Origin of the sequence: Plesiomonas sp. ZOR0011, from assembly GCF_000800945.1 — a bacterium.
GTDB classification, from domain to species: Bacteria; Pseudomonadota; Gammaproteobacteria; order Enterobacterales; family CAMTGL01; genus Plesiomonas; species Plesiomonas shigelloides.
The window spans coordinates 1-57,671 of record NZ_JRKB01000067.1 but is presented as its reverse complement, the minus strand read 5'-3'; the positions used below and the strand labels follow the sequence as shown (position 1 = coordinate 57,671).

General features: G+C 54.5%; 42 protein-coding genes (1 of these 42 running past the window's edge). 21 read left to right on the top strand and 21 right to left on the bottom strand.

All coding sequences use genetic code 11. The features are described from left to right. The 4 genes from L975_RS12125 to dapA all read right to left on the bottom strand — a co-directional run. Window positions 1-5,456 carry the 5' portion of a glycoside hydrolase family 94 protein gene (locus L975_RS12125; protein ID WP_218185598.1) on the bottom strand. Its footprint begins 3,265 nt before the window's first position, so only the first 5,456 of its 8,721 coding nucleotides appear in the window; the start codon lies at window positions 5,454-5,456; its stop codon lies beyond the left edge, outside the window. Window positions 5,457-5,998: 542 nt separating this feature from the next. Then, a complete protein-coding gene (gene purC, locus L975_RS12120; RefSeq protein ID WP_010862350.1) occupies window positions 5,999-6,712 on the bottom strand; it encodes a phosphoribosylaminoimidazolesuccinocarboxamide synthase in 714 nt (237 codons plus the stop codon). Between the two features lie 63 nt (window positions 6,713-6,775). Continuing rightward, the gene (gene bamC / locus L975_RS12115) at window positions 6,776-7,855 is read right to left on the bottom strand and encodes an outer membrane protein assembly factor BamC (protein ID WP_010862351.1); all 1,080 of its coding nucleotides are present in this window, start codon (window positions 7,853-7,855) and stop codon (window positions 6,776-6,778) included. Between the two features lie 15 nt (window positions 7,856-7,870). Continuing rightward, the gene (gene dapA / locus L975_RS12110; RefSeq protein WP_047708854.1) at window positions 7,871-8,749 is read right to left on the bottom strand and encodes a 4-hydroxy-tetrahydrodipicolinate synthase; all 879 of its coding nucleotides are present in this window, start codon (window positions 8,747-8,749) and stop codon (window positions 7,871-7,873) included. 152 nt (window positions 8,750-8,901) lie between these two features. On the opposite strand from dapA, the gene L975_RS12105 reads away from it, so the two are divergent. Beyond that, on the top strand, window positions 8,902-9,462 hold the full coding sequence (locus tag L975_RS12105; RefSeq protein ID WP_010862353.1) for a glycine cleavage system transcriptional repressor: 561 nt from the start codon (window positions 8,902-8,904) through the stop codon (window positions 9,460-9,462). Window positions 9,463-9,516: 54 nt separating this feature from the next. Beyond that, the gene (gene bcp, locus L975_RS12100; protein ID WP_010862354.1) at window positions 9,517-9,984 is read left to right on the top strand and encodes a thioredoxin-dependent thiol peroxidase; all 468 of its coding nucleotides are present in this window, start codon (window positions 9,517-9,519) and stop codon (window positions 9,982-9,984) included. A 120-nt stretch (window positions 9,985-10,104) separates the two neighbouring features. On the opposite strand, the gene L975_RS12095 is transcribed toward bcp, so the two are convergent. Together L975_RS12095 and L975_RS12090 are read right to left on the bottom strand one after the other, a co-directional pair. Then, complete coding sequence (locus L975_RS12095) at window positions 10,105-11,175, bottom strand: AI-2E family transporter (protein ID WP_010862355.1); 1,071 nt, start codon at window positions 11,173-11,175, stop codon at window positions 10,105-10,107. Continuing rightward, window positions 11,175-11,429, bottom strand: a complete 255-nt coding sequence (locus L975_RS12090) for a sulfurtransferase TusA family protein (protein ID WP_010862356.1) — start codon at window positions 11,427-11,429, stop codon at window positions 11,175-11,177. Before L975_RS12090 ends, L975_RS12095 begins: the two co-directional genes overlap by 1 nt. Before the next feature lie 131 nt (window positions 11,430-11,560). Between L975_RS12090 and L975_RS12085 the strand changes: the two genes are divergently transcribed. Genes L975_RS12085 through L975_RS12070 form a run of 4 tightly spaced genes read left to right on the top strand, consistent with a single transcriptional unit; the run spans window position 11,561 to window position 14,543 of the window. Next, window positions 11,561-13,066 carry a M48 family metallopeptidase gene (locus tag L975_RS12085; RefSeq protein ID WP_052181449.1) on the top strand — a complete coding sequence of 502 codons (1,506 nt, stop codon included), beginning with the start codon at window positions 11,561-11,563 and terminating at the stop codon, window positions 13,064-13,066. Window positions 13,067-13,121: 55 nt separating this feature from the next. Further along, window positions 13,122-13,469, top strand: coding sequence for an arsenate reductase (glutaredoxin) (gene arsC / locus L975_RS12080; RefSeq protein WP_039044639.1), 348 nt, complete (start codon window positions 13,122-13,124; stop codon window positions 13,467-13,469). Next, entirely contained in the window at window positions 13,469-14,062 is a 594-nt protein-coding gene (gene wrbA, locus L975_RS12075; protein ID WP_047708851.1) for an NAD(P)H:quinone oxidoreductase, read from the top strand. Before arsC ends, wrbA begins: the two co-directional genes overlap by 1 nt. Window positions 14,063-14,114: 52 nt before the next feature. Further along, entirely contained in the window at window positions 14,115-14,543 is a 429-nt protein-coding gene (locus L975_RS12070; protein ID WP_230400810.1) for a DUF2069 domain-containing protein, read from the top strand. 147 nt (window positions 14,544-14,690) lie between these two features. On the opposite strand, the gene hda is transcribed toward L975_RS12070, so the two are convergent. From hda to upp, 3 genes are all read right to left on the bottom strand, one after another. Beyond that, complete coding sequence (gene hda, locus L975_RS12065) at window positions 14,691-15,392, bottom strand: DnaA inactivator Hda (RefSeq protein WP_215791181.1); 702 nt, start codon at window positions 15,390-15,392, stop codon at window positions 14,691-14,693. 82 nt (window positions 15,393-15,474) lie between these two features. After that, window positions 15,475-16,956, bottom strand: coding sequence for a DUF2066 domain-containing protein (locus L975_RS12060; protein ID WP_047708849.1), 1,482 nt, complete (start codon window positions 16,954-16,956; stop codon window positions 15,475-15,477). Between the two features lie 315 nt (window positions 16,957-17,271). Beyond that, entirely contained in the window at window positions 17,272-17,898 is a 627-nt protein-coding gene (upp, locus tag L975_RS12055; protein WP_039044642.1) for a uracil phosphoribosyltransferase, read from the bottom strand. A gap of 221 nt (window positions 17,899-18,119) precedes the next feature. Between upp and purM the strand changes: the two genes are divergently transcribed. From purM to ppk2, 3 genes are all read left to right on the top strand, one after another. Continuing rightward, window positions 18,120-19,160, top strand: coding sequence for a phosphoribosylformylglycinamidine cyclo-ligase (gene purM / locus L975_RS12050; protein ID WP_047708847.1), 1,041 nt, complete (start codon window positions 18,120-18,122; stop codon window positions 19,158-19,160). Next, complete coding sequence (gene purN / locus L975_RS12045; RefSeq protein ID WP_010862366.1) at window positions 19,160-19,810, top strand: phosphoribosylglycinamide formyltransferase; 651 nt, start codon at window positions 19,160-19,162, stop codon at window positions 19,808-19,810. Before purM ends, purN begins: the two co-directional genes overlap by 1 nt. A gap of 213 nt (window positions 19,811-20,023) precedes the next feature. After that, window positions 20,024-20,851: a polyphosphate kinase 2 gene (gene ppk2, locus L975_RS12040; RefSeq protein WP_052181448.1), complete on the top strand. Its 828-nt coding sequence runs from the start codon at window positions 20,024-20,026 to the stop codon at window positions 20,849-20,851. Window positions 20,852-20,998: 147 nt separating this feature from the next. Here the strand turns inward: ppk2 and phoU are convergent, their stop codons facing one another. The 4 genes from phoU to L975_RS12020 are packed head-to-tail and all read right to left on the bottom strand — an operon-like array spanning window position 20,999 to window position 26,464. Continuing rightward, window positions 20,999-21,706: a phosphate signaling complex protein PhoU gene (gene phoU / locus L975_RS12035; protein ID WP_010862368.1), complete on the bottom strand. Its 708-nt coding sequence runs from the start codon at window positions 21,704-21,706 to the stop codon at window positions 20,999-21,001. Between the two features lie 15 nt (window positions 21,707-21,721). Continuing rightward, a complete protein-coding gene (pstB, locus tag L975_RS12030) occupies window positions 21,722-22,540 on the bottom strand; it encodes a phosphate ABC transporter ATP-binding protein PstB (RefSeq protein ID WP_010862369.1) in 819 nt (272 codons plus the stop codon). Window positions 22,541-22,575: 35 nt separating this feature from the next. Further along, window positions 22,576-24,225, bottom strand: a complete 1,650-nt coding sequence (pstA, locus tag L975_RS12025; RefSeq protein WP_010862370.1) for a phosphate ABC transporter permease PstA — start codon at window positions 24,223-24,225, stop codon at window positions 22,576-22,578. Between the two features lie 10 nt (window positions 24,226-24,235). Beyond that, the gene (locus L975_RS12020; protein WP_039044645.1) at window positions 24,236-26,464 is read right to left on the bottom strand and encodes an ABC transporter permease subunit; all 2,229 of its coding nucleotides are present in this window, start codon (window positions 26,462-26,464) and stop codon (window positions 24,236-24,238) included. Between the two features lie 217 nt (window positions 26,465-26,681). Between L975_RS12020 and ppk1 the strand changes: the two genes are divergently transcribed. The 6 genes from ppk1 (at window position 26,682) to tdh (ending at window position 34,598) form a co-directional block, all read left to right on the top strand. Further along, window positions 26,682-28,778, top strand: coding sequence for a polyphosphate kinase 1 (ppk1, locus tag L975_RS12015; RefSeq protein ID WP_010862372.1), 2,097 nt, complete (start codon window positions 26,682-26,684; stop codon window positions 28,776-28,778). After that, window positions 28,756-30,312, top strand: coding sequence for an exopolyphosphatase (gene ppx / locus L975_RS12010; RefSeq protein ID WP_047708845.1), 1,557 nt, complete (start codon window positions 28,756-28,758; stop codon window positions 30,310-30,312). The genes ppk1 and ppx overlap by 23 nt, the downstream gene beginning before the upstream one ends. Window positions 30,313-30,445: 133 nt before the next feature. After that, a complete protein-coding gene (locus L975_RS12005) occupies window positions 30,446-31,339 on the top strand; it encodes an aldo/keto reductase family oxidoreductase (RefSeq protein ID WP_047708844.1) in 894 nt (297 codons plus the stop codon). A 283-nt stretch (window positions 31,340-31,622) separates the two neighbouring features. Beyond that, window positions 31,623-31,973 (top strand): DsrE family protein, encoded by a 351-nt coding sequence (locus L975_RS12000; protein ID WP_047708843.1) that lies wholly within the window; start codon window positions 31,623-31,625, stop codon window positions 31,971-31,973. Window positions 31,974-32,305: 332 nt separating this feature from the next. Continuing rightward, on the top strand, window positions 32,306-33,496 hold the full coding sequence (locus L975_RS11995) for a glycine C-acetyltransferase (RefSeq protein ID WP_047708842.1): 1,191 nt from the start codon (window positions 32,306-32,308) through the stop codon (window positions 33,494-33,496). A gap of 76 nt (window positions 33,497-33,572) precedes the next feature. Next, window positions 33,573-34,598: an L-threonine 3-dehydrogenase gene (gene tdh / locus L975_RS11990; protein WP_047708873.1), complete on the top strand. Its 1,026-nt coding sequence runs from the start codon at window positions 33,573-33,575 to the stop codon at window positions 34,596-34,598. A gap of 105 nt (window positions 34,599-34,703) precedes the next feature. Here tdh and L975_RS11985 read toward each other — a convergent pair whose 3' ends face one another. The 5 genes from L975_RS11985 to L975_RS11965 all read right to left on the bottom strand — a co-directional run bounded on the left by L975_RS11985 (window position 34,704) and on the right by L975_RS11965 (window position 43,128). Then, window positions 34,704-35,675, bottom strand: a complete 972-nt coding sequence (locus L975_RS11985) for a PstS family phosphate ABC transporter substrate-binding protein (RefSeq protein ID WP_010862378.1) — start codon at window positions 35,673-35,675, stop codon at window positions 34,704-34,706. Window positions 35,676-35,848: 173 nt separating this feature from the next. Continuing rightward, entirely contained in the window at window positions 35,849-37,159 is a 1,311-nt protein-coding gene (gene phoR / locus L975_RS11980; protein WP_047708841.1) for a phosphate regulon sensor histidine kinase PhoR, read from the bottom strand. Window positions 37,160-37,233: 74 nt separating this feature from the next. Then, window positions 37,234-37,923, bottom strand: coding sequence for a phosphate regulon transcriptional regulator PhoB (gene phoB / locus L975_RS11975; RefSeq protein WP_010862380.1), 690 nt, complete (start codon window positions 37,921-37,923; stop codon window positions 37,234-37,236). 139 nt (window positions 37,924-38,062) lie between these two features. Continuing rightward, a complete protein-coding gene (locus L975_RS11970) occupies window positions 38,063-41,848 on the bottom strand; it encodes an SbcC/MukB-like Walker B domain-containing protein (RefSeq protein ID WP_047708839.1) in 3,786 nt (1,261 codons plus the stop codon). Beyond that, complete coding sequence (locus tag L975_RS11965) at window positions 41,845-43,128, bottom strand: exonuclease SbcCD subunit D C-terminal domain-containing protein (protein ID WP_047708837.1); 1,284 nt, start codon at window positions 43,126-43,128, stop codon at window positions 41,845-41,847. Before L975_RS11965 ends, L975_RS11970 begins: the two co-directional genes overlap by 4 nt. Before the next feature lie 254 nt (window positions 43,129-43,382). Between L975_RS11965 and rdgC the strand changes: the two genes are divergently transcribed. From rdgC to L975_RS11945, 4 genes are all read left to right on the top strand, one after another. Continuing rightward, window positions 43,383-44,300 (top strand): recombination-associated protein RdgC, encoded by a 918-nt coding sequence (rdgC, locus tag L975_RS11960; protein ID WP_047708835.1) that lies wholly within the window; start codon window positions 43,383-43,385, stop codon window positions 44,298-44,300. A 348-nt stretch (window positions 44,301-44,648) separates the two neighbouring features. Further along, complete coding sequence (gene yegQ / locus L975_RS11955; RefSeq protein ID WP_010862384.1) at window positions 44,649-46,022, top strand: tRNA 5-hydroxyuridine modification protein YegQ; 1,374 nt, start codon at window positions 44,649-44,651, stop codon at window positions 46,020-46,022. 685 nt (window positions 46,023-46,707) lie between these two features. Continuing rightward, a complete protein-coding gene (locus L975_RS11950; protein WP_047708833.1) occupies window positions 46,708-49,830 on the top strand; it encodes a glycosyl hydrolase family 18 protein in 3,123 nt (1,040 codons plus the stop codon). 301 nt (window positions 49,831-50,131) lie between these two features. After that, entirely contained in the window at window positions 50,132-52,234 is a 2,103-nt protein-coding gene (locus L975_RS11945; RefSeq protein ID WP_047708832.1) for a methyl-accepting chemotaxis protein, read from the top strand. A gap of 139 nt (window positions 52,235-52,373) precedes the next feature. Here L975_RS11945 and L975_RS11940 read toward each other — a convergent pair whose 3' ends face one another. Together L975_RS11940 and murQ are read right to left on the bottom strand one after the other, a co-directional pair. Next, the gene (locus L975_RS11940; RefSeq protein WP_047708830.1) at window positions 52,374-53,750 is read right to left on the bottom strand and encodes a PTS transporter subunit EIIC; all 1,377 of its coding nucleotides are present in this window, start codon (window positions 53,748-53,750) and stop codon (window positions 52,374-52,376) included. A gap of 55 nt (window positions 53,751-53,805) precedes the next feature. Then, on the bottom strand, window positions 53,806-54,699 hold the full coding sequence (gene murQ, locus L975_RS11935; RefSeq protein WP_047708828.1) for an N-acetylmuramic acid 6-phosphate etherase: 894 nt from the start codon (window positions 54,697-54,699) through the stop codon (window positions 53,806-53,808). A 264-nt stretch (window positions 54,700-54,963) separates the two neighbouring features. Between murQ and L975_RS11930 the strand changes: the two genes are divergently transcribed. Together L975_RS11930 and L975_RS11925 are read left to right on the top strand one after the other, a co-directional pair. Beyond that, complete coding sequence (locus L975_RS11930; protein ID WP_047708826.1) at window positions 54,964-55,815, top strand: MurR/RpiR family transcriptional regulator; 852 nt, start codon at window positions 54,964-54,966, stop codon at window positions 55,813-55,815. Between the two features lie 186 nt (window positions 55,816-56,001). Continuing rightward, window positions 56,002-56,259 (top strand): YfhL family 4Fe-4S dicluster ferredoxin, encoded by a 258-nt coding sequence (locus L975_RS11925; RefSeq protein ID WP_010862390.1) that lies wholly within the window; start codon window positions 56,002-56,004, stop codon window positions 56,257-56,259. Between the two features lie 149 nt (window positions 56,260-56,408). On the opposite strand, the gene L975_RS11920 is transcribed toward L975_RS11925, so the two are convergent. Next, the coding region (locus L975_RS11920) for a tRNA/rRNA methyltransferase (protein ID WP_156121211.1) at window positions 56,409-57,671 on the bottom strand (1,263 nt) is incomplete at its 5' end.

The following is a 57,671-nucleotide window of genomic DNA, read 5'->3' as shown; positions in this document are numbered from 1 at the left end:
AGCAAATCTGCGGTAGCGGTGGATTGCGGTGCCAACGTGATACGGCGGCGGATCGCCACTATCGGATCGAGCACCGCGCCATGACTGTTAGTTAACGGTTGCTCCAGCGCCTGCGGATTCGCCGCGCTACGCCCACGGCCAATGAACTTCATGCGGTCAGTTTCATAGCTGATAGCTTCGCTCTCGGCGCCTTGCACATTCAACTGATGGAACAACCACGGATTGCGCTCATGCGCCGTGCGTGCTCGGCGATGGCACAGCAAGGTCTGCAACCCGGCCACAATTTCCGTCTGCATAAAAAGATTGCTGAACGCGGGGTGCAGCTCATCGGTGATCAGCGGTGCCAGCACCACTTCGGCATAAGTGGTAAGCTCCAGTGTCAGTGGATGGTAGCTGTGATTGGTCAGCCGAATTCGGCGCAGCTCCACATCATCTTCTGGAGAGACCACGATTTCGGTTTGTACCGACGCCTGCGGCAAGCACTGGCTAAACTCAGCACGCGACTCAGAAAATATCACCCGATATTCTGCTTCCGCCAGCTCCGGTCGTCGGCCAAATGGCTGGCATGTCACGCTATCCGTACGAGCGCTGTTTACCTCGCGCAGATAACAGAACAACCCATAGCGCTCGGTGGTGGCATCGGTGCGCCAGCGCGTCAACGCCAGCTGATGCCAACGGCTGTAGCCGGCGCCACTTTGGCTAAGCAGCACATGATAACGGGAGTTAGACAGCAACTGGATTTGCGGCTGCGCCAAATCGGCAACGCCAAATTGGCGGCGGACATCCCCCAGCGCAGGGCGCTCCTCCCACACCGGTTCAAATTTCTGCCGCTGCACGTAGACGCTAATGACTTTCGGCATCCGCTCTTGCAGCAACAATTGGGTCGCTTTAAACAACGGCTCCGCACTGAAGCGCTGTGGCATAATCGGCCCCAATAAAGCATGGGACAACGCCAAGAATCCCATCCCTTGATGATGCGCCATATAAGAGCGGATCAGGGCGTGAGTCTCGCCCCGATTCAGGCGCGCCGGCGTAAAATCCAGCGCCTCATAAAAACCAAAACCACCGCGCGCGCCCATACCTTGCAGGCGCTGCAAATTGTGCAGCGCCGCTTGCGGCTCCAGCATCAATGCCATCATAGTGGCGTACGGCGCCACCACGCGGTCTTCCGCTAAGCCGCGCTTAAGCCCTAATCCTGGCACGCCAAACGCGCGATATTGATAGTTAAACTGCGCATCGGTACGGTTATAGCCAGACTCCGAAACGCCCCACGGTAAACCGGTTTGTCGGCCATAATGCATCTGGTGTAGCACCGCATGGTGGCAGGTGGTGCTGATGAGGGTATCTTGGTATGACGGCATCACCAATTGCGGCATCAGGTACTCAAACATCGAGCCGCTCCATGATGCCAGCACCGCGCGCCCGTCTAACACTGTCAGCAAACGGCCCAAATTAAACCAGCTCTTCAAAGGAATTTGCCGCCGCGCAACCGCCAGAAAATAGCTCAGCCGCGCTTCTGATTGCAGCAAATCGTAGTGGCCAAGATCAAACTGGTGTGAGTCTAGGTTATAGCCAACACGCAGTAACTGGCGCGCCGGATCGAACAGAAACTCAAAGTCCATATCCGCTAACGCTTCCAAGTGCTGGGCAAGCAATACGATATCCGCCTGCTGCTGTTGCTGCACCGCGCTGCCCCCTTCCAGCTCACTCACCAGCAACCCAGTTTGTTGCACTAACGCCTGCGACCAGCGCCGAGCCGCAGTACTGGTGTAGGTATCTTGAATATACAAATTGAGCTCAGCGGCCAGCTGCTGCACGCGGGTAAAGTAGGCCAGCGGCGATTGCTCCAACTCCGCATCATTACCGCTCAGAACCTCTTGCAAGCGACCGGTTAATGCCTCAGCCACCGGTGAGGCGCGCTCTCCCAACGCCTGAACCAGAAGCTGCAAAGTATCCATCAATCCCTGCTGCCAACTGAGCCAATTAGGTGACACCTCGCATAGTGCCAATAATCCACGGCGCAAAATCAGCAAATGACCGGCCAGATTGCCGCTGTCGACCGTTGAGATATAGCGAGGATAGAGCGGGCGCAATGTTTGGGTGTCATACCAGTTGTAAAAATGGCCTCGATAACGCCCTAATTGCTCGAGGGTATCTAACGTCTGGCGTGTGCGCGCTAGCAGTTCGCCCCGCGGGATATACCCAAAATCAAACGCCGTCAGGTTGGCCAGTAACGACAACCCAATATTGGTCGGTGATGTGCGATGCGCCACTACCGGATCGGGCACTTCCTGATAATTATCCGGCGGCAAAAAGTGGTCATCTGCACTGACAAAGGTTTCAAAAAAGCCCCAGGTCTCGCGGCTGAGCTGGCGTAAATAGCGCTGCTGCTCGTGGGATAAATTCGCCGGCGTGATCTGCACCGGCTGACTTAGCCTTGCCATCAACCACGGCGTCAGTAACCAACCGGCGGCAATGGCCAACGCTAACCCAAGATTCGCCGGCATGCTGAATGCCACTAACGGCACCAGTAGCAATGCCAGCGACCATGACGGCCACATCTGACGATAAAAATCTGCCGCTAAGCGGGGTGCCTGTTGCTGCTGCGCCTCGGATGTCGTCCACTCCAGCATGCGCCGGTGACTGGCAAACATCCGCCATAATGCAGTGCACGCCGCGCTGAGATGAAACAGCACTTCAAAAGGCAGCAACAGCAGTTGTAATCCTTGCTGACGAATGCGGCGCAACGCCTGAACAACGCTCAAACGGCTGTACTGCCACCACGAGACCTCTTTGGCCACCAGCACCACATCTAAAAGCAGTGCCAGCAGAGCCGGTGATAGCCAAAGCAGCCCGATTATCCACAGCACGCTTACTGGCGTCATCAGCAACAACCCGCCCACCAGCAACATCAACGTGGCTAACGGCGTTAGGCTGCGGCGCAAGTTATCCAACAGTTTCCAGCGCGATAACGCCGATAACGTGTTGTCTTCCCAACTACCGCCTAATGTCAGCACACGTCGGCGCAGCCAAGGTAATAACTGCCAATCACCACGAACCCAACGCCGGCGGCGAGCCACATCGGCTAAATAGTTATCCGGCGATTGTTCAAAGAGCGCAACATCACTGACCAAGCCCGAGCGCGCATAGCACCCTTCCAGCAAATCATGGCTGAGCACCTGATTCTCCGGCCAGCGCCCGCGTAGCACCCGCTCGAAGACCGCCAGATCATAAATGCCTTTGCCGATAAACGAGCCTTCGCCAAACAGATCCTGATACACATCCGATACCGTGCGGGTATAAGGGTCAAGACCGCACTCGGTCGCGCACACGCGCAAATAAGCATTGAGCCCTTGCTCAGGGATTTGCTCGGCAATGCGCGGCTGTAAAATGCCGTAACCGGCCACCACTCGCTGACAAATCGGATCGTAAACCGCCTGATTCAGTGGATGCGCCAAGGTGCCGATCAACTGGGTGGCACTGCCTGGCGGCAGCTGAGTATCGAGATCCAAGGTGATCACGTAGCGAATATTACTCAGTACCGCGCGCCGACCCGCAATCACATCAAAGGCATCCGGATCTTGGCCGAGCAAAAAGGCATTCAGCGCCGCCAGCTTGCCGCGTTTGCGCTCATACCCCATCCAGCAGCCTTCGCGCTCATTCCAGCGCCGCTCGCGGTGGAATAAGAAAAAGATACTGCCGCGACTGTCGCCATTAATGCGTTGATTCAGCGCTTGGATATGTTGGCGTACATGGTTCAGCAGCCCTTCATCTTCCGGCAACGTGGGCTGCGGCGCATCGGTAAAATCGGTCAGCAGCGCAAAGTGCAAATAAGGATCGGGATTGGCCAAATAACGCACTTCCAGTGCCGCCACCGCCGCATCAATTTGCGACGGTGAGCGCAATAACATCGGCACCACCACCAACGAACGATACTCCGGCGGTAAACCATGGGAAAAATCCATTTTCGGCAGATGAGACGGCGTCACGGTGCGCGTTAGCAATTCATTGACCCACTGCACCGCCAGCTGACTGAATGCCAAAAACGCGCAAACCAGCAATAACCCGCTGCTGACCATAGCGAAGGGGCTGCTACCGGCAACCGCCGCGAAAAACGCAGGCATATCGCTAGCCTGAGGCGTCAACATACTGAAGACCAATACGCCCACCGCCAACAATGCAAATCCAGAAACGGCCAGCAAATAAGCCGGCAGTGCATGACGGTGTAAAAACTGCTGACTGCGTCGCGCCAATGAACTGCGAATACCCAGCTCACTGGTTAACTGCGCCTGACCGTCACCAATCAGGTAATAACCAACATGTAAACGCCGGTCCTGACTGTGATAACGCTCTCCGGCTTGCTGGGCTAACTCCACGCAGCGCCTTGCCACCACCGGCTCACTGACACGGGCACGGCGTGCCAAGCGCTCCAATTGGTGGCGATAACGATCGCGCGTCGCAAAGTCCATACGCGCGTACACCGCCGCCGGATCACTGCGCAAAATCTGCTCGCTGACACTCATGGTTTCGACAAACTCCGGCCAGTTCATCTGCTCCAGTGCACGTAAGCTGTTGATGCTGTTACTGACCGACAACTGACTAACCGCCTGCGACTGCGCATGCTGCTGCAGCGCGCTGTCGAGCGTCATTCCTTGTTCACGCAAACGTAGCGCCAACCAATCGGTCACCACCGACAAGCCTGGATCTTTGCCCTGTAAGCGACGCGTCAGCTCAGCCACAAAGCTGGCAGACAAGCACACCGGTGTCTGCGCCAACTCCGCCAAGGCTTGGATCAGCGCATCCGGTGACTGACGACTCACCTGCACCAGACGCTCGGCCCATGTCATCGCCAGCGCAGTGGTGTGTAATTCATCAGTCAGATGGCGAGCTATCCGGCGCAAATTTTCAATCAACGCCAGCCGCAGCATGATGGGCAACGCCCATAACTCGCCCAAATTCAGATCCGATTGCTGCTGATAAGCACCAACAAAACGGCTGAAACTGTCCGCATCCCAATGACCATCGCCGTGTGCGATGGCTTCCAGCGCAATATCATAAACCCGTGGAATACCGTGCTGCGCGGGGTTATTCAGGCGCGGCAAACCGCGACCATACTCTTTCGGCAAATTTTGCCGAATCAGGTAAATTTGCTCTTCAATCAGATAATAGTTATCCAGCAGCCATTCCCCTGCGGGAGTGAGCTTTTGCTGCGTGGTAGATGCTTGCAGCAGCTGACAGCAACGGATCAGGATCTGCTCGTTTTCTGCCAAACGCGGCAATAAGCGCTCAGGGCAACGGCCTCGGCTGAGCTTGTGCGAGCGCGCCAGTACTCGGCCATGACGCTCCATTTGGCCAGCCGTAAATAATTCGGCCCGTAATGGCGCTTCCGCCTGTATACCGGCCACCTCCGGATGCTGCCAGCGCAGTTTGCGCCGTATCACTGAAAAAAGGCTCATACTCACCGTCATCTCCCCTGTTCAGACGGAGACCGCACAACTCCGAAACCGTAAGGCGCACTATGCCTGCACGCGCATAGGCGCGACAGGTCATTGGTAAGCATAGAACACAAATGCTTAATACGATGACCGCATGAGTATTAAGCCTCATGACAAATTGGCAGAACGAAAGCCGAAGGCATGCAAAGCCACAACAAAGGGATAAGAGGCAAGGAATAAGGGATAAGGGATAAGGGATAAGGGATAAGAGCAAAGCAAAAAAGAAAAGCAGAGCAAAGTCCGCCCTGCGGATAGATATAGCGCTGATTTACTTAGCTGTAAGCAACCCTAGCTAAAACCCTAGCTAAAACTTCAGCCAAGCACATAAAAACAACAGGGAGCCAGACGGCTCCCTGCTTATTGCCGGATAACACGCATTCGTGCTTAGGCATTGTTTTTCCACTCTCGGTTTACATCACGCCTACACGGATACGGACACGGCCTCGACCGACTTAACACGAATAGATTAGACGTAAACGTTTGCGTGGAAAAACCAAAGAAAATCAGGCCAGTTCGATACCCAGACGCTGCGCCACTTCTTCGTACGCTTCAATCACCCCGCCCAGACCTTGACGGAAACGGTCTTTGTCGAGTTTCTTCAGCGTATCTTTATCCCACAGACGGCAACCATCCGGCGAGAACTCATCACCCAGCACGATTTCACCGTGGAACAGACCGAACTCCAGCTTGTAATCCACCAGAATCAGACCAGCATCGGCAAACAGCGCTTGCAGTACGGCATTGATCTTGAAGCTCAGCTCTTTCATCCGATCCAGTTGTTCATCGGTCACCCAGCCAAAAGAGCGGCAGTGGTACTCGTTGACCATCGGATCATGCAGGGCATCGTTTTTCAGGAACATTTCGAAGGTTGGCGGATTGAGCTCCATCCCTTCTTGTACACCCAGACGACGCACTAAAGAGCCGGCGGCACGGTTACGGATCACACACTCAACCGGTACCATATCCAGTTTTTTCACCAAGGCCTCAGTATCCGACAGCAGGGCTTCCATCTGCGTTGGAATACCGGCTTCGGCCAGTTTGGTCATGATGAAATAGTTAAATTTATTATTCACCATCCCTTTGCGATCCAGCTGCTCAATCCGCTGACCGTCAAAGGCTGAGGTATCATTACGGAACTCCAGCACCAGAAAATCCGGATTCTCTGTGCTGTACACCGTTTTAGCCTTACCACGATACAGCTCAGCTCGCTTCTGCATTTTTCTACTCCATGATTGAGGGGTGTATAAATAAGAAAAGGGGCCGAAGGCCCCTTTGATCCATTACTGGTTTACAGCTTGGCTGTCGAATACCGCCTGCACCGCTGGCAGCAAGGCTTCGAAGCTGCTGTCGGACAACGGCTTACCGTCTGCATCCGTCAGCGCCAAACTGGTACGGTTCCCCAGATCCCCGACTTGCAGCTTGTATTCACTGCGCGACAGTTGTGGATCTTTGGCCGACAGCGCACTCCAGCCGCTGTCTCCGATATTCTTGTAGCTCAAGGTCATTTGACCTTGTGGACGATTACGCTCTTCAACCGTAAAGCCCAGCTTGCTCAGCGTGGCTGGCAAACGCGCCCACACCACATCATAACCGGCACGCACGATATACACCGGTAAACCGGTATTATCCTGACCGGCCTGAACGTTCAGTACCGCGCCTTGCTGCGCCAAACGAGCCGCTTCTTGAGCACGGCTTTGCGCGTCCATGGTGCTCATCAGGTTGTTGAGCAACATCGCGTTATAACGCTGGATCTCGGTGCTTTCGGTGACGCTCTGGCCTTGGCTGTCTTGCAGCTCAGTCAGGCGGCTTTGCAGCACAGTGTTGTAACCTTGGCTTTGAACCTGCAGCTGATAACGGGCACGCATGTTCTGCACTTCATCGCTTTGGGTCCAATTCACCCAATCGGTGGTCAGCGTCATATCAGCGGCTGATTGGCTGGCGATGGTCACTTTTTCTTGCTGCAGAGCACTTAACAGATTGCCCCACAGGGTTTGCGCTGGATATAAGCGCCCTTCCATGATCACTTGTGACAGATTGCCTTCCGATTGCGTGCGGGAGCCGTTTAACAGCGGCATCACCTGCTGCGGAGGACGCACATCCACCTGCTTGCCCACAGGGCCTTGTCCAGCAGATGGGATCGCATAATCATTGGACGCCAGCGGCGCACTGACGCCGGCCGGCCATACCATGGCCGTTTGCGCCGGAGTATTCAGGTAACTGTCGTTACCGTTGACTTCGCGCTTGAAGCGACCGCCATCAGATGAACAGGCCGTCAGCGCCATCACCAGCGATAACCCTAACACGCTCTTTACGGACAGCGTGTTTTTCAGCACCGCAGTGCCTTTCAACGAGTGAGACATTCCTACTCCCAACAATTAGAGCAAACCAGCTGCAAGCAACGCTTTCTCGACACGGGGTTTAGCCGTCTCGCTCAGCGGTAACAAAGGTAGACGCAGCATGTCGTGGCTGATAAGCCCCAGACGATGACACGCCCACTTCACCGGAATCGGGTTTGATTCGGCAAATAAATCCACATGCAGCGGCATCAGTGTTGCGTTAATTTCTTCTGCAGCTTGCCACTCACCAGCCAGTGCCAAACGGCACATCCGGCTCATCGCTTCAGCTGCTACGTTTGCGGTGACCGAAATCACTCCGCGTCCGCCTTGCTGCATAAAGTCCAGCGCAGACGCATCATCGCCGCTTAACAGGGTAAAGTCTGGCCCTGTTAACGCATGAATTTTTTGTACTCGGCTAATATCGCCGGTGGCTTCTTTCAGCGCCACAATATTAGGCACTTGCGCCAAACGGCCCACCGTTTCCGGCAGCAGATCGCACCCCGTACGGCCCGGCACATTATAAAGAATTTGCGGTAAATCGGTATGCGCGGCAATCGCCGAATAGTGACGGAACAAGCCTTCTTGGGTCGGCTTATTGTAATAAGGCGTTACGCTCAGGCAACCCACCACGCCGGTATCGTTGAACATTTTGGTCAACGTGATCGCCTCAGCAGTGGCATTGGCACCGGTACCGGCAATCACAGGGATGCGGCCATCTGCGAACTCAAGGGTTTTCAGGACAACCTTGATGTGTTCTTCCACACTGAGCGTTGCCGACTCACCGGTGGTCCCCATGGCAACGATGGCATCAGTCCCACCGGCTACATGATACTCCACCAATTTTTTCAGGCTTGCATAATCAACTTCTCCGGCCTGATCCATCGGCGTAACTAGCGCAACAATGCTTCCTGAAAACATCTGATTATCTCCCTTGAATTTTGACTAATCATGGTACTTTTTACCGGACGATAAATGCAAGCTACACAATGCAGATACGGCTCAGTTTTGCTCACCGGAAACAAAATATTTTGTGCTACCATGCAAGCATCCATGCTTTCGGAGATATCAGGGTGCAACAGCCGCAAGCTCATTATCTGGTTCTGACCGCGGTCGGAACAAACCGTCCGGGGATCGTTAACACCATCACCCGTCACGTCAGCAGTTGCGATTGCAACATCGAAGACAGCCGTTTAGCCCTGCTCGGGGGCGAGTTCACCTTCATCATGTTGCTGTCCGGCAGTTGGAATGCCATCGCCCGCATCGAGTCCACTCTGCCAGTCACCGCCGCCGAATTAAACCTGATGATCGTCATGAAGCGCACGGTATGCGAGCCCAAAGCGCCGTACCCGGCGATGGTTTGGGTGCAGGTGGATGTGGATGACTCCCCGCACATCATCGAAAAATTTACCGACTTTTTTGCCTCGCGCAATTTGGATATTGCCGAGCTGGCCTCGAAGACCTTAGCACGGCCCGGACAAGTTCCTTTGCTCAGCATTCAGATTGCGGCCCACTGCCAAAACTGTGCGCTAGAACAACATTCAGTGATTGATGATTTCCACGCTTTGTGTCAGAAATTGGGCGCACAGGGCAATATCAATGTTGCGGTTCACAGCCAGCCTGAGCAGCCGTAACCGGATACTGCCATAACAATGACCAGAATCTGAACACGCAAGGACTTACCGCTTATGCAAACGCTAAAGGCCGGAGACAAAGCTCCGCAATTTACGCTGCTCGATCAAGACGGCGAAGAGATCAGTCTGAGCGACTATCTGGGCAGCAAAGTGCTGGTCTATTTTTACCCGAAAGCCATGACGCCGGGTTGTACCGTACAGGCCTGTGGCTTACGGGATAGCCAGCCTGATCTGAAACAGTTTGGCGTCGATGTTCTGGGGATCAGCACCGATAAGCCTGAAAAACTGTCGCGCTTTGCCGAAAAAGAGATGCTTAACTTCACCCTGCTGTCTGACGAAAACCATCAGGTGGCCGAACAGTTCGGCGTCTGGGGTGAGAAGAAATTCATGGGCAAAGTGTACGATGGCATCCATCGCATCAGCTTCCTGATTGATGAGCAAGGCACCGTGCAGCACGTCTTTGATAGCTTTAAGACCAAAGACCACCACGAAGTAGTGCTCAACTACCTGCGTAGCCTGTAAGCGCCGCGCTTGGCTGTACACGCCAGCAAACACCAGACAGCAAAAAGGACGGGTTACCCCGTCCTTTTTATTTACTCTTCGATTTTTGCTTTTGGTATCGCCATAAAAACAGCAAATGATTCACGCCGTTTCCATCGGTGGCTCTTCCGGCGCTGGCCAGACATTGATCACCGCCTTGACTAAGGTCGCCAGAGGGATGGCAAAAAAGACGCCCCAGAATCCCCACAGCCCACCAAAAACCAGCACCGACACAATAATCACCAACGGATGCAAATTCACCGCTTCCGAGAACAATACCGGCACCAGCAAGTTACCATCCAGCGCCTGAATAATCAGGTAGGCAGTGAGCAGATACCAGAATTCCGGCGAAATGCCCCACTGAAACAGCGCCACCAGCGCGACCGGAATGGTCACCAACGCCGCCCCGATATACGGGATCAACACCGACAGCCCCACTAATACCGCCAACAACAGCGGATAGTTCAGGCCAAAGGCGATAAACGTCAGGTACGAGGTCACCCCAACCACCAAAATTTCAATCACCTTACCGCGAATGTAGTTGGTGATTTGCTGGTTCATCTCCAGCCACACTTTACCAACCAGATGGCGATTTTTCGGCAGCACCCGCGATACGGCGCGAAACATCTGCTGTTTATCCTTGAGCAGGAAAAACACCATCAGCGGCACCAGCACCAGATACACCGCCAGCGCCACCAAGCTCACCAGTGACGCCAAGGATAACTTGAGCACCGATTCGCCCATGGCCAGAAACTTATCGCGCAAACTCGAGGTTAAGGTATCGAGCATGCTGTAATCGATATAATCCGGGTAATGCTCTGGCAAGGACGCGACAAAATTGTGGAATTGATTGAGCATGGTCGGGATATCACGTGCCAAATTAGCACACTGCTGCCAAAGGCTTGGCACCAACACCAGCACCGACAGCAGCATCAAACCAACAAACGCCGACATCACCAGCACCACACTCAGCGTACGCGGCATCCCGTAATGGGTCAGACGGCCGACCGGCCACTCCAACAGATACGCCAGCACAATCGCAGCCAGCAGCGGAGTGATCAAACTACTGAAAAAATAAAGGGTTCCGGCACCAATCAACAGCAGCAATGCCAGACTGACCGCCTGCGGATCGGAAAAGCGCTGGCGGTACCAGCGCAACAACATCGCCAACATTAACTTACAACTCCTTGGCTATCAGAAGGCCGACGGTTCAATTGCACCCGCCAGCGTGATAACGCCTGTTCATGCTCATGGGATACACACCATCCCTGCGCCAGTGCCAGACGGAGCAAATCACGCAGCTCCGCCGAACCGGAAAGATAAAAAACCACCATTGCGGCATCAGGATACATGCGTAACGTTTTTTTCGCCTGCAATAACAGTTGCGGACAGCGTAACGCACTCAAATCAATTTGAATCATTTCCATAACATCTTGGCACCGGTGTAAGATGTCTGTCTATTGTAAAGGAGTGTCCCTGCGGGCAGAAGAACTTCTCCGGCAAAGCAGGGTCGAAGTTTACTTACGGCGTCGTTAGATTAAGGATAATACAGAGATCCATGGCATATCGATTTTCGCACTCTGCGATTGCCGGCTTGCTGACCGGCATTTTGCTTACCAGCAGCCTGCCCGTTCAAGCGGCGCTGGATTTACGTTTGCCGGAAAGCAGTCCGGATGCTGCGCTCGACCGCGATTTGCCGGATATCGGCACTGCTGGCGGCAGCGTACTCAGTATTAATCAGGAAAAAGAGTTGGGGGATTTTTACCTGCGCCAAATGCGCGGTAAAGCGCCGTTGATCTCCGATCCGCTGCTCGATGCCTATATCACCGGTCTAGGCCAACGTCTGGTACGGCATGCCGATTCGGTACAAACACCGTTCAATTTCCTGCTGATCCGCAACAATAATCTCAACGCCTTCGCCTTTTTTGGCGGCAACGTCGTGCTGCACTCCGGCTTGATCCTGACCGCCGATAACGAAAGTGAGCTGGCCTCGGTCATTGCACACGAAATCTCACACGTTACCCAGCGCCATCTGGCGCGCGCGATGGAAGAGCAACAGCGCTCTGCCCCGCTCACTTGGGCGGCAACCATCGGCTCGATATTGCTGACCATGGCAAACCCACAAATGGGGATGGCGGCGCTCAGCAGTACCTTGGCCGGTACGCAGCAAAATATGATTTCGTTTACCCAAAGCAACGAGCAAGAAGCGGATCGGATCGGGATTACCTTATTGTCGCGTGCGGGCTTCGATCCGCAAGGTTCACCGTCATTTTTGGAAAAGCTGGCCGCGCAGTATCGTTACGCCTCTAAGCCACCCGAAATTTTGCTGACACACCCGTTACCAGAAAGCCGTTTAGCCGAAGCGCAAACTCGCGCTAATCGCCTGCCACAACGGCATCCAAGCGGTTCGCTGGAGTTCCAGTTAGCCAAAATCCGTTTACTCGGAATGTACGGCAGCGGTGAAAATACGCTGTCTAGCGCCACACTGAATCAGATGAGCGCGCAAGGTAATGCGTTAGAAAAACAAGCGGCGCAGTACGGTAAAGCCTTACTGGCTTATCAAAACCGCCAGTACGCGCAAGCACGCACCGAGTTACAACCGTTACTGACGCAGAGCCCGAAAAATCAGTGGTATATCGATCTGATGACCGACATTGATATCGGCCAGAATCGTGGTGCCGATGCAGTACGCCGCTTGCAACAGGCGCTGCAAAGCCAGCCCGATAGCCGCGTCTTACAGCTCAACTTGGCCAACGCCTATTACAAAGCCGGTCAATCCCAAGAAGCAATCAAGCGCTTGGAGCGCTATACCTTCGCCAATCCAAATGACCTCAATGGTTGGGGACTGTCAGCCGAAGTGTATGCCGCGCTCGGCCAACGTGATGCCGAATTGGCCGCCCGCGCCGAAAACAGCGCACTGCAAGGCAATTTCGACGAAGCAATCACCTTGCTGACTAACGCCAGCCAGCTGGTGAAGGTCAATAGCCTCAAGCAAGCACGCTATGATGCGCGCATCGATCAGCTGCGCCAGCTACAAAATCGCTACAGTAAATTTAAATCCTAAGATAACAACAAAAATCGCGCTCGCCATAATAACGAAAAAGGAAACATCGCTAATCATGCTGACCATTTATCACAACCCACGTTGCTCCAAAAGCCGAGAAACCTTAAGTCTGCTCGAAGAGCGTGGCCTGCAACCTGATGTGGTGCTGTACCTGCAAACACCACCCGATAAAGCCACCTTACAAGCGCTGATCCAACAGCTCGGCCTCGCCTCGGCACGCGATTTGATGCGACACAAAGAGAGCGAATATCTCGAGTTGGGTTTAGATAATCCGGCGCTGAGCGAAGATCAATTGCTGGATGCCATGCTAACTCACCCACGGTTAATCGAGCGGCCAATTGTGGTCAATAACGGCCAAGCGCGTATCGGCCGTCCGCCGCAACAGGTTCTGGATATCCTCTGATGTCGGCGGTATTGGTACTGTATTACTCACGCCATGGGGCCACGCGCCGTCTGGCACAGCAGATTGCGCGCGGCGTCCAAGCCGAAGGTCTGCCCGTTTGGCTGCGCACCGTGCCCGAGTGGGGAGAAAGTACCGCCCATGCCGCCGAACATCCCGATGACGATCCGCGCGTTAGCGCGCATGAGCTCGAACACTGCATGGGGCTCGCCTTAGGCAGCCCCAGCTATTTTGGCCAAATGGCCGCGCCCATGAAGCACTTTTGGGATAGCACCAGTGCCGACTGGCTCAAAGGCAGCCTGATCGACAAACCGGCCTGTGTGTTTACCTCCTCATCCAGCCAACACGGCGGACAAGAGGCCACTTTACTAGGGTTGATGTTACCGCTGCTGCACCACGGTATGCTGGTGCTCGGCCTGCCTTACAGCGAACCGACGCTGCATCAAACCCAGCAAGGCGGCGCGCCTTATGGTGCAGGGCATACCGGACATCAACCAGGTCTGAGCCCTCATGAGCAGCAACTGGCACGCATTCAAGGGCAGCGACTGGCGCAGGTATGCAAAAAACTGCGTGACAATGCCCCGCCAGCACGCTGATACTGCCACAAAGCGTGCTTTAGCAAATGGACAGACAATTAACAGGATGTTGATGATGGCACAGACCCCGATAACCCCTCCCGCAAGCTATCCACCGCTTGGCACTTATACCCATACCTTGTGGCAAGGTACTCGCCTATTTTGGCTCGGGTTACTGTTATGGCAGGTGGTTTGGCATTTATGGCTTTCACCGCATCCGCACCTACCAGCATGGGCCGTCACGCTAGGCTGGTGTGCGCCGTTACTGTTCCCTTTACGTGGACTGTTTCAAGGGCGGCCGTATACCCATGCGTGGGCTAATTTCGTCCTGATGCTTTATTTTTTACATGCCTTAACGATCATCACTATTGATGAGGGTGAGCGCTGGCTGGGCATTGTCGAGCTGATCCTAACAAGCGGCAGCTTTACCTTAAATCTGCTGTACGCACGTAAACGTGGCCAAGAATTAGGGCTGAAACTGCGCAAACTGAAAGCGGAATAAAACCCCAAGACGGCTACACGCGACTCAGGTACCGCGCGCAATTAGCCTTGATAGGCTATTGAAGAAAGATAACAAGATAAATAGATAGGCAGGCAAGTAGATAAAAAGCGAGAAAACACGAAAAAATCCAACGCGAGAAAACCCAACTCAGAGCGAGAGGATTTCTTTCACAAACGGGATGGTCAGCTTACGCTGCGCCGCTATCGAGGCGTGATCAAGTTTATCTAAGGTATCAAACAAGGTCCGCATATCGCGGCTCAAACGCTTGAGCAGAAAGCGGCCAACATCTTCTGGCATCTCAAAGCCACGCAAACGCGCCCGCGCTTGCAGCGCCTGCAGCTTATCTTCATCCGCCAGCGGATAGAGCTTGTAGATCTGCCCCCAATCCAGACGCGATGCCAGATCCGGTAAGGTCAGGTTGAGTTGACGCGGCGCCTGATCGCCCGCGATCAGCAAACGCGTACGCCCCTGCTCACGGATCCTGTTATACAGGTCAAAAATCGCCAGTTCCCACTCGGGATCGCCCGCGATCAGCTCGATATTATCGATGCAAACCAGTGCCAGATGCTCCATGCCTTCTAGCACATCGGGGCCAAAATACTCGCGTTTATCCAGCGGTACATAACCTACCGCCAGATTATGAGCAGACAGTTCGGCACATGCAGCGTGTAGCAGGTGACTACGTCCCGCGCCTTTACGCGCCCAGAAGTAGAGATATCCGCCACTATCGCCCTGAATCAGGGATTGGATCGCCTCCAGCAATTGCTGGTTTTTACCCGGATAAAAACTGGAAAAGGTTTCATCGTCAGGAAGGTTGATCGGTAGCGACAGCTGAGCCGGTGTATTCAGATCCACTCAAGTCCACTCATTAATATAACTGCCGCTAAGTCTATCATGTTCAGGGCCATGTTAGAACTCACCTAGGGATCGGTTACGATCCCCATTGATATTTTAGCACTTTTCCCTGCGCCGCATTGCCCGCATCCATTTTCAGCGAACCGGCCGCCGCTAACTCTTTTTCCAAATCCGCGCGCGTTCCTTTCATCACCATGTGATATTCCACTTCGCTACCGGCCAGACCAATCATCTGTACATCCGTCGCCGCCGTCAGCGCTTTCAGGCGTTTACTGAGCTGCGTTAGCTGATCAGGCGAGGTTATTCCGGCCACAACCAAGGCGTATTGATTATCAGCCAGCGGCGTAGAGGGGTAACTCATTTGCGGTGAAATCGCGGAGGCCGGCGGCGGCGTGGTACCGCTACGCATCACCGTGCCGGCATAGCCGCTCACACTGCTGGCATCCGGCAGCGCCGATTGCACCTGCATATCTTGCTGCACCAGCTGCGCGGTAGGTAAAACACCATCGGCCGATGCACTACCCGCCACGCTATTAGCTGTGGCACTGGTTGCCGCTGTCGCCGGTACATTCGCGGGTGCCGATCCGCCAGCCACAGATGTCTCTTGTGGGCCGGTAATGGGCACCGCGGTTGTTGGCTCCGCACCCTGCACCGCAGAATCGACAGCCGGTGCAGAGTTAGCCACAGGCTCTGAGCCAGCGTTAATCGCACCGACCGCAGCAGTGCTAGCAGGAGCTATGCTCGCCGAAACAGCACCCGCCACGGCAGTAGCCGGTGTAGCCGCATCGCGCGCTTTTTTCGCGTAGTAATCGGCGACCTGCTCTAGCATCTCGCCAACGGTCTGATCTGGCGCGCCCGGTAAGGTATATTCTTGCGATTGTGGCAGTGAAGTTTGCAGCTTATCTGGCGCAGCATCATACAGATGCCAGGTCAGGCTATCATTGTTCAGTGACGCCACCAGTACCGCATCCGGCTGGTAACGCAAACTGGCGGCAGCAATTGGGTTAATAAAGTTGCCGTACACATCGCTAGCCGACACCGCCATGTTATCTTCCAGATCGCCTAAAGGCAGCAGCAGTGGGATCCCGCGCTCCATGGCGACTTGACGCAGTTGTTCACGTGCAGCGGAATACTCTTGATCGAGCATGATGCGCCGATCGCCTGCGCTGTTGTTACCGCGGTTATCCACCAACCACAGCATGATGGCCGGACGATCATGGTTCCACACCGGTAAGCCTAAGGTTTGCGCCAAATGCTGCACGGCGGCCGGATCAAAACTGACATCGGCGGTTTTTTCGCCGTTTTCATTGCGCGTTTGCGTTTGGGCAATATAACGACCAGCTTGTTGCTGAGCGCTTTGTAGCGCCGGAGAGGCCGGTAATTCACGCAGACCACTGTAGCGGATCAACATATCATCCAGCGCTTCGCTACGCTGAGCATCGGTCAGTTGGGCGCCACTTACCGGCAAGCGCACCAGATAAAAATCATTCACCTCTGCCGCTTGCACGCCGCCCGCCAGTAGCAGGAAAGTCCATGCCACGATGGGTTTAATCCGCATACCTTGTTCCCCTTGGAATTCTCGATTTCGGGTCTAACAACGGGTATCAATGCCCGTATAACTGCCGCTTTTGACCGGTACATTGCCGCAAAAGTGCCGTAACCGCAAAAAATAAAACGCCGCACAAAGGCGGCGTCTGAAGCTGCTCGCAAAAATCTGTCATAGAAATCACACCGGAGCTGCTCCTGTCTACCACATGGCCTCTACTACATGGCCAGTAGCACGTAACAACAACCTGCAATGTGATGTTCTATTAACAAAATCGCTGCGTCAGTGCTGGTTTAACTTATGTTAGCACTGATGATTGAGTACCGATTATTTAGTACCGAAGATCTTATCGCCCGCATCACCCAGACCCGGAATAATGTAGCCTTTTTCGTTCAGGCACTTATCCACGGACGCGCAATACAGCTCGATATCCGGATGCGCTTTTTCCAGCGCCGCGATCCCTTCTGGCGCCGCCACCAGCACCAGCACTTTAATGCTGCTGCAACCGGCTTTTTTCAGCAGGTCGATAGTCGCAATCATCGAGCCACCGGTAGCCAGCATTGGGTCAACCACCAGCGCCATACGCTCTTCGATGTTAGAGACCAGCTTCTGGAAGTAAGGTACCGGCTCCAGAGTCTCTTCATCACGGTACACACCCACAACGCTGATGCGCGCGCTTGGCACGTGCTCCAGCACACCGTCCATCATGCCCAGACCGGCACGCAGGATCGGTACTACGGTAATTTTTTTACCCTTAATTTGCTCAACTTCGACTTTACCGCACCAGCCATCAATGGTAACCTTCTCGGTTTCCAGATCTGCGGTAGCTTCGTAGGTCAGCAAACTGCCCACTTCGGATGCCAGTTCACGGAAACGCTTGGTGCTGATATCAGCCTCACGCATCAGACCCAGTTTGTGCTTCACCAGAGGATGTTTGACCTCAACAACCTTCATAAACCTTCTCCTACACCAGCCCGAAATAAAATCGACAGATTATATACTGGAACTCACCCATTCCGGTAGGCCTTCGCGTGCGTTTGCTCACAAGTTAATCGATTGCGCTTTACTCCTACCCTTTTTTCACCCGCTACGCGCAACACCTCGCAAACGTTTGCCTTCACTGCTAGAATGACGCCGCCGAGTTTAAACCCTGGACTAAACCGCGAGGAATCCCCGTGAGCAACAAGACCTCTTTGAGCTACAAAGATGCTGGTGTAGATATTGATGCAGGTAATGCGCTGGTCGACCGTATTAAAGGCGTCGTCGGCCGTACCCGCCGTCCGGAAGTGATGGGCGGGCTGGGTGGTTTTGGTGCGCTGTGTGCGTTACCGCAAAAATACCGTGAGCCGGTTCTGGTCTCAGGTACCGATGGCGTAGGTACCAAACTGCGTCTGGCGATGGATCTTAAGCGTCACGATACGATCGGTATCGATCTGGTGGCGATGTGCGTCAACGACCTGATCGTTCAGGGTGCCGAGCCACTGTTTTTCCTCGACTACTACGCCACCGGTAAGCTGGATGTCGATACCGCAGCCGCCGTGATCACAGGGATTGCCAAAGGCTGTGAAGAGTCCGGGTGTGCGCTGGTCGGCGGTGAAACCGCTGAGATGCCGGGGATGTACCACGGTGATGATTATGACGTGGCCGGTTTCTGCGTAGGCGTGGTGGAAAAATCCGACATCATTGACGGCAGCAAAGTACAAGCGGGCGATGCCTTGATTGCCCTCGCCTCTAGCGGCCCACACTCCAACGGTTATTCCCTGATCCGTAAAATTTTAGAAGTCAGCGGCCAAGACCCAGAGACTACCGAGCTTGAAGGTCAATCTCTGGCTGATCACCTGCTGGCCCCCACCAAGCTGTATGTGCGCTCGGTACTGGAGCTGATTGCCAACAGTGAAATCCACGCCATTGCACACTTAACCGGTGGCGGTTTCTGGGAAAATATCCCGCGCGTGCTGCCAGAAAATACCCAAGCCATTATCGATGAGAGCAGCTGGCAATGGCCGGCCATCTTCCATTGGCTGCAAACGCAAGGCAATGTATCGACACATGAAATGTACCGCACCTTTAACTGCGGCGTGGGCATGATCATTGCGCTGCCACAGGCGCACGTTGAGTCGGCGTTGAAAATTCTCACCGCAGCAGGTGAAAAAGCGTGGCAAATCGGTATGATCGGGGCATCGACTCCTAACGAACAACAAGTGGTCATCCGTTAATGTCTTCGTCATCTCAAAATATCGTGGTATTAGCTTCAGGCAACGGCTCCAATCTGCAAGCGATTATGGATGCTTGTGCGGCTGGACAAATTCCGGGTCAGGTTGCAGCAGTGATCTGCGATCGCAGCGATGCTTTCGCCCTGGAGCGTGCGCAGGCAGCCGGCATTCCAACGGCAGTACTGCGTCAGCGTGACTTCGCCGACCGTGCCGCTTTCGATGCTGCGCTGGCCGAACAGGTTGACCATTACCAGCCTGCGGTGGTGATTTTGGCCGGTTTCATGCGCGTGCTGAGCGATGCCTTCGTGCAGCGTTTTAGCGGTAAGCTGCTGAACATCCACCCATCCCTGCTGCCAAAATACCCAGGGTTAAATACCCACCAGCGGGCGATTGATGCCGGTGATACCGTGCACGGAGCCAGCATTCACTTCGTGACCGAGCAGCTCGATGGCGGCCCGATCATTTTGCAAGCGCAAGTGCCGATTTTTGATGATGACACTGCCGCCGATGTAGCCCAGCGCGTGCAAGAGCAAGAGCACCGCAGCTATCCATTGGTGATCAAATGGTTCTTGGAAGGCCGTCTGCAATACCAAAATCAGCAAGCGCTGATGGATGGTGAGCCATTGCCAGCCCAAGGCTATGCGGCAGAGTAACTCGGTTCATTACACCGATTACTGAGCACCAGAAAACCCGCTACGGCGGGTTTTTTATTGGCGCGCGGAGACTGAACACCAACCAACATTCACCACTCATCAGATCAATTTGTCAGCGATGGCCCATTTCTGCCTAATCGCATGCGCTACACTGCCACTAGGCAGAGTGAAGTTGTCGCCGTATTCCCCCATTCCCGAATCCAAGGAGTGCGTATGGCCAAGGACAAATTGAGTAAAGCCGTCTACGAGCGCGAATTGCTGGCGCTGCAAACAGAGCTGGTCAGCATGCAAGAGTGGGTCAAAGCCCAAAAGCTCAAAGTGGTGGTGGTGTTTGAAGGACGTGATGGCGCGGGCAAAGGCAGCACCATCAAAGCGATTACCGATAAGCTCAATCCGCGCGTGTGCCGGATTGTGGCGCTGGATAAACCCACTGAACGTGAACGCAGCCAGTGGTACTTCCAGCGTTATGTCGCCCAGTTACCGGCCGGTGGCGAAATCGTGCTGTTTGACCGCAGCTGGTATAACCGCGCAGGCGTTGAACGGGTGATGGGCTTTTGCAGCGATGCCGAATACGAAGAGTTTCTGCGCACCTGCCCCGAATTTGAGCGCATGCTGCAACGGGCGGGGATCATCTTGATTAAATACTGGTTCTCGGTGTCCGATGAAGAGCAGGAAAAACGCTTTTTAGAGCGAATCAATACGCCGCATAAGCGCTGGAAATTCAGCCCGATGGACTTAGAATCGCGCACCCGCTGGGCCGAATACTCGCAGGCCAAAGATCAGATGTTTGAGTTCACCGACACCAAAAACGCCCCTTGGTGGGTGGTCCCCTCAGATGATAAACGCAGTGCGCGCTTAAACTGTATGCGTCATCTGCTCTCGCAAGTGCCGTATGAAAAAATCACCTACGCGCCGGTGGAGTTACCGCCACTGAATAAAAATGGCTATCTGCGTATCCCGTATGAAAGCCAAACGTTGGTGCCTGATTTTTACGGCACTATGAATGGCGAACCGGAACTGCCAGACACTCATGGCAAGTAAAGGCAAGTAAACCATACATCGTCTGTACATAACCTACGCGCTCCAACAACAACGCCGCCGTCCCCGTTGTCCTATCGTAAAATAGGTCAGCCGGAGACAGCGGCGTTATACTGATGCCACGATACTGCGCGTTCGCAGGGATACCCGTTACTGCAGCATCTGCTCCAGATCATCACCGTTTAAGTGACGCACATCCTTTCCTTTCACAAAATAGAAGATGTACTCACAGATGTTCTGGCACCGATCGCCAATCCGCTCAATAGCGCGCGCACACCACATGGCGGTCAGCACGTTAGGAATCGAGCGCGGATCTTCCATCATGTACGTCATCAGCTGACGGATAATCCCTTCGTACTCTTTATCCACCTTGCGATCTTCACGGTAGACACGAATGGCCGCATCAACATCCATGCGAGCAAAGGCATCCAGCACATCGTGCAGCATCTGCACGGTATGACTACCGAGCGACTCCAGACTTACCAGCAGTGGTTGATGCTGATTGGTGAAGTTCTCTAAAGCGGTCTTGGCAATCCGCTCAGCAACGTCGCCAATACGCTCCAGCTCGGCGATGGTTTTGATGATCGCCATCACCAAACGCAAATCACTGGCCGTCGGCTGACGCTTAGCGATGATGCGCACACAGGCTTCATCAATGGAGACTTCCATCATGTTGACCTTGGCATCATCTTGGATCACGCGCCGCGCCAGATTCTCATCACGATCGTGCATCGCACGGATAGCATCTGTCAGTTGTTGCTCCACCAAACCGCCCATGCTCATCACTTGGGTGCGGATGGTTTCCAGTTCAGTATTGAACTGGCCGGAAATGTGTTTATTTAATTGCATATTGTCCATATCAGCACCCATCCATTAACCATAACGACCGGTAATGTAGTCTTCGGTTTTCTTTTTCTTCGGGGTTGTAAACAGGGTATTGGTATCGGAATACTCAATCAGCTCCCCCATGTACATAAACGCCGTCTGATCGGATACGCGGGCTGCCTGTTGCATGTTGTGGGTTACAATCACCACAGTGTACTTGCTCTTCAGCTCGTTGATCAGCTCTTCAATCGTTAATGTTGATATCGGATCCAGTGCCGAGGTCGGTTCATCCAGCAACAGCACTTCCGGCTCGATGGCAATCGCGCGCGCAATCACCAGACGCTGCTGCTGACCGCCAGACAGGCCAAAGGCATTTTCATGCAGACGGTCTTTCACCTCATCCCAAATAGCCGCCCCGCGCAGTGAACGCTCAACCGCTTCATCCAACACCCGGCGATCTTTGATGCCTTGCAGGCGAAGGCCATACACCACGTTTTCGTAGATGGATTTCGGGAACGGGTTCGGGCGCTGGAACACCATCCCGACGCGGCGACGCAGCGCCGCCACATCCACCGATTTGTCATAAATGTTATGACCATGCAGGGCAATCTCACCATCAACGCGGCACGTATCCACCAGATCGTTCATCCGGTTAAAGCAACGCAGCAAGGTCGACTTACCGCACCCTGATGGGCCGATAAACGCCGTTACCTGGCCTTTAGGGATCTTCATGCAAACATTAAATAACGCCTGCTTGTTACCGTAGAATAAATCCAGCTCCTTCACTTCCAGCGCGGTCAGCTCAGGGCTTAAGTTTTCCAGATCCAACACTGGAGAATCAGATACGTTGGCATTCAGTGTAATCATCACGCTTTCCTGTCAATACTGCCTAAACCGGCCGGTTAGATATCCATGGAACGGTATTTTTCACGTAAATGGTTACGGATGCCGATGGCGGTCAGGTTCAGACCGACAATCACAGTAACCAGCAGGAACGAGGTGGCAAACACCAGCGGACGGGCCGCCTCCACGTTCGGGCTCTGGAAGCCCACGTCGTAAATATGAAAGCCCAAGTGCATGAACTTACGATCCAGATGCACATACGGGAAGTTCAGATCCACCGGCAACGTCGGTGCCAGTTTCACTACCCCCACCAGCATCAACGGCGCCGTTTCACCGGCGGCGCGTGCCACCGCCAAAATCAAACCCGTCATAATCGCTGGGCTGGCCATTGGGATCACAATTCGCCACAGGGTTTCGGCTTTGGTCGCACCCAGCGCCAGTGAGCCTTGACGCACCGCACTTGGAATACGTGACAAGCCTTCTTCGGTCGACACAATCACCACCGGCAAGGTCAAAATCGCCAGCGTGATCGCCGCCCACATCACCCCTGGGGTGCCGAACGTTGGCGTTGGCAGCGCTTCTGGGTAGAACAGCTTATCGATGCTGCCGCCCAGCATGTAGACGAAAAAGCCTAAGCCAAATACTCCGTACACAATCGACGGTACACCGGCTAAGTTAATCACCGCGATACGGATAACCTTGGTAATAGCATTCTTACCGGCATATTCGTGCAAGTAGATAGCCGCGACCACCCCGAGCGGCGTCACCAACACCGACATCAGCAGCACCATGAATACGGTACCGAAAATGGCTGGGAACACCCCGCCTTCAGTGTTGGCTTCACGCGGGTCTTCGGTCAGGAACTTCCACACCTGATGGAACCAGTGCCCGACTTTCTGCACGCCGTGCATGTCATTCGGGTAGTAGGCATCCATCACGTTAGACATCGGGATGGTGACCACTTCCCCGCGCATGTCTTTAACCAGCAGCGCATCACGACCGGTTTGCTCGCGCAGACTCATCAGTTGCTGCTCCAACGCCGAATACTGACGGTCAAAACCGGCACGCTCGGCGGCAAACTGCGCTTCATCTTGCTCGGTCAGATTGCCTTGCAGCTGCAGCGCACGCTCACGCATCCGCAGACGCTCTAATCCGTGGTTGATGGCGCCGATATCCACTTTCTGCAAGCGGTCAATCTGCGCATTCAACTCCAGTACCCGCGCCAGACGACGCTGCATTTCGCCTTTCAGATCGGCGGTTTCCAGCGGCTGACCATTTTCGGTCATCCCCTGTAAGAAGCCGTAAAAGTTGCCGTTTTTCGCCCGCTCTAATACCAATACGCCTTCTGGCACTGTGCGCGACTTGATTTCACTTTCCAAGATGGTACGGAAATCAAGGTTCACGAACTCGCGGTTACCGGTTTTCACCAGATAACGCGGCACATCGGCATCGGGGAAGTTATCCAGATTCACGCCGTTGGCAATCAAACGCTCACGCGGCACCATCTCACGGCCATGAATTTCGCCAATCACCCGCTCGATGCCTTGCTCGCTGATCACGCCAAATTGGTATACGGTGTGCGGCCAGAAATACACCAGACCGCGGGCACCAATCAGCAACAACAGCCCCACAACCGCAATCAGACTCAAGGAGACGGCGCCAGCCGTCATCCAGATCCACGGGGTTCCTGATTTAAACCACTTATTCATCACTCTTCCCTTACAGCGAGCTGTACTTGTCACGTAAACGCTGACGGATGTATTCCGCAATGGTGTTGAATACGAACGTAAAGACGAACAACACAAAAGCCGTCAAGAACAAGACCCGGTAATGGGTACTGGCCACTTCGGCCTCTGGCATTTCTACCGCGATGTTGGCCGCCAAGGTACGCAACCCTTGGAAGATGCTCCAATCCAAAATCGGGGTGTTACCGGTCGCCATCAATACGATCATGGTTTCGCCTACCGCACGGCCAAGGCCGATCATCACCGCCGAGAAAATCCCCGGGCTGGCGGTCAGCAATACGACGCGGGTTAAGGTCTGCCATGGTGTGGCGCCCAGTGCCAGTGAGCCGTTGGTCAGGTTACGCGGCACACTGAAAATCGCATCTTCCGCAATCGAGAAGATATTCGGGATAACCGCAAAGCCCATCGCAATCCCCACCACTAAGGCGTTACGCTGGTCAAAGGTGATGCCCAAATCGTTGCTCAGGTAATCGCGAATGTTGCCGCCAAAGAAGGCGTGATCGATCCACGAGCTGGCCGAGAATGAACCGTAGCCCACCAGCAAAATGACCGGCACCAACACCAGTGCATCCCAGCCCTCTTTGGAGCGCAAACGCTCTGGCAGACGGCCCCAAACAAAGGCGGTCAGCAAAATCGACACCGGCAGCAAGACCAAGAAGGTCAGCACCCCAGTGAGGTATTGCTCAAGTACCGGAGCCAGCCACAAACCGGCCAAGAAGCCCAAGATCACGGTAGGCAGCGCGCCCATGATCTCCACGGTCGGTTTAATCGCTTTGCGCATCCCCGGCGACATGAAGTAGGCGGTATAAATTGCGCCGGCCAGAGCCAATGGCACGGCAAACAACATGGCGTAGAAGGCCGCTTTCAAGGTACCAAAGGAGATCGGCACCAAGCTCAGCTTGGACTCAAAATCATCACTGGCGGAGGTGGACTGCCACACATACTGCGGCTCACGATAACCTTCGTACCAGACTTTGTCCCACAAAGCGCTCCAGCTTACTTCTGGGTGCTCGTTGTGTACTTGGTACAACTTCCAGCTGCCATCTTCTTCCAGCAACAAGCCATTAGCACGCGAAGAGATGGTCAACGCATTTGGTTTTTTATCCAGCAGCTTTTCTTGCAGCAGTTTGTTGGCACTGGTGGTGTAGTACAGACCCACATTGCCGTTATCAGACAGGGTGACAAAGCCACGGCGGAAATACTCAGGTTGCAGTTGCACCAATGGGCCGGCATGATTTTCCAGCTCACGTATTTGCGTCAACACCGGGCCTTTACCCTTGTTAACATCAAACCATTGCGTGATGCGGCCATCATCAGTAGCCACCAGCAGTGAACTGCCCCCCGGCATTAAGGCCAGCTTGGTTGGCGTTGCATCTTGGCTTAAGGTCACCACTTCACGCAGCTCAGGCGCATCACCGCGCAAATCAAAGATGTGCAGTTGCTTGCCAGACAGCAGATACAAAAAACGGCCGTTTGGCGTCAGCAGCAGCTCATTAATCTGCTTGGGAATATCCGCGATGGCCTGAACATCACCCTTCCATTCGGTTTCCCCGCTCAGCATATTTTCATCTTCGCTGTAACGGCCAAACAGCAGGCGATGGTCAGCAGTCAGACCCACCAGCTCGGCAGAATCCTCTTGCACACTGACCGCTACACGCACCAACGGCTGCTTTTGGCTATCCAGCAGCAGTGGCGTTTCCCCCAGCGGGTATTTGATTTTTGGCGTGGTATGACGCTGGTTATCCGTCCCGAACAGGGAAGAGAACTGCGGTTGCACCACACTCACCGAACCATCGGCATTGCCCAAAGCATAAATGCCCACACTCGGAATGGTATAACCCACCGAGGTGCTATTGGGGCTGATCTTTTGTTGCAACAGTACCGTGCCCGGAGGCTGAGTACGATCGGCAGCCAGTTGAATATAGGTCAGCTCACCGTCCGTCGTCAGACGGTAACCGGCTTCGCTGCGCTCATCCAGCCCGAGCGCAAGCGCTGGCTTTTGTGTGTTCACGCTCACCTGCTGCTGTTTTTCGACTGAGGCCGATTTAAACAGTGGCAAAATCACGTACAGTAGATAAAAGAAAATCAGCATCAGTGCGACCAGAACCAGCATTCCGCCGCCGGTGACACCATACTTTGCGAGCTTATCTTTTAAGGCTCGGCTTTTGCTTCCCTTTAATGAAAGACTGACTGCATCAACCATGTGTATTCCCATTGACTACATGATGTAGCGAATTGTATGTCGGTTATATTACAGCTATGTGACAAAGATTGTTTATAGACTTAGTTACACTAATATGTTGATATCAGTGAAATATTATATAGTTTTTAGTGATGCCTCACGATTGTTCGTCTGCAGGGAAACATGAGCTTCAGTGGTGTACGACAATCCTGTGACATGGATGATTTAGGGAAACATTATGAGTCTGGAAAAGCTGTATATTGAAAAAGAGCTCAGTTGGCTTTCCTTTAACGAGCGCGTCTTGCAAGAAGCGGCCGACAAAACCAACCCGCTGATTGAGCGCGTGCGTTTTCTAGGGATTTACTCCAACAACCTCGATGAGTTTTACAAAGTGCGCTTTGCCGATGTGAAGCGGCGTATTTTGATTAACGAAGAGCAAGGCACCGAAGCCAGCGCACGGCATCTCCTGAAAAAAATCCAATCACGCGTTCTGCGCATGAATCAGGATTTTGATTCACTGTATAACGAACTGTTACTGGAAATGGCGCGCAATCAGATTTTCCTGATTAACGAGCGCCAATTGGCCGATGGCCAAAAACGCTGGCTGAAAGAGTATTTCCGGCATAATGTTCTGCAGTTCATCACCCCGACCATGCTGTCGTCACAGGTCGATTTGGTGCAGTTTATGCAGGATGACTACACCTACTTGGTGGTCGAGATGCGCAAAGATCAGGACATCCAATATGCCCTGATTGAGATCCCTTCCGATCGCCTGCCGCGCTTTGTCTCTTTGCCGCAAGAAAAACCGCGCCGCCGTAAAACCATCATCTTGCTGGATAACATCATTCGTTTTTGCCTCGATGACATCTTCCGCGGCTTTTTCGAGTACGACTCATTAGCCGCTTACTCGATGAAAATGACGCGCGATGCCGAGTACGACTTGATCAACGAGCTCGAATCCAGCCTGCTGGAGCAAATGTCGTACAGCTTAAAGCAACGTCTGACCGCCGAGCCGGTGCGCTTTGTCTATCAGCGTGATATGCCTGATGAGTTGGTGGACTTCCTGAAAGATAAGCTGGGGATCTCCTCATACGACTCGGTGATCCCGGGCGGACGCTATCACAATTTCAAAGACTTCATCGGTTTTCCGGATGTGGGCAAAGCCTCGCTGGTCAACAAACCGCTGCCGCCGATGGAGCAATCCATTTTCTTGCGTCACGACACCGCCTTTGATGCCATTCGTGAACGCGATGTGCTGCTGTACTACCCGTACCACACCTTCAACCACTTTACGGAGTTTTTGCGGCAGGCCTCTTTTGATCCGAGCGTGGTCTCAATCAAGATCAATATCTATCGGGTCGCGAAAAACTCGCGCATCATCGACTCGATGATCCACGCCGCCAACAACGGTAAAAAAGTGACGGTGGTGGTCGAGCTACAAGCGCGCTTTGACGAAGAGGCCAACATTCACTGGGCCAAGCAGCTGACCGAAGCGGGCGTGCACGTGATTTTCTCCATCCCGGGGCTGAAAATTCACTCCAAACTGTGCCTGATCACCCGCCGAGAAGGGGATAACTACGAGCGCTATGCGCACGTGGGCACCGGTAACTTCCACGAAAAAACCGCTCGTCTGTACACCGACTTCACCTTGCTGACCCGCGATCCGCGCATCACCAATGAAGTACGTCGGGTATTTAACTTTATCGAAAACCCGTACCGTCCGGTGACCTTCGAGCACTTGATCGTGTCGCCACAAAACTCGCGCAAAGTGCTGTATCAGCTTATCGATCAAGAGATCTTGAATGCCCAAAGCGGCCAGACTGCGAAAATCTCGCTCAAGATCAATAATCTGGTCGATAAAGGTCTGATCGATCGGCTGTACGCGGCGTCTAATGCTGGGGTGTCGATTCGCTTGCTGATCCGTGGCATGTGTTCACTGGTGCCGGGCTTGAAGGATGTCAGCGAAAATATTCAGGTCACCAGTATTCTGGACCGTTACCTGGAGCACCCGAGAGTCTATGCTTTTGAAAACGGCGGAGAGCCTTTGGTTTATATCTCTTCTGCCGACTGGATGACCCGGAATATCGACTACCGGATTGAAGTGGGCGCGCCTATCTTCGACCCGCGTCTGAAAAAACAGGTACTGGATATTCTGGATCTGCAATTTAACGATACCGTCAAGGCACGCATCATCGATAAAGAGCTGAGTAACCGCTATGTTCCGCGCGGCAACAAGCGCAAACTGCAGTCACAGATCGCTATCTATGATTACCTCAAAGGTGTCGAACAACGAGAACAGCAGGCGGATAACGATGCCAATCACCTCAATGCCTAATGTTAATGCCAGTAAGCCAAAAGAAATTGCCGCGATCGACTTAGGTTCGAACAGCTTCCACATGGTGGTCGCCCGAATTGTTGATGGCTCACTGCAGATCCTGTCACGTATCAAACAACGGGTGCATATGGCCGATGGGCTAGATGCGGAAAATCACTTAAGCCAAGAAGCGATGGATCGCGGCTTGGCCTGTTTGGCGCTGTTTGCCGAGCGTTTGCAGGGTTTTGATGAGGACAATGTCCGCATCGTGGCGACCCACACTCTGCGCCGCGCCGTCAACGCCGAACAGTTTCTAGACCAAGCAGCGGCTGTGCTGCCCTACCCCATCGAGCTCATCAGCGGGCAAGAAGAGGCGCGTCTGATTTATCTTGGCGTTGCCCATACCCAGTCCGAAACTGGCCGCCGTTTGGTGGTGGATATCGGCGGCGGCTCGACCGAGATGGTGATTGGTGAAGGTTTCGATCCCATTTTCGCCGAAAGCCGTCAGATGGGTTGCGTCAGCTTTGCCCAGCGCTTTTTCCCTGCGGGGAAAATTTCGGCCAGTGCATTTCGCAAGGCCTGCGTCGCCGCGCAGCAAAAAATCGAAAACTTAAGCTGGCAGTACCGTCAGCTGAACTGGGATTTTGCTCTCGGCTCATCAGGCACCATCAAAGCCATCCACGAGGTGATCTTAGCGCTGGGGGAAAAAGATGGTCACATCACCCGTGAGCGTTTGCAGCAGATCACCGATAAAGTGCTGGCCTTTGATGATTTTGCCTCGTTGAAATTGCCGGGTCTGCCGGATGAGCGCCAAGCGGTATTCGTACCGGGACTGGCCATCTTGTGCGGCGTTTTCGATGAGCTGCAAATCAAAGAGATGCGTTTTTCCGATGGCGCCCTGCGTGAAGGGGTCATGTATGAAATGGAAGAGCGCTTTCGCTACGAAGACATTCGGGTGCGCACCGCGCTGAGTCTGGCCGAACGCTATCGCATCGATCGCGAACAAGCCGGTCGGGTGCGGGATACTGCGCTCAACTTGTATCAGCAGTGGCAAGCGGATAACCAAGATGCGGCCAGCCCACGCTTGGAAACGCTGCTCGGTTGGGCGGCATTGCTGCATGAAGTGGGGCTGAGTATCAACGACAGCGGCATTCATCGCCACTCTGCGTATATTTTGCAGCACACCAACTTGCCGGGTTTCAACCAAGAGCAGCAAAACATGCTGGCGACCTTAGTGCGCTTTCAGCGTAAAGCGCTCAAGCTTGACGGTTTGCCTTCGTTTGCCCTGTTCAAGAAAAAGCAGGTGCAAGCACTGATCCGTTTGCTGCGTATGAGCGTGCTGTTTAATAAATTGCGCCAAGCCTCTAATCCACCGGCGTTTATGCGTTTGTATTGCCACGGCCATGACTGGCGCTTGATTCTGCCTGAAGCTTATCTGGCGCAAAATGCGTTGGTGCAAGCCGACTTGGAAATTGAGCAAAATTACCTGCAAGACATCGGCTGGTCACTGACCATCGAAGAAGCCGGTATTCCGGCTGAACACAGTGATGATTAATCACGGCGATAAGCTATTCGGTTAAGGCGCTCGCCTGACAAAAAGTGGCTCACAGCGGGCCACTTTTTTGTCAAAAGCGCGTTATATGGCGAGCTAGGCATGGGCGCCAAGGAATGAATGACAAGGATTTAAGATGGAACGAGTGACACTGGCCGCTGACGGCCCGCAATTTTCCCGCATGGTGATGGGCTACTGGCGTTTGCTGGAATGGAACATGACACCGGCACGACTGGCTGATTTCATCCAGCAACATATCGACCTTGGGATCACCACCACCGATCACGCCGATATCTATGGCGGCTATCAATGCGAAGCGGCGTTTGGCGCGGCGCTGAAACAGGCCCCGCATCTGCGCCAACAGATCGAAATCGTCAGTAAATGTGGAATTGCGCTGACCGCCCGCCCCGAGCACCAGCTCAATCACTACAATACCGAAGCGCGCCATATCATCCAGAGTGCCGAGCAATCGTTGCGTAACTTGCACACCGAGTATCTGGATTTGCTGCTGATCCATCGCCCCGATCCATTAATGGACGCCGATGAAGTGGCCGAGGCGTTCGTCCAGCTGCGAGCCAGTGGCAAGGTGCGCCATGTCGGGGTATCCAACTTCACGCCAGCGCAATTTGCCTTGTTGCAAAGTCGACTGGATTTCCCGCTGGTCACCAATCAGCTGGAGATTTCACCGCTGTACCAAGACCTGTTACTAGACGGTACGCTGGATGATTGCCAGCAGCGTCGCATCGCCCCTATGGCGTGGTCTTGCTTGGGCGGTGGACGCCTGTTCAGCGCGCCGGAATATCAGCCGCTGCGTGACGAGCTGGAAACCATCCGTCAGGAACTGGGCGCCGCCAGTATCGAACAAGTGGTGTACGCGTGGGTCTTGCGCTTGCCAAGCCGGCCGCTGCCGATTATTGGCTCCGGGAAAATCCAGCGCGTCCAACAAGCGGCGGCGGCATTAACCCTGCCGCTGACGCGTCAACAATGGTTCCGTATTCGCAAAGCGGCGCTGGGGTACGATGTGCCTTAATGGCTGGCACTGATACCGCTTTACGCTGCAATGACAGCGCCTCCCGTCACAGCGCCGTTGCAAGTATCGTTTACCCATCGCTTACCAAGGTCGGCAACACGCCGACCTTGTTTCATTCGCACACCTAATTAGCGGTTCTCATTCTCGGTCGGTGATCGCCTCCCGCGGACATATCTACTTAGCGCTAAGTTACATTTTTTGACCTTAAGCCAGATGACAAGCCAGCCTTGCCGACGGCATGCTTTTACTACTTTCCTTAAGCGGTAGGTTCGGACCTTTCATCATGAAAATACTGTTTCATATCGATACCCACGAACGCTGGGGCGTGCTGTTACACCAAATCCACAATACGCTGCGCGATGCGCAAAATCGGGTCGAAGACGTGGATATTCAGGTGGTGGCGGTCAGCACTGGGGTGATTGCGCTGCAACAACCGGTGGCTGAAAACTTAGGTTTTATTGACAACATGCGCGAGCTGTCGCGCCAAGGCGTGCGTTTTTGTGCCTGCCACAATGCGCTTAATGCATTGGCGGTAGCACCTGAGCGACTGACCGACTTTGTACTGGTCGTGCCCGCCGGCATTGTCGCGCTGACCCAAAAGCAGCAACAAGGCTATGCTTATATTCGGGTCTAACCATAATTTGGGCTAGCAACCAGATCGCATAATGACAGGATGCGCGCTATAGGCATCGCGCGCACCTGCCACTCACCACCTATCGATAACCGATGCCGCTCACACAAGCCGACAACCAGTGCCGTGTAGGGCTTGATCAGGGTTGTTGAGTTCAGTCTGGCCACGGTACTCCGCCACGGGTCGCTCGCGCCGCGGCGCGCCGTTGATCCATTTCACAGTTGTTAAATTTCCGCGCCGTCACCGGCTGTCCTACGCGTCAGACAACGTAATATAGGGGCAGCGTAAAATCTTGCCATTTTGGGCATATTCCACAGACTCACGAGGAGAATCGGATGTCCCACGCATTTTATCGCCATCTAGCTAACGAATTAGAGCAAGTCAAAGCCGATGGATTGTATAAACAAGAGCGCGTTATCACGTCTGCCCAACAAGCAGAGATTGAGGTTGGTGGACGCGAAGTGCTGAACTTCTGCGCCAATAACTATCTGGGACTGGCTAACCATCCGGCACTGATTGAAGCGGCCAAACACGGGCTGGATCAGCACGGTTTTGGTATGGCCTCGGTACGTTTTATCTGTGGTACACAAGACCTGCACCATGAGCTGGAACGCAAGATGTCCGCCTTTCTCGGCACCGAAGACACCATCTTGTACTCCTCCTGTTTTGATGCCAACGGCGGCCTGTTTGAAACGCTGCTGGGGGCCGAAGATGCCATCATCTCCGATGCACTGAACCATGCCTCTATCATTGATGGCGTGCGTCTGTCCAAAGCCAAGCGTTACCGCTATGCCAATAACGATATGGCCGCGCTGGAGCAGCAATTGCAGCAAGCCACCGCGGATGGCGCACGCTTTAAGCTGATCGCCACCGATGGCGTTTTTTCCATGGATGGCGTGATTGCCGACCTGAAAACCATCTGCGATCTGGCCGATAAATACGATGCGTTGGTGATGGTGGATGACTCGCACGCCGTGGGCTTTATCGGCGAAAACGGTCGTGGCACTCATGAATATTGTCAGGTGATGGAGCGCGTCGACATCATCACCGGTACGCTGGGCAAAGCGCTCGGCGGCGCATCCGGCGGTTACACCTCGGGCAAAAAAGAGGTGATCGATTGGCTGCGTCAGCGCTCACGCCCGTATCTGTTCTCAAACTCACTGGCGCCAGCAATTGTGTCGGCTTCCATCAAAGTGCTGGAGCTGCTCGAGCAAGGTGGCAGTTTGCGCCAACGCCTGCAAGAAAACAGCCGCTATTTCCGTGAACGCATGAGCGCGGCCGGCTTCACGCTGGCTGGTGCCGATCACGCTATCATCCCAGTCATGTTGGGCGATGCCAAACTGGCTGCAGAAATGGCCAGCCGCATGCTGCAAGAAGGCATTTACGTGGTGGGCTTCTCTTATCCGGTGGTGCCGAAAGGTCAGGCGCGCATTCGCACGCAGATGTCTGCCGCGCACACCCGAGAGCAACTGGATCGCGCCATTGATGCTTTCATCCGCATCGGCCGCGAATTGAACGTGATCTAATGCCAGGTTGAGGCGTGCGCGCCTCGGCCTTTTGCCATCAATGCCAACCTCGGCCAACAACAGTGAAGTCATCAGTATGAAAGCACTTTCCAAATTACATCCCGAAAAAGGGATCTGGATGACCGACGTACCGGCTCCGGAGCTGGGACACAACGATTTACTGATCAAAATCCGCAAAACCGCAATCTGCGGCACCGACATGCACATCTACAACTGGGATGAGTGGTCACAAAAAACCATTCCCGTCCCGATGGTGATCGGCCATGAGTACGTGGGCGAAGTGGTCGCCATCGGTCAAGAGGTGCGCGGGTTTGCCATTGGCGATCGCGTCTCTGGCGAAGGCCACATCACCTGTGGTTATTGCCGCAATTGCCGCGCCGGTCGCACCCACTTATGCCGTAACACCATCGGCGTCGGTGTTAACCGTCAGGGCTGTTTTGCCGAGTATCTGGTGATCCCCGCCTTTAACGCATTCAAACTGCCGGACAACATTCCCGATGATCTGGCGGCAATTTTCGATCCGTTCGGTAATGCGGTGCACACTGCGCTGTCGTTCGATTTGGTCGGTGAGGATGTGTTGATCACGGGCGCTGGCCCAATCGGGATCATGGCGGCGGCCGTTTGTCGGCATGTCGGCGCGCGGCACGTGGTGATCACCGATGTGAATTCGTATCGTCTGGCGCTAGCCGAAAAAATGGGCGCTACGCGCGCCGTGGATGTCAGCAAAGAAAAGCTGGCCGATGTGATGGCCGAGCTCGGCATGACCGAAGGGTTCGATGTGGGGCTGGAGATGTCCGGCGTACCGTCGGCATTTCAAGAGATGCTGCTGCGCATGAACCACGGCGGCAAAATTGCCATGCTGGGCATTCCGCCATCCACCATGGCGATTGACTGGAATCAGGTGATTTTCAAAGGGCTGTTCATCAAAGGTATTTACGGTCGCGAGATGTTCGAAACTTGGTACAAGATGGCCAGCCTGATCCAATCGGGTCTGGATCTAAGCCCAATCATCACTCACCGCTTTGCTATCGATGATTTCCAACAAGGCTTCGATGCCATGGGTTCGGGTCAATCAGGCAAAGTGATCCTGAACTGGGATTAATCGCGTTCAGGCTGGTCATCCTGATTACCTTACCAAACAAAACAGGCCATCCGAAGATGGCCTGTTTTTTTATCCGCATGGGATCTTGGCTGCGAACTTGAGCGCTTATTTCAGGCCCAAAGTGGCCAGATCTTTTTCCAAGACTTTCGCTGGCACCGGAATGTAGCCGTCTTTGGCGACCAGCTCTTGTCCTTGCTTGGACAGAACCATCTTCAAGAACTCTGCTGTCATTGGATCCAGTGGCTTGTTCGGGTGCTTGTTCACGTAGATATACAGGTAACGTGACAGCGGGTACGAGCCATTCACAGCGTTTTCTTCGGTTGGCTCAACATACTTATCCCCCTTCTCTGCCAAAGGCAGGGCGCGCACGCCAGAGGTCTTGTAGCCGATACCGGTGTAACCGATGCTGTTCAGGGACGCGCCCACTGACTGCACGACCGATGCTGAGCCCGGTTGCTCGTTCACGTTGCTACGAAAATCGCCTTTACACAGGGCGTGATCTTTAAAGTAACCGTAGGTACCGGATACTGAGTTACGGCCATACAGCTGGATATCTTTATTCGCCAGCTCGCCGGTCACACCCAGCTGACCCCAACGGGTCACTTGCTCATTCGCGCCACACTTCAGCGTGGTGGAGTAAATGGCATCCAGTTGTTCAAAGTTCAGGCCTTTGATTGGGTTATCTTTGTTAACAAAGACGGCCAGCGCATCGATAGCCACCGGAACCCCAATTGGCTGATAACCAAATTTTTTCTCGAAGGCTTCAATTTCCTTGCCTTTCATTTTACGGCTCATCGGGCCCAGCTGCGCTGTGCCTTCAGTCAGTGCTGGAGGCGCAGTAGAAGAGCCTGCCGCTTGCACTTGAATATTAACGTTCGGATATTCGCGCTTAAATTGCTCTGCCCATAAGGTCATCAAGTTAGCCAGGGTATCAGAACCCACTGATGACAGATTGCCAGACACACCGCTGACTTTTTTATATTCAGGCAAGCTGCTGTCTACTGCGGCATAAGTACTGCTAGCAAAAGACGCCATCAGAGTGAAACCTAATGCGCTTACCAGGGTTTTTACTTTCATGCACTCTCTCCGTAAAACGGTCCTTCGTGGAAGTCGCAGCCAGTATCCGGCTCGTTGATGACAGTTTTATCGCTAAAAAATGACAGTTAAATGACAATCCGGCCTTTCAACGTAACTTTCTTTACCTTTTGCGTTGGCGTGGACACCATTAGGGATGCCGTCACGCCGCCGCATCAATGCGAATGCGGTAACAAGTCTTCTCGCACCACCAGTGAACGAGGCAAGACAAACGAGAACACACTGCCTTCGCCGAGGGTACTTTGGATATCCAGACGACTGTCATGGTGGATCAACGCGTGTTTCACAATCGCTAGCCCTAAGCCGCTACCACCGGTTTTGCGCGAGCGTGCCTTATCCACCCGATAGAACCGCTCGGTCAATCGTCCCAAATGATTGGCGGGGATCCCTGGGCCATTATCACGCACCTCAAAGCACGCACCAGCCGGTGTAGCGCGCCAACGCACGCAGATTGCCGTGCCATCAGGGGTGTGATTGATGGCGTTATACACCAAATTCGACACCGCACTGCGTAGCTGCTCGTTATCGCCATACACCAGCAGTTGTGGATCGACCTCAAAGCTAACCTGATGGGTTTGACTGAGCGCCGCCGCTTCGTGCTCCAATTGTTGTAGCATCACCGGCACGTTAACCGGCTCACTCAAGTTAATCTCCGGCGCCGCTTCAATGCGCGATAAGGTCAGGATCTGCTCGACCAAAGACTCCATCCGCCGTGTTTGCTCCAACATGGTGCTGTGCGCTTTAGCCCACAGCGCCGGATCCAAATCATCATCCAGCATTTCCAAATAACCCTGCAACACGGTCAACGGCGTGCGCAGTTCATGGCTGACGTTGGCAAAGAAATTGCGCCGCATGCCCTCTAACTGGCGCATTTTGCTGATATCGCGCGCGGCAATCAGCAATTGCCCTTCACTGTAAGGCATGACGCGCAACTCTACGTAGCGCTCGTGATTCGCTGGCGAGGGGATCACCAACGCTTTGCTGAAATTTTGCGTTTGCAGATAGGCAGCGAAATCAGGGTTACGCACCAGATTCAAAATATGCTGCCCGCTGTCTTCCGGCCAACGAAACCCCAGCATGTGCTGCGCCAGTTTGTTACACCAAAAAATGCTGCCCTCTTCGGTACAGACCACTACCGCATCCGGCAGAGATTCCGCTCCGCTACGAAAACGGCGGATCAAGGTGGCCAGCTCGCGTCGCCGCCGCCGGTTGCGCTGCTGCAAACGGTAAATCCCGTTGAACAGCGGTCCCCAGCTACCGCGGCTGGTGGGCGGGGTCATGCTCTTGTCTACCCATAACCAACTGGATAACTTCAACTGGTTATAAAAATGCCACAACAGTGCCAGCACAGAGGCGGCCAGCAATAATTCAAGGTAATGACCAAAAATCAGCCCAGCGACCAGCGCTGGGATATAAAAAAACGCCAGCTCGCGCGCCAGCGTTTTCCATGACAAACGTTCAACCATGGGGTACTCCATATCTCCACACTGACGTTTTCAGCAAGGGAGGTGCCGCTGTCGCAGGTTGTTTATCCTGCCACTTAATACCGGGTCGAAAAACGGTAGCCGGAGCCGCGCACTGTTTGAATCAGGCGATCGTGTCCGCTGCCTTCCAACGCCTTACGCAGCCGCCGGATATGCACATCTACCGTGCGGTCTTCCACGTACACATTAGTTCCCCATACATTATTGAGGAGTTGTTCGCGACTGTATACCCGCTCCTGATGCGTCATGAAAAAATGCAGCATCTTGAACTCGGTCGGCCCCATATCCAGCGGTTGTTCACCGGCGGTTACGCGGTGTGAGATAGGATCTAAACGCAGCCCCTGCACATCAATCACCTCTTCCACCGAGGTGGGGGCGATACGGCGCATTACGGCTTTAATCCGCGCGACCAGCTCTTTGGGTGAGAAGGGCTTGGTGATGTAATCATCGGCGCCCACTTCCAGCCCGCGCACGCGGTCTTCTTCTTCCCCCCGCGCCGTCAGCATGACCACCGGAATATTGCGCGTGAGCTCTTCACGTTTGAGGTGTTTGATGAGCTGGATCCCGGTGCCCCCCGGCAGCATCCAGTCGAGTAAAATCAGATCCGGATACGGCTCGGCCATTTTGCTCAGGGCCGCGTCATAATCTTCCGCTTCAACTGGCTCATAACCTTTTTGCTCCAGTACAAAGCAAACCATATCCCGGATGGGAGCTTCGTCTTCAACGACGAGGATGCGTCTTGCCATAACAGTTCCTGTTCTCTCCTGAGATGTCTGCGGCATTATGGGACAGTTTTATGACAGTTACGTTAAACCTGTTCTGCCGGTGATCGCAAAGCTTATCAATCGCCTAACGCCCACCGGCAGCTTCCAGTCACCTGCTACGTTACTGATTTAGCACCCGAATACGGCTACGGCCGCCCCCTAAGCTTTCGACCGCAATCCGCGTACCGATGCGCTCCACCAAGGTACTGACATGGGAAATGACCCCGATTTGTCGACCATCGGCTTGCAGAGCATCTAAGCAGGCTAATGCTTGCTCTAAGCTGTCGGGGTCTAGCGTGCCAAAACCTTCATCGATAAACAGCGAGCCAAGCCGCCTTGTATCGGCGCACAGCGATGCCAGCGCCAAAGCCAGTGCCAACGAGATCAAGAATGTCTCACCGCCGGAGAGGGACTCCACCGCCCGCACTTCATCGCCCATGTCATGATCAACTACCTGCAGCGCCAAGGTGCTGCCCGGCACGCGCATCAAGGCATAACGCGGCGCTAACGCATTCAGATGCTCGTTCGCCGCCAGCAGTAACTGCTCCAGCGTCAGCCCCTGCGCGAAAGTGCGGAATTTATTGCCGGTAGCCGAACCAATCAAATCGCTCAGTTGCAGCCATTGCTCGGTACGCTGTTGTTGCTGCGCGATCGCGTCACGCAAATTACCGGCGCGCTGGCGGGCCTCGTCAGCTTGGCGCAAACGACTCTTCAGCTCGAACTCTTGATTACGCAGTAGCTCCAATTGCTGCTGCAAGCCCGTAAGCAGGGTTTCCACCGTTAACTGATGGGTTTGCGCCAGCTGCTGTAAGCTGTCACTGGCTTGTGCGACTTGCTGCGCTAGCGCTTGACGCTGCTGCTGGCGCTCTTGCAAGCGCGTGCTGGCTTGTTGCAACTCTTGCTCCAGCGTTTGCAGCTCGGCACGCTCGTGCTGCAGCCACGCTTCATCAAAACTCAGCAGATGTAACAAGGTCTGCTCATTGAGTTCCAGCGCTTGCTGGCAGTGCATCCAATCAGCCAACACTTGGCGCAATTGAGCAGCATTTTGCTGATGCTGCTCATCCAAGGTAGCCAGTGCGGCCTGTTCGGCGCTGATTTTTTGCTGGCTAGCTTGCAACTGGTTTTGAGTCTGACGACGGCGTAGTTCAGCACTTTGCCGCGCCGTGCGCGCTTGCTCTTCCAATCGCGCCAACGGCATATCACCCAGTAGCGCGCGCCGCTGCTGTTGCAATGTTGCCTGCTCTTGCTGCAGCTGTTGCACCTGATCTTGCTCAGCTTGCCAGCGCGCTTGCTTTTCCGCGATCCGCGCCTGCAATTCAGCCAGCTTCGGCTCATGCTCATGCAGCTGCAACTGCACTCGGGCCAGCTCTTCGGTCAACTTTTGATATTGAGCCACTTGCTGCGCCAACATCTGTAAATGCTGACCGGCATAAGACTGACCAATCCACTCGCGCCAACGCAAAGTGCCCACTGGCGCAGGACCAAATTGACGATCCAAACTCTCGGCGCGCTCGGTTTGTTGTAACTGCTCACGCTGCAATTGCGCTTGCAGATGCATTAATTGCTCCCGTTGCTGCAGTTGCTCTTGCTCCAGTCGTGCCAGAGCTTGGCGTTCGGTAGCTAATTGATGCGATAGTTGCAAACGCTGCTGCTGGACCTGCTCATAACGGCGCTGCTCGATGTGCAGCCGCTCGCTGTGCAGCTCAGCCTGCTGGGCCTGCTTTTGCCAGTGCAATGCGGTTTGCTGTAATTGTCGCTGCCAGCTGGCGGCGTCTTGCTCGACGCTCAACGTCTGCCAGATCTCCTCCAGCCCTAACTCGACACACAGAGGGGCAATGTCACGCTCACAGGCGTGCAACTGCTCTAGCCACTGATTGAGCTGACGCTGGCGCAGCGGTTGCTCTTGCGCCGCTTGCTGTAACCAGTGCTGTAAGGCTTGGATTTCCGTTTCGCTTTGCCGCAGCGCTGCTTCCAACTCACGCAGACGTTGCTGCTGACGGCTAAGCAAACTGTGTAACTGTGGCGCATGCTCACGGTACGGATGCGTCAAGGAGCCACACAGCGGGCACGGCTGCTCAGGTTTGAGCAGAGGGCGAAACTCATCGAGCTGAGCGGTTGCCAACATCTGGCGCAATGCCTGCTCCGCTTCCCCATGCTGGGCGCGCAACTGAATGCGATTGATCTCTTGCGCGGCAATTTGCTTACGGGCTTCTTCAAGGCGTGCGCTCACTCGTTGCTCATCGTCTTGCTGACGAGCAATCAGTTGCGACAGATGCAGCCAGTTGTCACTGCGAGCGGCCAGCCGCTGCACTCGCTCCAACTGACTTAAAATCAGCGCCTGCTGTTGCTGCAAACTTTGCTGCTCTAAATATGCCTGCGAGCGGCTATGTTCGTCCGGCGCTTCTCCCAATTGCTGCAACTGTGTATTGATGCTGTCAATCTGACGCTGCTGAGCGTTGAGCGCGGCCTCTTGATAAGGCTGGCGCTGAATCAGCTCTTGCTCCTGCACACGCCACTCGGTGAGCTGTTGCTGCGTGCGGCGGTATTGTTCGAGCATCTCTTGCAGCGGTTTAAACTGTGGCGCGATCGGTGCCAATGCGTGTAGCGGCTGTAATAACACCTCGATGTCAGTAAGCACTCGCTTTCTTTCGGTTATCAAGCGCGATAGGCTTTCTCTCGCTTGCAATTCACTTTGTAATGCATCTTGCTGCTGACGTAATTCACGCTGTTTTTCTTGCTGTCGGCGCTGAACACTGTCAATTTGTTGCTCTAACAACGCGCCTTGCTTGAGCTTCGGCTCGATTTGCGTCCAACTCTGTTCGGCTTTTTGCCATGCCTGCTCGGCGAGATCGGCCTGCTGGCGAATATCTGTCAGTAACCGCTCACTTTCCGCCACCAGCGCCTGCTGCTGGGTGAATTTGTCTTCGGAGCGCTGGTGCTGCAAACGTGCTTCCATCAAACGGTTTAATGGCAAACGGGCACTTTGCACCCGCTCGACATCTTGCAGCGCCTGACGACGACACTCCCAGCTCTGTAAGCGCGCTTGTAAGGTCTGCAGATGCGCTTCGCCACTGGCGACCGCCGCCTGTAATTCGCTATCGCGCTGCAAAATTTGCTGCTGGGCGCGCACTGTCTCCATCTGCTGTTCGTGGGCGGCCAAGCGGCGATGTAACTGCTCACTTTGCTGCTCCAGCGCCACTTGCTCTTCATCAGGCAACAGCTGTAAATCACCGAGCTGCGCCGATAACTGACTGAGCGCTTGCTCTTCGCTGCGCGCGCGCTCATAGGCCGCTTGTGACAGCCGCGAGTAAATCTCACCACCGGTCATACGCTCAAGTAACGCGGCGCGCTCATCGGCATTGGCTTTCAAAAAGGCGGCAAACTCGCCCTGCGGCAGCAAAACGGCGCGCTGAAACTGCTCAAAGGAAAGCCCAAGCAACTGCTCAATGCGCACCAAAACTTCGGTTTTCTTACCGGCAAAACGCACGCCATCAGCCAGATTCTCCAGCCACATTTCGCTTTGCTGCAAGCGCCCATCAACGCGTCCACGGGCGCGGCGTACCGTCCAATGAGCGCGATAACGTTGGCCATCTTCAGCCAGAAAATCTACCTCAGCAAAACCCTCGGCAGCGCCGCGGCTGAGAATATTACGCACGTCATTGGCCGCAATCCGATTACTGTCATCATCACGGCCAATCTGCGCATCATTTTTGCGGTTACTTTGCAGACGTGGCATACGATCAAACAGCGCCAGACAAATCGCATCCAGCAAAGTACTTTTCCCTGCACCGGTATTCCCGGTGATGGCAAACAGCCCCGCCTCACCTAAAATGTGGCCATCAAAATCAATCGTGAACGGCTGCTGCAAGCTGGCCAGATTCTCACCGCGCAGACTCAGAATTTTCATGGCAACTCCTCTTCATCCACCTGTTGCACCAGTTCACTAAACAGCTGTTGTAGTTGGGGGGCAGGCTCGCCATCAAAACGGCGCTGATAACACAAGCGAAACGCCTGCTCTGGCGTTAGCTCTGCCAAACGCGGCAACGGCGCGCCCTGCGCTTGGCTACGCGGTGGATAGCTCACACTGATTTTAGCCAGCCGTACCGGTTTATCCTCCAGCGCTGCCAACACTTTTTCGCGGATCAGCGCCTGCGGCTTATCCAGCAACAGCTGCACATCCAGATACGGACGCCGTGCCAGCTCCACCGGCGGTAAATCCAGCGCGCGTAACTGTGCCAACACCGAGTCTAAATCCGCCGGACGCGCCGGTAAGCGCAACATGTCGCAATAATGCGGAACCGGCAGCGCAGTCACTGAACTCAGCGCCGCGCCCTCAAATTCGCAGCGCAACACCTGATGACGATACTCATGTTCCGCCAGCGACAGCGGCAATGGTGAGCCGCTATAACGAATGTGCTCTTGCCCGCCTACGCGCTGCGCCAAATGCAGGTGACCCAGCGCCACATAGCTCAGCTGTGGCGAGAAAATATCGACCGGCAGCGCATGCTGATTACCGCCCAACACCCGGCGCTCCGACATCTCGGACAGCTGTCCGGCCGACATATAGGCATGTCCCATCGCCAGTAACGGCACTTGGCCTGCGTCGGCTTTAGCCAGCGCTGCCTGCGTAACCTGCCGATAAACCTCGCGCACACCGCTAATCAAGCGATCTTCTTCCTGCTCGTTTGCTTCATGCTCAGGCTCAACATCGCGCGCAGGGGTTCGCAAATCGGCACTGCGTAAAAATGGCACTGCCAGTACCCAACCTTGCAGTTGTTGCTCACGGTCATACAGCGGCACCAGCAAGCGCTCACAATCAAGCTGGCCATGACTATCGCGGCTGACCGCGCCAATTAAGTGCAAATTAAAGGCGCGCAGCAGCTCATGTGGGGCATCCAGTTTGCTCGGTGAGTCATGGTTACCGCCCACCATCACCACATTCAGCGCCGGTAAGCGGCGCGTTACCTCGGCCAAAAAGCGGTACAGCATCTGCCACGCAGCCGCCGGCGGGTTCGCCGAATCAAACAGATCGCCACTGACCAACAGGGCATCGGCTTGCTCGGCAATCAAGGTTTCCAACAACCAGTCTAAAAAAGCCTGATGCTCGGCACTGCGGTCATAACCATGCAGGTGATGCCCCAGATGCCAATCTGCCGTATGGATAATTTTGAGTTTTTGCTTCGACATGCCTATCCCAAATTACGCTGATTTGACCAAGCGCCCACGCGCCTGACTCACCACGAGCCGCCTGTGGTTGACTCGCTTATTTTTGACTCACCTGCTGACCACTTTGATGCGGTGAAATACCGCCGAATGAGCACATCTCGCACTCTATGCCAGTAGAAAGCCCATTGTGCCTAAGCAAGCAACAACGGGCGACAACTTAAAGTCAGATCCGTTATCATTCTGGGCATCTTCCCGTCATCACAGCGAAAATCCCTATGCTCTGGTTCAAAAATCTGATGTTTTACCGTTTCACCCGCACCATTGATCTGCCGGTAGAAACGCTGGAAAAACAGCTGGCTGACTTTGCCTTCACCCCGTGTGGCAGTCAGGATATGGCTAAATTCGGCTGGGTGATGCCGCTGGGCCGTGACAGCAGTGCTTTTACGCATACCACACAAGGTCATATCTTACTCTGTGCGCGTAAAGAAGAGAAAATTCTGCCGGGTACCGTGATCAAAGAAGCGGTCAATGCCAAAGTGGCCAAGCTGGAAGCCGAGCAACAGCGCAAGCTGAAGAAAACCGAAAAAGACACCATCAAGGATGAAGTGCTGCACAGCCTGCTACCGCGCGCTTTTAGCAAAACCAGTCAGACCCAAGCGTGGATCAATCCGCAAGCAGGCCTGATCATGATTGATGCTGCCTCCGCCAAGCGCGCTGAAGATCTGCTGGCCCTGCTGCGTAAAACCATCGGCAGCCTGCCTGTAGTCCCGCTGAGTGTACAAAAACCGATTGAATTGACCCTGACCGAATGGGTGCGCAGCGGTGATGTGCCAGCCGGATTCAGCTTGCTGGAGGAAGCCGAGCTCAAATCAGTGCTGGAAGACGGCGGCGTGATCCGCTGCAAACAGCAAAATCTAGTGTGTGATGAAATTGCCGCTCACATTGAAGCGCAAAAGCTGGTCACCAAACTGGCGCTGGATTGGCAAGATCGGATCAGCTTTATGCTGTGCGAAGATGGCTCGCTAAAGCGCCTGAAATTTGCCGACGAACTGCGCGAGCAAAATGATGACATCGACCGCGACGATCCGGCGCAGCGTTTCGATGCCGACTTCTCGCTGATGACGGCTGAATTAGCCGCGCTGATCACCCAGCTGACCGATGCGCTGGGCGGCCCTGCCGAGCCAACAGCCTAAGCGTCTTTACTATCCTCACGCGCGGACAAACAACAACACAGGCGTCATGTCCGCGCCTCTTCTCTCGTCTCCCGCATGGTCTTTGCTCTGTAGCTGTTCTACCGTCAGCGCCGTTCTTTTCAGCGCAATAATCGATAGAAAATATCGATATAACAGCGCGGGGAATAATTGCCTGCCAGATCACACTTTCGCAGCCCTGCATGCTAGAATGCCTGCCTCCGCAACAACGCGCCAGCAAGCCCCCCGCCACAGCGGTCGCTTCTTGCTCGCACAGCGGTTGACGTTTGCCTGTCCAATCAGGTTGGACAGGTCTGATTTGTGATCAGAATTGAGATGAAAGAGAACAGCATGTTTAAGCCTGAATTACTCTCTCCGGCCGGTAGCCTGAAGAATATGCGTTATGCCTTCGCCTATGGTGCCGATGCCGTGTATGCCGGTCAGCCGCGCTATAGCCTGCGAGTGCGTAACAACGAGTTCAACCACGAAAACCTGCAAATCGGCATCAATGAAGCCCACGCGCAAGGTAAAAAGTTTTACGTGGTAGTGAACATTGCACCGCACAACTCCAAGCTGAAAACCTTCCTGCGCGATCTGAAACCGGTGGTAGATATGGGGCCGGATGCGCTGATCATGTCAGATCCGGGCTTAATCATGCTGGTGCGCGAAGCTTTCCCGCAGATGGATATCCATCTGTCCGTGCAAGCCAACGCCGTTAACTGGGCGACCGTTAAATTCTGGCAAAGCATGGGCCTGACCCGTGTGATTTTGTCACGCGAGCTGTCACTGGACGAAATTGCCGAAATTCGCCAGCAAGTGCCGGATATGGAGCTGGAGATTTTTGTCCACGGCGCGCTGTGCATGGCCTATTCCGGTCGTTGCCTGCTGTCGGGCTACCTGAACAAGCGTGACCCGAACCAAGGCACCTGCACCAACGCTTGCCGTTGGGAATACAAGATGCACGAAGGCAAAGAAGACGATGCGGGGAATATCGTGCACAAGCAAGAACCAATTGCTGTGCAGACAATCGATCCGGCCGCCGAGCCAACCTTGGGTGAAGGTCAGCCGACCAACAAGATGTTCCTGATTGAAGAAACCCAGCGTCCGGGTGAGTTCATGAGTGCCTTTGAAGATGAGCACGGCACCTACATGATGAACTCCAAAGACCTGCGCGCAATCCAGCACGTGGAGCGTCTGACGCAAATGGGCGTGCACTCGCTGAAAATCGAAGGCCGGACCAAATCTTTCTACTACTGTGCCCGTACTGCGCAGGTGTATCGCAAAGCGATTGATGACGCGGCCGCCGGTAAGCCATTCGACAAGAGCTTGATGGACACCCTCGAATCACTGGCGCACCGTGGTTATACCGAAGGCTTCCTGCGCCGTCATGTGCACGATGAGTACCAGAACTACGAGTACGGTTACTCGGTTTCCGATCGCCAGCAGTTTGTCGGTGAATTTACCGGTGAGCGCAAAAATGGGCTGGCCGAAGTGGCAGTGAAGAACAAGTTCTTGGTCGGCGACAGCGTCGAGCTGATGACCCCAAGCGGCAACATCAACTTCACCATCGAGCAGCTGTTCAATAAAAAAGGCGAAGCCATTGACGCAGCGCCGGGTGATGGTCACATCGTTTACCTGCCACTGCCGGATGATATCGAGCTGAACTTTGCGCTGCTGATGCGTAACCTCAACGGCAACACCACCCGTAATCCGCATCAGGGCTAATCAGTTCCGCCTGACTCGGTTTCACATGGCTAGGTTTAACGTGTGCGCCCTATACACTGGGTATGCGCATAGCATGTGAGCATGTCATGAAGGACGCTTTCGGGCGTCCTTGTTATTTGTAGGCTCAGTGATTTATCCCCCCAGCGCGCATCGCATCCGAACCGTTTGATCTGCTGTTATTTTTTTATCTCTTCCCCCTCTTTTCTGCTTTCTTCTTACTGAGAATTGATTACTGAAAATGTTATCAACATGTTCACAAAAGCCGCGCCATGCGGATAAGCGGCGCTAAAACCAGAGGAGAGAGAGGGAAATAGCGCCGCATCCCTGCGCTATGACTTATCAAGGTCTCACAGCTCCGAGAAAAAACGCGGGAACACTCACACTAAACACAATATAATCAAAGCATTAGAGTTAAACGTTAATGTATTAAAAAACAGAGCAACAAGATAGGTTAGACATTTGCGTTAGAAAAAAAGCCGCGCCTAATTGCCTTCATTTTGCATTTTGTATGCAACTCATTACCAATCCACCTCACACATTCATTAACATCACACAAACATTTTTATTGCTGGAAAAATACTTCGATTATGGTTATTAGCGTAGGCCGCTTTCTTACCCAGCGACCTGCTCCACAGGGTGCTGCGCACAAGCCGCTCCCCCTACTCTGCGACTCAGGGATGCAACCATGTCGAATAAGAAACCTCTCACTCCGGCGCTCACGATGAGCGTTCTCAGTGTGGCCTGTCTGATGGCACTTCCCGCCCAGGCAGCCAGTGTCGACTGTACCAGCCTGCCCGTCTGGAACAGCGCGGCCGCCTATGGCGGTGGCAGCAAAGTCCAGCAGCAGAACAAGGCCTATCAGGCCAACTGGTGGAACCAGAATATGTCCCCAGACAAGTATTCCAACGCCTATCAGGAGTGGAAACTGCTGGGTGAATGCGGCTCCGCACCGACGGTGAATACGCCGCCGAGCGTACAGCTGACCGCACCAGCCAACAACGCCAGCTTCAAACAAGGCGATGTGGTTACCCTACAAGCCAGCGCCAGTGATAGCGATGGCAGCGTCAGCAAAGTCGAGTTCTACATTGATGGCGTGAAAACCGCCACCAGCACCGCCGCGCCGTACAGCTATGCCTGGACCGCCACCACCGGCGCTCACACCCTGCTGGCCAAAGCCTACGATGATAAAGGCGCCACCACCGATAACAGCGTCAGTGTGACCGTCACCGCCACCACCACACCACCAGTGGAAAACCAACTGCCGACCGTGACCCTGAGCGCCCCTACCAGCGCGCAAAGCGGTGCTAGCGTCACCTTGAGCGCCAGCGCCAAAGACAGCGATGGTACCATCAGTAAAGTGGAATTCTTTGTTGATAACCAGTTAGTTGGCAGCAGCGCCAGCGCACCGTATCAAGTTACATGGAAAGCCACCGATGGCAGCCATGCGGTACTGGCCAAAGCCATCGATGATAAAGGCGGCGTCGGCGCTTCTAGCGTGACCACCTTAGTGGTGGGTTCTAGCGTTAGCACCCAAGACCTGTGCCGCCCTGAGGGGCTGTATAAAACCGCTGGCGTCAACGTGCCGTATTGCACCGTGTATGACAAAGACGGTCGCGAGATGATGGGCGCCGATCACCCACGCCGGATCATCGGCTATTTCACCTCATGGCGTACCGGCACCAACGGCCAGCCGTCGTATCTGGCCAGCAATATCCCGTGGGATAAGATCACCCACATCAACTACGCCTTTGCGCATATCAGCCCGGATTTCAAACTGTCTGTCGGTAACGAAGCCGATCCGAAAAATGCGGCTACCGGCATGCAATGGCCGGGCGTGAATGGCGCAGAAATGGATCCGACCCTGAGCTACAAAGGCCACTTCAACCTGCTGAACAAGTACAAGAAGCTCTATCCGCACGTCAAAACCCTGATATCTGTCGGCGGTTGGGCGGAAACCGGCGGATACTTTGATGACAGCGGCAAACGCGTCGCCTCCGGTGGCTTCTACAGCATGACCACCAATGCTGATGGCAGCGTCAATACCGCCGGGATCCAAACCTTTGCCAAATCCGCAGTGGAGTTTATCCGCAAGTATGGCTTTAACGGGGTGGACATTGATTACGAGTACGCCACCTCGATGTCCAAAGCCGGTAACCCAGATGACTTTGCTATCTCGGAAAAACTGCGTCCACATCTGATGAAGTCCTATGTGGTACTGATGAAAACCCTGCGTGAAGAGCTGGATAAAGCCGGCGCCGCCGACAACAAGCACTATATGCTGACCGTAGCGGCGCCATCATCTGGCTACATGCTGCGCGGCATGGAGACCTACCAGATCACCCAGTATCTGGATTACGTCAACATCATGTCCTATGACCTGCACGGGGCATGGAACAACTATGTTGGCCACAACGCGCCACTGTTCGACAGCGGCAAAGATGCGGAGTTGGCGGCATGGAACATGTATGGCACGGCGCAATACGGTGGGCTGGGTTACTTGAACACCGATTGGGCGGCACACTACTTCCGTGGCTCAATGCCTGCCGGTCGTATCAACATTGGCGTGCCTTACTACACCCGTGGTTGGCAAAACGTCAGTGGCGGTGAGAATGGTCTGTGGGGCAGCGCAGCGTTGCCAAACCAAGCCCAATGCCCACCTGGCACCGGTGGCGATCCGAAAAACCAGTGCGGTAACGGCGCGGTCGGGATTGATAACGTCTGGTTTGATGTCGATGTCCAAGGCAAAGAGATGTCCGGTGGTGGCAACCCCATCTGGCATGCGATGAACTTGGAAAAAGGGATCCTGCCAAGCTACATCCAGTCATACGGTTTAGATCCAGCGAATGATCCGCAAGATAAACTGACCGGTAAGTATGTCCGCTACTACGACAAAGTTTCGGTTGCGCCGTGGCTGTGGAACGCCGAGAAGAAAGTGTTCCTGTCCACCGAAGATGCAGAGTCCATCAAGACCAAAGCCGATTATGTGGTCAATCAGGGCTTAGGTGGCGTCATGATCTGGGAGCTGGCTGGTGACTATGGCTGGTATCCAGAGCGTAATGGCGGCGAATTCTATATCGGCACTACCATGACCAGTACCCTGTACGACAGCCTGAAAAATGCGCCAGCGTACGGTAACAAACTGGCCGAACGTGCCATGCCGGCCAAAGCGGTCGACATTGCCGTCACCATCAGCGGATTTAAAGTGGGCGATCAGAACTATCCGATCAACCCGAAAGTCCAGTTTAAAAACAACACCGGCGTTGATATCCCAGGTGGAACCGAGTTCCAGTTTGATATCCCGACCTCATCACCGGCCAATGCCGCGGATCAGTCTGGTGCCGGTCTGAAAGTGATCCAAGCCGGTCATACCGGTGACAACATCGGCGGTCTGAAAGGTAACTTCCATCGCGTGGCCTTTACGCTGCCCAGCTGGAAAACACTGGCCAAAGGGGAAACCTACGATCTGGACATCGTGTATTACCTGCCTATCACAGGCCCGGCTAACTACACCGTCAAGATCAGTGGCACCGAATATGCGTTTGCTGCCGAATACCCCAACCTGCCCCTAGCCGACCTGAGTGCAGGCAACGGTAGCGGTGGTGGTACGGGTGGCGGTACCGCAACTGACAGCTGCAGCAGTAAAAATGTGGATGTCAGCAAAGTGAAGGTGTACCCGAACTGGACACAAAATGGCTTCGCCACCGGCGGTGACCAGATGGCCTACCAGAACAAGGTCTACAAAGCCAACTGGTGGACTAACTCAATTCCAGGTAGCGACAGCAGCTGGAGCTTCGTCTGCAGCTATTAATTGCGCTCGGAACTCACTTAACCCTGTGCTTCCAGACCGTTCGGCGTGCCCGATAAGGGCGCCGTGACGGTCGATAATCGGCAGGTTAACTCTTCTAAGGCGGCCAGTGCCGCCTTTTCTTTAGCCTCAAATGGCTCTTTTCTGCGCGAAATTTACATTTCGTGATCCCACGAAAAATGTCGGCATCCGGCCATCTAAAAGCGCTGTTATTGATCTGGGAAATGGCTCACGATCGACGCGACACCTCGCGTATTCCCGCTGCGATAGCTGTTGATGCAATAACGATAACAAGGATCGGATCATGTTCGCATTTCGCTCAATCAAACATCAGATAACCTTTACTGGAGGCCTCAGCCTGCTGCTGGCGGTATCCGGTGTCTCCGCCTACTGTTACAGCTCGTTCTCCAGCCTCTCTGCCACCATCCAGCATTATTTCCAAAGCCACACCCAAGAAAGTACGGCGCAGTGGCTGGAAACGCTGGCCGATGAGGAAGCGCAAACTATCAGCCGCACCTTCGAGCAAGCGCTGACCAGTGCCACGACCTTAAGCCAGATTTTGGCCGGTAACCGCAGCAGCACCCAGCCACTGAGCCGCGAAGCGGCCACCCAACTCCTGCGCGATGTGTTGGATAAAAACCCCGATTTCCTGAGCGTGTATTCAGGCTGGGAGAAAGATGCCTTTGATGGCAACGATCTGGCCTACAGCGGTGGCAACCGTTATAGCCAGAAAAGCGGTAACTTTGCCCCTTATTGGAACCGCGGTGACGGCTCGCTGGATCTGAACCCGCTCGGCGATTATTACGCCACCAAAGCCAGCCCAACCGGTATTCGCGCTTCGGAATGGTATCTGTGCCCGATGGAAAGTCTATCCGCGTGCGCGGTGGATCCATCGGTGTATACCGTCAAAGGACAACAGACGCTGCTCTCTTCGTTTGTGGTGCCGGTGATCACGGGTGGGAAGTTCCAAGGCTTAGTCGGCATCGATTACTCACTGAATTTCTTGCAGCAATTAGCACAACAAGTCAGTGGCGAGATTTTTAACGGCAACAGCCGCGTGCGTATTATCAGCCCGCGCGGCATCATCGCCGCAGACTCCGGTAATAACGAGGCAATCGGCAAAACCTTATCCGGCGCCGATACCGAGCAAATCCGGCAAATGCTGCAACAAGGCAAAACCCAAGTGCTGGCTCAGCAAGGTAACTTGTTAGTCTTCGCGCCAATTAGCTTGCGTGGCGTGCAACAAAAATGGGGCGTGGTGCTGGATGTCAGCGAAGCGACGGCCTTAGCCAAAGCCACCGCCGCCGAGCGCGCCATTGCCGATGAGTTCCGCCAAGCCATTTGGGTCCAGTTGCTTGTCGGCTTGGCGCTCGCCCTGTTCGGTATGCTGGGGATCGGATGGGCCGCGCGCGCCATTGCCCAACCGCTCAACCAAGTGGTAGCGATGCTGCGGCGTCTGTCCGCCGCGGGCGGCGATCTCACTCAGCGGCTGGATATTCGCCGTAAAGATGAAACCGGTGAACTGGCGCGGGAAGTTAACCAATTGATCAGCCACATCCACAGCATTGTCACCGATGTAGCCGGCACCACCTTGACCTTGCAACAAGCGGCAGGCAATAGCGCGGTCAGCAGCCAACAGGCGCTGCGTCGTACTCAGCTGCAATTGCAGGAAATTGAGCAGATTGCCGCCGCGGTTAACGAGATGTCCTCCACCGCGCACTCGGTCACCGACAGTGCCCAAATGACAGCCAGCGCGGTTGAACAAACCCGTCATGCCGTTGAGCGCGGTCAGCATGTGGTGAATGACACCGCCAGCAGCATCCAACAGCTGTCGACGCAAGTGGACAGTGTGGCTGGGGAGATCCAGTCGCTGGAGCTGCAAAGTCAGCAAATCGGCACCATCTTGGACGTGATCCGCAATATCTCCGATCAAACCAACCTGCTGGCACTGAATGCCGCCATTGAGGCGGCGCGCGCTGGCGAGCACGGTCGCGGTTTTGCGGTAGTGGCCGACGAAGTGCGTGGACTGGCCTCAAAAACCCAGCACTCCACCACTGAAATTCAGGCCATGATCGACTCGCTGCGCCAAACCACCAGCAACGCCGTAGCCACCATGAGCGAAGGTCGTCAGTTGAGTCAGCAGGCGCTAAATGACATCGCCCATGCGGTCAATGCGCTGGATGAGATTGTGACCGCCGCCGATCAGATTCAAGATATGACCACCCAAATTGCCAGCGCCGCCGAAGAGCAATTTGCCGTGACCGAAGATATCAACCGCAATATCGTCAACATCAATCAGGCCGCATCCGAAGTAGCCGATGGAGCACGTAAAAATAATAGCGACACCCAGCATATGAACGAGCTTACCGCCGAAGTGATGACCAATTTGTCACGCTTTCGCTATTAAGCGCGATACATCCGCGGCTCCGTAACTTCGTACGCTGCCGCGCTAAACAACGAGCGCGGCAACAACAAAAAGGGATACGCATGGCATATCCCTTTTTTATCACTCTGATTGGCTAATACTTAATGCTCAACACTCAGCCTTAATCTTGCGGATCGTCAAAGCCCAGCAGCAACGTCAGTAAGAAACCAGCCACGACCGTCACCGCCATCCCCGCAAAATACAGTAGCACTTTACCCGGCACGATAGTCACGGCCAGCGGTACCCCCGACAGACCGAAGGTGATCACTGTGGCCACTTTCCAGTAGCAGATCAGTGCGCCACCCAACGCGCCCCCCAGACAAGCGGCGATAAACGGACGCCCCAACGGCAAAGTCACACCAAAAATCAGCGGCTCACCAATACCGAGGATCCCCACCGGTAACGCGCCTTTGGTCATCGCTTTTAAGCGCGCATTTTTGGTTTTCAGCAGCACCGCAAAAGCCGCGCCCACTTGCCCCATCCCCGCCATCGCTAAGATAGGCAGTAACGGGTTCGAGCCATATTTTTGCAGCAACTCAACATGAATAGGCACTAAGCCTTGATGCAAACCGGACAACACCAGTGGCAAGAAGGTCCCGGACAAAATCGCGCCGACCAGCAGGCCGCCCTTTTCAATCGCCCAGCTGGCACCGTGAGCAATGGCATCGGAGATATAACCGCCCAGTGGCTGCAGCAGTACAATGGCTAAACTGGCGGTGATCAACGTCGTCAGCAGTGGATTAAGGATCAGCTCCAGCGATTCTGGCAACGCATGCCGCAGCTTTTTCTCCACCCAGCACATAAACGCCACCACCAACAGCACCGCGATGATCCCGCCGCGCCCCGGTTGCAGATGTTCACCAAACAGCTCAATTTGCGCCAGCCCGGGATGGGTCAAGATCCCGGCCATCACGCCGCCCATCGCCATCGAGCCGCCAAATACCCGCGCAGCATTCACACCGACCAAAATGCTCATGATCGAGAACACGGCATTGCCGAAGATCCCCAGTAAATTGAGCAGGTTCGGGTATTGATCCACCAAATCACCGGCAATATCGGGCCGCTTAAGCACATTGATAATGCCCAAGATCAGGCCCGACGCGATGAAAGCCGGAATGATCGGAATAAACACATTCCCCAGTTTTTTCAGCAGTTCACTGACCGGCGTTTTGTATTTGGCTTTGGCCGCCGCTTTATTTTGCTCAACGGTATTACCGCTGCTCTCGGTAGCAGCCAGTGGCGGCGCACCGGTCAGCAAAGCCTGCATGGCATCCACCACTTTGGCTGCCGCCCCCGGGCCGATAATGAACTGATGCTGGGCCCCTTGTTTGAGGTAGCCTTTCACTCCCGGCAACGCTTTGAGCGCTGCCAGATCGAGTCGGGATTCGTCACACACTTCAATCCGGACGCGAGTCATACAATTTTCCAGTTTGCGAATATTGGCTTCGCCGCCAATACCGCTTAGCAACTGCGCTGCCAGCGAGGAGAGGTTACTCATAGGATCATCCTGTCTGCTTATCTAGCCAATAGTCGGGCCAATCATCGAGGCAAATTTAGGCCTGTAATGCGTGACGCAAGTAGCCCTGATGCTGAGCCAAACGCGCAATGGCTTGCTCGGCATTTAGGCCGGTCAGGTGCATCAAGATTGCCGGTTTCACTTCATTGCCTGTCTGTGCCAGCAAATGCTCGGCTTCACTGCGGCTCGCTCCGGAGGCTTCCATCACAATGCGACACGCTCGGTCCACCAGCTTCTCATTCGTGGCTTTCACATCCACCATCAGGTTTTGGTAGGCTTTGCCCAGCTTCACCATCGCGCCGGTGGTCAGCATGTTGAGCACCAGCTTTTGCGCGGTACCAGCTTTCATGCGGGTCGAACCGGTCAGCGCTTCAGGGCCCACCAGTGGCGAAATGGCAATATCAGCCGCCGCGGCAATCTTTGAGTCAGGGTTACAAGACACTGCCACCGTGGTACAGCCGGTGGCACGGGCATAGGCCAAGCCGCCTAGCACATAAGGGGTACGACCGGAAGCGGCAATGCCGACCACCACATCACGGCTAGTCAACGCCAGCTGCTGCAAATCATGCTGACCTAATTCGGCACTATCTTCGGCCCCTTCCACCGCTTTTAAAATGGCCCCCTCACCACCGGCAATCAGGCCAATCACCATGCCATGCGGCACGCCGTAGGTTGGCGGACATTCGGAAGCATCCAAGATCCCTAACCGACCACTGGTACCCGCGCCCATGTAAATCAAACGACCACCTTGCTGGAATGCGGCAGTGATGCAATCAACCGCTTTAGCAATGGCCTGTAACTCCTGCGCTACCGCTTGCGGCACCAAGCGATCTTCGGCGTTAAAGCGCGTCAACATCTCCAAGGTGGACAGCGTATCCAGATCCATGGTGTTTGGATTGCGGCTTTCAGACATTAATTGGCCCAGATTCATGCGGTATCTCCGTTTCTGGCAAATTTGAAATAGTTCAGTTAACTGAATTTTTAATTACATCGTTGGAATGATAATGGAATAATATATTCCACGATTCAAGTGGTTGTTGGAATAATGAGCGGCCAATCACACAATACTTTGCTAAACTGACGCCACAACGGGTGTCGTTAAGACGAATTATCGTTAATAATCATTTTGTTATAATAAAAGGTACGACAGACAAAGGTCGGCCTTGTTCCCGCTTCTGCCGCAGACGGAGTCCCGATGAGTTGTCTTCTCAAACTACAGCAGCTGTATGCGTCACTGCCGGCTAGCGAACAAAAATTGGCGGATTACCTGCAACAATTCCCCGCGCAGGCGCGTCAAATGTCGTCGAAAGCCTTGGCGGAAGCGGCGCAAGTGAGCCAATCCAGCGTGGTGAAATTTGCCCAAAAACTCGGTTATCGCGGCTTTACCGAGCTGCGTTTAGCCTTGGGGGATGATGTGATCCGCCGCGAAACGCAAGCTGACAGCGTAACGCTGCATAACCAGATCCGCAGTGACGATCCGCTGCCGCGGGTGGCGGATAAATTGATTTCCGAACACATCCGGACGTTGCAATCGACCTTGCAACTGAACGACGATCCGGCGCTGACTCAAGCGGTTCAGCTGCTGCTGCAAGCAAGACGGATCCAGATCTGCGGGATCGGCTCTTCGGGCTTGGTTGCCAAAGATCTCAGCTATAAGCTTCTGAAAATTGGGATCAACGTGTTGTGCGAAACGGATGCCCACGTTCAGCTCACGATTGCGCAAACTTTGAGCGCAGATGATGTGCTATTGGCAATCTCTTTTTCCGGCGAGCGACGCGAGGTCAATCTGGCGGCGCAAGAAGCGCGCCAGCAAGGGGCGCAGGTCTTAGCGTTAACCGGCTTTCAGCCCAATAGCCTGCAACAACTGGCGACGCATTGCCTCTATACGGTGGCCGATGAGCAGACCGTGCGCAGTGCGGCTATGTTCTCGCGTACCGCGCAGCTGGCACTGACCGATCTGTTGTTTATGGGCATGGTGCAGCAAGATGCGGGCAATGCTCGGCACCGCATTTTGCACAGTGAAGCGCTGGTGAAAAAGCTGGTGTGATCCGCGCGAAGAAAACTCAAGACAGAGAAAAAAGTGCCTGCGCTGTGGTCGATGCGGCTTTTATGCTACAGTGCGCCGGCCAAAACAGGCCATACTGATAAGAGCCCGCCAAGCATGATGGATGCTCGGTACGACGCTTATATGCGGCATGTGTCGTTTATATACTGAATTTGAAGAAGTTTTCCCATGGCTTTACTAATCACTGACAAATGCATTAATTGCGATATGTGTGAACCCGAATGCCCTAATCAGGCTATTGCGATGGGGGAGCAGGTGTATGAAATCGATCCGGATCGCTGCACCGAATGTGTCGGGCATTACGATACCCCGACCTGCATTAAGGTTTGTCCGATTGACTGCATTATTACCGATCCGGCGCGCACCGAAACCGATGAGCAGCTGTGGGAAAAATTTGCCTTGTTGCACCATGCCGACAAGCTGTAAGCACCGATGACACTCAATAAAAAAGGCTGATCACCGATCAGCCTTTTTTGTTTGTCACGTTTTTATTTGTCACTACGGGCGGTAAAGCTAACGGGGGATAAAGCGCAGCGCCTGCGAGCAAGCCCTACGCCCATCCACCTAGGCCAGAATTAGGCCTGCACGCCGTGCTGACGCCACCATTCGCCCAGCAAAATACCGGTAGCGACAGACACGTTCAGACTTTCAACATGCCCAGTACCAGGGATAGACAAGGCCAGATCGCCCTGCTGCAGCGTATCATCGCTGATACCGCCCTTCTCTTCACCGAACACGATCACCACTTTAGCTGGCAGCTTAGTGCTGAACACAGACTGACCGGCATGGCTGGAGGTAGTCACGATGGTATAACCCGCCTGACGCAGACGCTCTAAGCCCGCAGCGAAATCTTCTACTGCGATCGGTTGCAGGAATTCAGCGCCACCTTCGGCAGTACGTACTGCGGCGCCAGACTCCAGATTGCCCGCTTGACGCATCACTACGCCACGAACACCAAAGTGCGCGCAAGAACGCATGATGCCGCCCAGATTGTGCGGGTTGGCCACATTTTCCAGTGCCAACAGGCAATCGCTGTCACGTGCGGTATCCAAATAGTCCAGCAGGTGCAGTGGACGACGCTTTTTGATCAGCAGACACACACCGCCATGGTGCTCACTACCGGCCACTTTCGCCATCTCTTCCGCATCGACCACGTGGTAGGCTTTACGGTTAGCCGCCATCCAGCGCAGGGTATCGCTAAAGCGTGGGGTGACTTGCGGGGTAAACCAGCCGCGTACAATCACATCCGGACGATTAGCGAACAGCACCTGACAGGCGTTCTCACCGTAAATACGGGTCTCTTCCGCGCGCTGACGGCGGATCTGCTCCATATCGATACCGTTATGCAGCGCTTCTGGCTCGTCAGACTCCACCTCAACACGCTCAGCGCTACGTGCATTACGCTTCAGGCTCAGGGTCTGCTCGCCACCCACATAGGCAGACTCACGCTCAACGGGGGTGTGCGCCACGAAGGTCACATTGCCCTGTTCATCTTGTACACGGTCAAAGCGCTGCTTTTCTGCATTGCCGCGTGGTGCATCGCTACGGCGATCAGAGCGACGATCATCGCTGCGCTTGTCATGACGTGGACGGTCATCGCGGCGGCCTTCTCCACGGCCTTCGCTGCGGCGCTCATCGTTAAAGCGTGGCTTGCGCTCACCGTCACGCTCGAAGCGTGGGCGGTCATCGCGGCGACCTTCTCCACGGCCTTCGCTGCGGCGCTCGTCGTTAAAGCGCGGCTTACGCTCGCCATCACGCTCGAAGCGTGGACGGTCATCACGGTGACCTTCACCACGGCCTTCGCTGCGGCGATCGTCGTTAAAGCGTGGCTTGCGCTC

Coding starts and splice junctions, on each gene's coding strand:
- purC (WP_010862350.1), bottom strand. CDS start 6,712: ATGCAGAAGCGAGCTGAGCTGTATCGTGGTAAGGCTAAAACGGTGTAC.
- bamC (WP_010862351.1), bottom strand. CDS start 7,855: ATGTCTCACTCGTTGAAAGGCACTGCGGTGCTGAAAAACACGCTGTCC.
- dapA (WP_047708854.1), bottom strand. CDS start 8,749: ATGTTTTCAGGAAGCATTGTTGCGCTAGTTACGCCGATGGATCAGGCC.
- bcp (WP_010862354.1), top strand. CDS start 9,517: ATGCAAACGCTAAAGGCCGGAGACAAAGCTCCGCAATTTACGCTGCTC.
- L975_RS12095 (WP_010862355.1), bottom strand. CDS start 11,175: ATGTTGGCGATGTTGTTGCGCTGGTACCGCCAGCGCTTTTCCGATCCG.
- L975_RS12090 (WP_010862356.1), bottom strand. CDS start 11,429: ATGGAAATGATTCAAATTGATTTGAGTGCGTTACGCTGTCCGCAACTG.
- L975_RS12085 (WP_052181449.1), top strand. CDS start 11,561: ATGGCATATCGATTTTCGCACTCTGCGATTGCCGGCTTGCTGACCGGC.
- arsC (WP_039044639.1), top strand. CDS start 13,122: ATGCTGACCATTTATCACAACCCACGTTGCTCCAAAAGCCGAGAAACC.
- wrbA (WP_047708851.1), top strand. CDS start 13,469: ATGTCGGCGGTATTGGTACTGTATTACTCACGCCATGGGGCCACGCGC.
- L975_RS12070 (WP_230400810.1), top strand. CDS start 14,115: ATGATGGCACAGACCCCGATAACCCCTCCCGCAAGCTATCCACCGCTT.
- L975_RS12060 (WP_047708849.1), bottom strand. CDS start 16,956: ATGCGGATTAAACCCATCGTGGCATGGACTTTCCTGCTACTGGCGGGC.
- upp (WP_039044642.1), bottom strand. CDS start 17,898: ATGAAGGTTGTTGAGGTCAAACATCCTCTGGTGAAGCACAAACTGGGT.
- purN (WP_010862366.1), top strand. CDS start 19,160: ATGTCTTCGTCATCTCAAAATATCGTGGTATTAGCTTCAGGCAACGGC.
- ppk2 (WP_052181448.1), top strand. CDS start 20,024: ATGGCCAAGGACAAATTGAGTAAAGCCGTCTACGAGCGCGAATTGCTG.
- phoU (WP_010862368.1), bottom strand. CDS start 21,706: ATGGACAATATGCAATTAAATAAACACATTTCCGGCCAGTTCAATACT.
- pstB (WP_010862369.1), bottom strand. CDS start 22,540: ATGATTACACTGAATGCCAACGTATCTGATTCTCCAGTGTTGGATCTG.
- pstA (WP_010862370.1), bottom strand. CDS start 24,225: ATGAATAAGTGGTTTAAATCAGGAACCCCGTGGATCTGGATGACGGCT.
- L975_RS12020 (WP_039044645.1), bottom strand. CDS start 26,464: ATGGTTGATGCAGTCAGTCTTTCATTAAAGGGAAGCAAAAGCCGAGCC.
- ppk1 (WP_010862372.1), top strand. CDS start 26,682: ATGAGTCTGGAAAAGCTGTATATTGAAAAAGAGCTCAGTTGGCTTTCC.
- ppx (WP_047708845.1), top strand. CDS start 28,756: ATGCCAATCACCTCAATGCCTAATGTTAATGCCAGTAAGCCAAAAGAA.
- L975_RS12005 (WP_047708844.1), top strand. CDS start 30,446: ATGGAACGAGTGACACTGGCCGCTGACGGCCCGCAATTTTCCCGCATG.
- L975_RS12000 (WP_047708843.1), top strand. CDS start 31,623: ATGAAAATACTGTTTCATATCGATACCCACGAACGCTGGGGCGTGCTG.
- L975_RS11995 (WP_047708842.1), top strand. CDS start 32,306: ATGTCCCACGCATTTTATCGCCATCTAGCTAACGAATTAGAGCAAGTC.
- tdh (WP_047708873.1), top strand. CDS start 33,573: ATGAAAGCACTTTCCAAATTACATCCCGAAAAAGGGATCTGGATGACC.
- L975_RS11985 (WP_010862378.1), bottom strand. CDS start 35,675: ATGAAAGTAAAAACCCTGGTAAGCGCATTAGGTTTCACTCTGATGGCG.
- phoR (WP_047708841.1), bottom strand. CDS start 37,159: ATGGTTGAACGTTTGTCATGGAAAACGCTGGCGCGCGAGCTGGCGTTT.
- phoB (WP_010862380.1), bottom strand. CDS start 37,923: ATGGCAAGACGCATCCTCGTCGTTGAAGACGAAGCTCCCATCCGGGAT.
- L975_RS11970 (WP_047708839.1), bottom strand. CDS start 41,848: ATGAAAATTCTGAGTCTGCGCGGTGAGAATCTGGCCAGCTTGCAGCAG.
- L975_RS11965 (WP_047708837.1), bottom strand. CDS start 43,128: ATGTCGAAGCAAAAACTCAAAATTATCCATACGGCAGATTGGCATCTG.
- rdgC (WP_047708835.1), top strand. CDS start 43,383: ATGCTCTGGTTCAAAAATCTGATGTTTTACCGTTTCACCCGCACCATT.
- yegQ (WP_010862384.1), top strand. CDS start 44,649: ATGTTTAAGCCTGAATTACTCTCTCCGGCCGGTAGCCTGAAGAATATG.
- L975_RS11950 (WP_047708833.1), top strand. CDS start 46,708: ATGTCGAATAAGAAACCTCTCACTCCGGCGCTCACGATGAGCGTTCTC.
- L975_RS11945 (WP_047708832.1), top strand. CDS start 50,132: ATGTTCGCATTTCGCTCAATCAAACATCAGATAACCTTTACTGGAGGC.
- L975_RS11940 (WP_047708830.1), bottom strand. CDS start 53,750: ATGAGTAACCTCTCCTCGCTGGCAGCGCAGTTGCTAAGCGGTATTGGC.
- murQ (WP_047708828.1), bottom strand. CDS start 54,699: ATGAATCTGGGCCAATTAATGTCTGAAAGCCGCAATCCAAACACCATG.
- L975_RS11930 (WP_047708826.1), top strand. CDS start 54,964: ATGAGTTGTCTTCTCAAACTACAGCAGCTGTATGCGTCACTGCCGGCT.
- L975_RS11925 (WP_010862390.1), top strand. CDS start 56,002: ATGGCTTTACTAATCACTGACAAATGCATTAATTGCGATATGTGTGAA.